This is a genomic window from Gorillibacterium sp. CAU 1737, assembly GCF_039888655.1.
Lineage (GTDB): Bacteria > Bacillota > Bacilli > Paenibacillales > NBRC-103111 > Gorillibacterium.
The window spans coordinates 516,671-572,640 of the sequence record NZ_JBDQQO010000001.1; the positions used below are offsets into that span (position 1 = coordinate 516,671).

Below are 55,970 nucleotides of genomic sequence, written 5' to 3' on the forward strand. Positions count from 1 at the left end.
AATGTACCCAACTACCAGGTTTTCAAGCCGTAAAGAGTGAACGATTGGGTAGGGGAAATCTCGTTCGAACAGGAAAGGGGGAAATCGAATTGAGGCCAAAAGCCATCTTGTTTGACTTTGACGGGACGCTTGCCGACACCCTTCCGGTATGCTTCTATTCGTTTCAAAAGGTCTTTGGCAAGTATGACAATCGAACCTTGTCCCATGAAGAAATCATACAGATGTTCGGTCCATCCGAGGTGGGAATCATCCAGCAAAACCTTGCGTGCAAAGACCTGATAAGTGAAGCAATTGAGGACTACTACCTATTCTATGAGCAAGAACACGAGACGCTTGTCAGCACGAATGAGGATATCAACGGGCTGCTCGCCCTTACCCGCAGCATGGGGATTCGGACAGGAGTCGTCACAGGAAAGGCCCGAAGAAGCTATGAACGGTCCGTAATGCATCTCTTCGCGCATCATGGTTTCGATGTTTCGGTAACGGGTGATGATGTCGCAGTCCCGAAGCCGGATCCAGAAGGCATTCGAAAAGCGCTGTATGCCTTGGAGTGTTCGCCTCAGGAGGCATTATTTGTTGGTGACAGCAACGCGGATATCGAGGCGGGAAAACGGGCTAACGTACGAACGGTTGGCGTCAATCGGCTGGGTCATTCGCATGGCAGGGACTTCTTGATCAAACCCGATTATGAATTTTCGAGGGTATCGGAATTCATTCATGTCCTGCTTAATCATTGAGATCGAATGAATATGGTCAACTTTCGGGAATAAGGAGTTGAATCAGTTTGGGTGTAAAAGAAATCTTGGATACGTATGGCATAGCAATCCCCGATCCCATCGTGTCTAAACTGGACGCGCACGTTATGGATCAAGCCAAGAACTCCTTTTTCTTCCGCATGATGAGTCAAGGGGAGATCCGGGAGCTATTGCATTTCTGAATAGCGTTGACCTTTACGAAGGCATTTTTCCATTGTGGACAGATGACCAATCCAACTACGTTGGATTTTATCACCAAGGCCCATTGAGTTTGCTACCTGAACCATGAAGAGACCGATCTTTCACCCGGTTATCGAAGTCTCGAATCCTTCATTCAGGATTTGATGAGGAATCCCGGCTTGGACTGGGATGAACGGAGATGCCAATATCTATTCAGCTTGATGGCCTTAACCCCTTATGAGGACCTGGATTCGCTGCTCATCTATTTAGAGGATGAAGATATGTTTGTTCAGGAAAGAGCCTGTGAGATCGTGGGTCACCATCGCTATGAACCGGCTCGCGAGAAGCTTAACTGGGTTGCAGCAGAGGGAACGCATAACGGAAAACTGGCGGCGAAGAAAGCCCTCGCGAAAATGAGAAGGATGTAGATCATCTGTGCCTGTTTGGAATTTGCCGATCCTCGAAATCGAAATCTGCCTACCGCTCTTTATCGAAAAGATCGGGAATGTAAAGGAGCGGACTCAATGCTTCGTTTTGGTAAAGCCAAGAAAACCTGTTCAACTTGTGAATCGTATTCGGATGATTTCCTAACCCTCGATTATTCCCGGGCGTTTTCACTTATGAAGCAGCTTGTGGAGCAGGGGGCGGTTACCTTTTACGCGGGAAGTTGTCCATTAGACACGTTGGAGGTTCATTTAGAGCGGGAAGACCTCTTTACGATCCAGCACTATTTTAAGTGCGGCTGCGGCAGGTTCTATTTTACCGGGTATTGCGTTCGAGGAAGACCGATCGTGAAGATACTGGATTCTCTCCCGGACAATCTCTTGACCCTTTCCGGCCATTATGGCGCCTATTTTGGAAAAGCCTGAATGAGGTTATCATAAAAATAGTTGGAAGGTAATCCCAACCATGGCCATATGCATTGAATTCGAATTGGTGGAAGTGAACGGCTCCACGGCCCGTTATCGCTTTGGAGAGTGTTGTAAGGAACTGACGGCTCTATTTGAAGTCGATCTTGAAAAACTGCTGAGCGGAGAGACCTCATGGGATTCCCCGATGGATAAGGTAGTCGTTCTGCTAAACGATGGAGACCGTCAATCCATGGCGAATCGAGCCTTCAGCAAGATATTCAAGCATTACAAGGAGACAGGTGAGTACTTGTCCAAAGGAGGGTATTACGCTTAACAGGATGGAACACGAAAAATTGATTCGAGATATCGAGAGTCTACTCATTTTAAGTACCCTAAGGAATAGAAAAGTGTATGATTACCAACCCATGAGTGTTTCTCAGATTCACAACTGCCTTTTAAGAGTTATGCAGGAATCGGATGAAGGCATGGTCAAGCAAGCGATCGATTCCTTGCTTTCAAAGGGGCACCTTCTAGAGACAAACGGACGATTTGAGCCTAGCATGGGACTTCGCTTTTATTACAATGAAATTCTGGAGCCCGGGGACGAGGATCTTCGTACCGTGCACTTTATTAAGCGAAGGATGGAACAGCTGGAGACCACCGTGCACATTCCACCTGTCAGGAGGTAGAAACGATGAAGAGGGGGCTCATCCTCATATGCTGCGTGGCATTCCTTCTAGCGCCTCATCAACTTGCTTCCGCAAAGTGGGCTAGTTCCTTCGTGGTTTACGCTGGGGATCTTTACGAAGTTCTTGACGAACCCGTTTCTATTCAAGAGATTAATCAGAAGATAGGAGAGGTAACCCGATACTCCACTCACGAGGGAACCTATTCGGGAAATTTCTCCAACGTCTATCCAAAGGGAACCCCGTACTATTCGATGCATAAGCGAGATCCCAAGGAGGCGATTGCCGTCCAAGTAAAAGAGAATGCTTACCTCCTGGCGATCAACCAAGGCCACTATGACAATGACCGCCTTGAGATTCCAACACCTACGGCCATTGTTATCCTGATCGGAGTATTCCTTGTCTTGGTTCTACTGTTTAGAGGACGTAAGAAAAGCTGGAGGTATAGGTGATTCCATCTGTTGCCTCCCGGACCTTATGGGCTTCGGGCTGAAATCCGTTCGGTTGGTAAAGCCTTCTTACATATCAAATCGGGCAATCACACGTACACCAACCACTATTCTTGCCCGCGCTGTCATGCTTCTATGCCGGAGAAGCCTCTACAGGATCTTGATCCAAGCGGGGGAATCGATTGCCCGGATTGCAGCAGCACGGACAAGCTAGACGTTTCCTTCTATATGGATTGGGATTAGAGCGTGTATGCAAACCCCATCTAGGGCATTAGCAGCAGAGGAGTGAAGACGTTGATTTCTCCAGGTTTCTTGACGGAACGGGATGTTGAGGATTTTCGCGGGCACTTCTCCAGGTATCCTTACTGCCACCTTGTGCGCAGTGGGGTGAGCCATCTGGATGAGAACACGAGGCTGTTATCTGAGGAAGAAATCGAAAGTGTAATCAAGGGCTTTATGGAATCCTCGTATCCTATTGTTTGTTACGCCGGCAGCAAAAGCCGGGAACGTTTTTTTGATTACCACAGCGCTTTGAGGATCGATAACAGCGGAAACGAGGCCCTTCTCTATGAATTTCTTGTTCAAGAGCCCAGGCAGGAGACGATGATAAGGGGATTGAACATGGCGTCCTTTGTCCTTGCGACGAGAGGGATTCAGCGGATTCGGGTTCCTTTTCATCTGGGAGAAAGATGGAGCTGGAATGATGAGCTGCAGATCGAAGCGGTGGACGATCACCATTCGATACTGAGCAGACGATAATCACGAATCTGAAAATAAGGGGGGATTTCGTGTTTGAGGTTGAAATCGAGCATGCCTTCCGTATTACCGGAAGGGGCTATGTGATAGTCGGAGAAGTGCTTGCAAGAGAAACCGTGTTGCGGAATGGTGACTTCCTTCGGATTCGAGAAAATGAAGAGCAGACCGTCCAGGTTAAGGCCATCGAGATGGTCAATTTCGGGAGCAGGACCCCCACCTTCAATAAAATAGGGCTGTTCGTGGGCCTTTCCGAAGAGGAATCGAAAGCTTTGGTGGGAAAACATCTGTACAAAAACGAGGAGGAGTAAGACTTATGGGAGCATGGGGACATGGAAACTTCGACAATGATACGGTTCTGGATTGGGTCGCCGATCTCACGCAAGAACCGGGCTTGACTCTCCTAACGGAAGCCATTGAGGCGGTTTTGGAGGATGTGGAGCTGGATGCGGATACGGCTTCTATCGGGTTAGGAGCCATTGAGGTTCTGGCTGCGCTGCAGGATCGGCCATGGAAGGATCAATATGAGGATGAAGAACTTACGGATTGGATAAAGGAACATAACCAGCAAGGGGCTCACCTGTTGGAGAAAGCTCAAGCCTCCTTAAGAAAAATCCGGGAAGAGTCGGAACTCAAGGAATTGTGGGAAGAAAGTGACCACTATGAGGATTGGGTGGACACGATCAAGGAGTTGGAAGACAGACTTAAAGGGTCGTCTGGAGAGTAAGAACGAATCGAGCCTACAAGCCCGAAAGCTTCTGCCGTCCGCCATCAGGCGGCGTCTGGAGCTTTCGGGCTTGTTGTTGGTTAAACGTTACTTTGATTTCGGGATTACCGGGAGCCAAACCTCAGTGCGATAATCGGGCGCGCTGGAATCGCCGGGAGCGTACAGCTCAAGATCCGGGGCATCGGCGTATTCGAAGCCGGAGCTGGGAAGCCATTCGGTGATGATTCGTTTTTGCAGCTCCTGCATGGCATGCGGGAGGGGGCCGATACATTCGAACACGGCCCATGTGGCGGAGGGGATGAGGGTTTCGCTCATGCCCTCGGGTACCGGTTGATTGGTTGGCGCTGCCAGGTAATAGTCCAATTCTGTTTTGCCGACGGGAATGCTCGCGCCAAGCAAGCCGAAGGGCGGTTGATTGATAAGAGACGCAATCGCCGGAATGCTCCCGTTTTGACCGGCTTCCTGCCAGAGCTGGGGGATCTGGACGAGGTTTTCCTCCACTTGCAGGTTCATCCGCTTTTTGATGCCGACAATGCGAAAAGCTTCCTTCTTTTCCATACGGTACTGCATGTCTGCCACTCCTTTTACGGTTAGGGTGAATCGGAGGGGAGGGTATGATGTCAAGGAGATGCCTTCACTCCGGGCCAGGGAAGGCGCAACACCATGCACGCTTTTGAATGCCCGATTGAACGCAGTAGGAGACTCGTACCCGTACTTTAGAGCCAGGTCGACGATCTTCTCCTCGCCGGTCACAAGATCGAACGCTGCCAGGGTCATCCTTCTGCGGCGCAGATACTCGGACAGCGGTACGCCCGCCAAACAGGTAAACATCCGTTGATAATGATACACGGAGCAGCAAGCGATTGCGGCTGCACCTTCGTAATCTATTTCTTTGACCAAGTTCTCTTCCAGATAAACAAGAGAGTCATTGAACCGCTCTATCCATTCCATTCCATCCACTCCTTGAAGGTAAATGTACCATCGGTCGAAAGGCCTGTCCTCTCCGTTTCTGTGCAAAAAATGCGAGGACAGGAAGAGAATAGCAAGTCTCTACGATTCATATTGTAACATTTTTCCTTTGATTTAAAGGTGTGATTTGTTGGCTAATGGGAGGGGCTTGCAATTACCATCGTTATATCGTAATATTGCGATATAACGATGTTAAAGGGAAGGTGTAACGAATGAACAACGACTTCACCCCTTATGTCTCCACGGCGGAGATGCTCAAAGCGCTGGCGCACCCGGTGCGTCTGTGCATCGTTCGCGGGCTGCTCCAGAAGAAGGAGTGCAACGTATCTTATATGCAGGAGTGCCTGGACCTGCCGCAATCGACAGTTTCTCAACACCTTCAGAAGCTTCGCAGTGTCGGCATTGTTCAGACCGAGCGAAACGGGCTGGAGATCAAGTACACCATCGCCGACGAACGAGTCAAGCAACTGGTGAGCCTGCTGCTGCCGGAAGAAGAAGAGGGGGCTCCCGATGCGTAACAAAAAAATCGTGATCGTTGGAGGTGTGGCGGGGGGAGCTTCCGCGGCTGCTCGCCTTCGAAGGCTGGACGAAGAAGCCGAGATCATCCTCTTCGAGCGTGATGAATACATCTCCTTCGCCAACTGCGGATTGCCCTACTACATCGGAGATGCCTTACAGGATCGTTCGAAGCTGCTTGTGCAGACACCGGAGGCGATGAAGAGCCGATTTCGGCTGGATGTGAGAACGGAAAGCGAAGTGGTGGCGGTACATCCCGACACGAAATCGGTCACTGTGATGACCCGTGACAAAGGGAGATACGAGGAGAGCTACGACGCCCTGATTCTGTCTCCGGGAGCCAAGCCTCTTCGTCCTACCCTTCCGGGGATCGACAGTCCGCTGATCTATACGCTTCGCAACATCCCGGACACCGACCGGGTAAAAGCCAAAGTGACCGAACAGGGTACACGCTCCGCTGTGGTCATTGGCGGTGGATTCATCGGAGTGGAGATGGCGGAGAATTTGCGCGAGCGGGGACTCGATGTAACCTTGGTGGAGGGAGGCCCTCAAGTTCTGGCCCCGTTTGATGCAGAAATGGCGGGAGCCCTCGCCAGGGAACTGGAGGAGCATGGGGTAAAGGTCCTGCTTAACCGGAAGGTGACGGGCTTCCATGAAACGGAGGATGGAGGTCGAATTCGCATCCAGTTGGCCGATGAGGCCATTCCGTTGTCAACCGAGATGGTGCTCTTGGCAATCGGGGTCGTACCCGATACGGGATTCCTGAAGGACAGCGGTATCGCCCTTGGATCGAGGGGGCATATTCAGGTGGATGAATACCTGCGAACCAGCCTGGACGATGTGTATGCGGTTGGCGACGCGGTGGAGATCACGGATTTCGTAAGCGGCCAGAAGGCGGCCATTCCGCTCGCCGGCCCCGCGAACAAGCAGGGACGAATTGCGGCGGACAATGTGAGCGGATTGCGAGTTCCGTACAAGGGGGCGCAGGGAACTTCCATCCTGAAGGTTTTCTCGCTTACGGGAGCGGCAACGGGATTGAATGAGAAGACGCTGTCCCGATTGGGGCTGCCTTATCATGCTGTCATCGTCCATCCCAATTCGCACGCTTCCTATTATCCGGGAGCGGTTCCGATGACCCTCAAGCTGCTCTTTGACCCGGAAGGGGTCGTGCTCGGTGCACAAGCGGTGGGGACGAGGGGGGTGGACAAACGCATCGACAGCCTTGCAGCGGTCATTCGCCTGCGAGGTACGGTACAGGATTTGACCGAGCTGGAACTGGCTTATGCTCCTCCCTTCTCCTCAGCGAAGGATCCGGTGAACATGGCGGGCTATGTAGCGGAGAATGTTTTGAGCGGGCGTTCGATTGTTTACCTGCCTCATGCTCTTGAAGAGCGCGATGCCTTGAACACACAGTTGATTGATGTGCGAAGCGAACTGGAGCATGCGAACGGTCATATTCCCGATTCGTTGAACATTCCAGTCGATGAGCTTCGCGATCGACTGAACGAGCTTGACCGGGCTAAGGAGATCTGGGTATATTGCCAGGTTGGTCTTCGCGGGTATACCGCTTCAAGGATTTTGCAGCAAAAGGGGTATCGCGTGCGAAACCTCACGGGAGGGTATAAGAGCTACCTCATGGCGACCTATGTGCCAGGCGACGAAGGGAGAGGCATCAACAGCTTGGGGGATGACGCGGCCAAGCGGGAGATCGCAGCTACCGGAATCTATGAGGCAACGGTTGATTCTCTCCCGGCTGCCGACGCCGAGCTGGACGCCCGCGGGTTGTGCTGCCCCGGGCCGCTTGTCCAGGTTAAGCTGCGGATGGAAGAGCTATCACCGGGACAAGTGCTGCATGTGGTTGCATCGGACCCAGGCTTCTATCCAGATGTGAAGGGTTGGGCAGGCATGGCACGTCAGGAGCTCCTCCATGTGAGCAAGCTTGAAGACGGCCGAGTGGAAGCTTATCTGCGCAAGCTGGCCCCTTCGTCGACCGCATCACCTGTTACCGGCTTACCGGCGGATAAATCTCCCGTTGCCGTTTCACCGGAAGGGACGACGATGGTCGTCTTCAGCGGCGATCTGGACAAAGCGATCGCTTCGTTTATCATCGCGAACGGCGCGGCAGCCAGCGGGAAGAAGGTGACGCTGTTCTTCACCTTCTGGGGACTGAACATCTTGCGCAAGCAAGAGCAAGTTCAGGTGAAGAAGACGGTAATCGGTCGGATGTTCGGCTGGATGATGCCGCGCGGAAGCCGGAGGTTGGGCCTCTCCCGGATGAACATGCTCGGGATCGGACCGAAGATGATTCGCGGTGTCATGAAAAGCAAGAATGTGGCGACCCTTGAGGAGCTGATGGAAACGGCCCTTCAGCAAGGTGTCGAGTTGGTCGCTTGTCAGATGTCCATGGACGTGATGGGGATTCAGCAGGAGGAACTCATCGACGGCATTGAAATGGCGGGAGTGGGCCATTACCTGGGCAAAGCCGATCGTTCTTCCGTCAATTTGTTCATTTGACGTCAACTTAACACCATAAAAGCAATTCGAAGAGGCGTGCGAACCCGGTCCGGGGAAGCACGCCTCTTTACTTGGTTCATTTTCCACTAAACTGTGTTGGGACTTCTGACGATAATGATTATAAATCAGCTAACGAAGTGCATAGGAGATGACGCATGGACAACTTGACCGCCTTGCTGCTGGCAGCGCCTTATTTCAAGCAAATTCATTCGCAGGATATCATGATCGGAATCACGGATCGCGAGATCTTCCATTATTACGAGCCAAGCAAGATATTGAACTTTGGCTTAACCAAAGGAAGTCCCGTTCCGCCGGATGATCCCTCCCTGTCGAATGCCCTTGCCGGCCGCGCTACGACCAATCGTTTGTCTCCCGAGCTATATGGAGCTTCGGTCATTTCCTCTGCTGTGCCGATCTATGGAGACAATGACGAGATCATTGGTGCCTTTGCGATCGCCTATACGCTGGAGAATGAGGATAAAATCGAAGCCTTTACCGAAAGCATCAATGACATCAGCGGCAAGCTGGTGGACATGGTTCAGAACGTGGCAGCCCAATCGGAGGAGCTGTCCGCTACCACCGCTCAAATCCTCGATAACTCCCGCAAGACGGTTGAGGAGTCGAAGCAGGTAAACCAGGTAGCGGGTTTTATCCGCGAAATCTCCGACCAGACGAATCTGCTCGGGCTTAATGCGGCCATCGAAGCGGCTCGAGTGGGGGAGCAAGGCGCCGGATTTGGTGTCGTGGCCTCCGAAGTGCGCAAGCTGTCCATCCATACGAAGGACGCGACCAAATCCATCGATGAATCGCTGTCCAAGGTTCAGAGCTCCATCCGGCATATGGAACAAGAGATCGAGGCGATCGCCGCTTCCTCTCATGCCCAAGCTGAGCTTGTGAACGAATTCAGTGCCATTATCGAGAAGCTGAACGAAACCAGCAGCGAAATGACGAGATTTATTACCTCCGTTATTCGCTAATGGATTCAAGAAGCGGGAATGAATGAAAAGCGACTGTCCAAGGACGGTCGCTTTTTGCTGCTTCATCTACCCATTCTTCTGTGCATATAAGAATTCTTTCACAGCCTGACTTCGGAAGAGCGTGATACACGCCCAACAAGAGTAGACGCATTGAATGAGTAAGATGAGGGAGAGCCAGTCGGGGATTGCTTCTGCTAGACTACGGAAGAGCAAAACAAAGGCGGAGAGCGCTTGCAGTCCCAGAATAGCGGCAAACAGGTAACGAACCCACACCACTCCCATGATTAAGGCGATGGATAAGACAATGCTAATGATGAGGGGGAAAATACGAAACGTATTGATGAAGGTGAATAAGGATAGCAGGATGTTGATGGACCCAATGGCGATCACCGTGACCTTGCCACGGGTAAACTGCCGCTCCTGCCGAAGCAGGTATTGCTGATACTCCGTCTCGCGTTCTTCCTTGCTGATGCCGTCGAGTCTTCCAAAGTCGGGCTCGATATCGCGAGCCGGAAGACGGAGATTCTCGGACAAGTCTCGGAGATTGGCCGCGAGCATCGCAATGTCCGCCAATTGGCTTACGCTGATCCCATCCAGCCTCTTTAGGATCGCGCTCTTCGCTTCTGTGTCAGATTCCAGCTTCACCCGGTATTCCGCAACGACGGCCTCAATACGATCAGGATGACTCAGCATGGTTCGAATTTCATCAATCGTGAAGAACAGCTTTCGAAGCTCGGCTACTGTCTCCAATCGTTCGAGATCCTGTTCCGCATAATCTCGATATTCTCGCCCGTTCATGACCGTGGTTTGCGGATGAAGGAGCCCTTCTTCCACATAAAAACGGACGGTTCGTTCGGTTAACCCTGTTCGTGAACACACTTCTTTAATCTTCAAGCAATCCCTCCATTCTTCCACAATTATACATGAACCCCATCGAAAATGGACCAATCCTGCTCCACTATAAAATCTTACGTAACGGAAGTGTCAAGAGTAAGCGAGCAAAACAGGCTATTCCACCAACCCCAGCGCCACGTAATCATGCTCGCTCAAGACGCCGTCGATTGGCAGGTCATGTTCTTTTTCGTAGGTCTTCATCGCCAGCTCCGTTGAGCTTGAGAACCTGCCGTTGCAGGGACCGGCATAGTAGCCTGCTGCTCGAAGACGATTCTGCAGAAGCAGCACCTCTCCGCCCGAGTACCCTTTCGCCAAGCGGCGCGGAGGCTGGTGAAGCTCCCCAAGCACATGACCGGGAATCGACACCTTCGTCCCGATTTTCACCCATTCATAGAGACCTTCAACATGAGCGTTCAGCATCCGGATGCAGCCGTGGCTTGCATCATGACCAATGGAATGAGGCCGATTGGTCCCATGAATGCCATAGGTGCCCCAAGGAACATTCAAGCCAATCCAACGGGTTCCGAAGCCAGATCCCCAATTCTTGTACTTGTTGATCACCACGTAATCCCCAGTAGGAGTAGGCGTCCCGATCTTCCCGAGGGCAATGGGGTATGTTTTCAGCAGATTGTGCTCAGGATCAAGCACCTTCAGCTTGTTGTTCCTCAAGTCTATTTCGATGGAGATCTCAATGGGATTCTCTGCTCTGCTTTCGCTTTTCGGAGAGGGAGATGCGGTCGCTGGGAAGGAATGGATTACCAAAACGAGGGCAAGGACTGCTTTTGGCAACATCATGCCTGTAAACTCCTCCATCTGTATATTCTTCATCAAACATGGATAGGGTGCCCAGCTCGTTCTTGAACATGTGTCACGCCAAAAAGCCGATCCTCCTCCATGTGAGGCAGATCGGCTGGCAGGGAGAAGCGGACGAGTTAAAAGCCTTTGTACTGGGGTTCTTCGTTTTCCAACTGTTGAACACGACTTTCCACCTGTTGAACGATCTGTTCCGTTTGCTGAGCAGCATTGGTGAACAGCGTTTTGGCCTCCTGATTTTGGGTGGCAAGGGCGAATTGCTCCAAGCTGGCTTGGGCACTTTTCAGAGAGGCAACACAGGTTTTCACTTGAACGGCTACGGTCATATCCGGTCACCTCCTTCAACGAATTACAGCTTACGATTCCACTCCTTTCCCCAAAAGATACATGGGAAACTTTGTTCATGCAGGAAGCGAAATGTTCGGTTGGGCAAGATGCTTCCAGCAGACAATGACAAGAGTACAAATGAAAGGGGACAAAGCCCATGGCCCTATGGTTAGAGGTAACCCTCCGCACGCTGGCCGCTATCGTCATTCTGTTCACGTTGACCAAGCTGCTCGGCAAGCGGCAAATTTCGCAGCTCACCTTTTTCGAATACATTACCGGTATTTCGATTGGCAGCATTGCAGCTTATATCTCCCTTGATCTTCAAACCGATTGGTATGTGGGCCTCATTGCTCTTCTCGTCTGGACTTTCGTTTCGGTAGGCATCGAATTTCTGCAGATGAAGAGCAAGAAAGCACGGGATTTTCTGGATAGTAAGCCGACGGTGCTGATTAAGGGTGGCAAGATTCAAGAGGACAATTTAAAGAAGGAACGGCTCACCACAGATGAATTGATGGAACAGCTTCGCGGCAAAGATGTGTTCCGGGTAGCCGACGTGGAATTCGCTCTCATGGAGCCAAGCGGAGATATTAACGTGCTGCTTAAGCGGGAAAATCAAGCCTTAACCCCCAAGCATCTAGGCATTCAGGTAGCTCCGGAGGCCGAACCGCAGGCGGTGATTCTGGACGGTGAGATCATGGATGAGGGGTTAACCGCCTTTTGTCTTAATCGGGGGTGGCTGACCACCGAACTGGAAAAGATCGGGGTGCTGCCGGAGAATGTATTCCTCGGCCAAGTGGATGCGTACGGTCAGCTCTACGTCGATCTGTACGATGACAAGCTTAAGGTTCCCGAGCCGCAGGCGAAAGCTCAGCTTTATGCCGTACTCCGCAAATGCGAAGCCGATCTGGAGCTGTTTAGCCTCTCCACGACGAATCCAGAGGCGAAAGCCATGTACACAGGCTGTGTGAAGGAAATTAACCAGGTGCTGGCCATGGTCAAGCCCCTTTTGCATACTTGAATCGAAGAGGGCATGGGCTTCGTCGCTTCCTGAACGGGGGGGCACGGAGCTCCTTTTTGGTTGGAAATGTATACGAATACCTTGAAAAAAAGAATGGGAGTTCCGGCGGCTTCCCGTGTATGATGAGAGGGAGTCCTCAACCAAAGGAGAGTGCGTGATCGAGATGGACAAGCAAAAGGCCAAGATGATCGTCGACAAGGAACACAAGCTGGCGGAAGTGGACCCGAGGCTCTACAGCTCCTTTATCGAGCACCTGGGACGCGCCGTCTATGGAGGCATTTATGAGCCGGGTCATCCCGAGGCAGATGAATCGGGATTCCGTCAGGATGTAGCATCTCTGATCCAAGAGCTTCGCGTGCCGCTCATTCGCTATCCTGGCGGCAATTTTGTATCCGGTTACAATTGGGAGGACGGCGTTGGTCCGGTAGAGTCACGTCCCAAAAGGCTGGAGCTTGCTTGGCGGACGGTGGAGCCCAATGAGGTAGGGACCAACGAATTCATACGCTGGGCAAAAGGGATCGACTCGGATGTCATGATGGCTGTCAACCTCGGAACGCGCGGCGTGGATGCGGCCCGGAACTTAGTCGAATATTGCAACCATCCCGGCGGCTCACTCTACAGCGACATGCGCATCGGGCATGGGTTCAAGGAGCCGCATCGCATCAAGACGTGGTGCCTCGGCAATGAAATGGACGGTCCCTGGCAGATTGGGGCCAAGACCGCAACCGAATACGGTCGACTTGCATTGGAAGCAGCCAAAGCCATGAGATGGGTCGATCCAACCATCGAGCTTGTCGCTTGCGGCAGTTCAAGTCGGGCGATGCCAACTTATGCAGAGTGGGAAGCGACCGTACTGGACCACACCTACGAGCAGGTGGATTACCTGTCCCTTCATACGTACTACGGCAATCATGACGGCGATACCGCCAACTACTTGGCCAAGTCACTCGATATGGATCACTTCATTAAAGAAATCGTGGCTGTCTGCGACTATATCAAAGCCAAAAAGCGCAGCAAAAAGACGATCCATCTTTCCTTCGACGAATGGAACGTCTGGTTCCACAGCAACGAATCCGACAAGAAGCTGGAGCCATGGCAGATTGCTCCGCCGCAATTGGAGGATATCTATACCTTTGAGGATGCGCTCCTCGTCGGAAGCATGATGATTACCTTGCTGAAAAATGCGGACCGGGTGAAGATTGCTTGCCTCGCTCAGCTCGTTAACGTCATCGCACCGATCATGACCGAGAACGGCGGCAAGGCGTGGCGCCAATCGATCTTTTATCCGTTCTTGCACGCGTCGCTCTACGGAAGGGGAACGGTCTTGATTCCGATCGTATCCACTCCGCGTTATGACAGCAAGGAATATACCGATGTTCCCGTGCTGGATACGGCCGTCGTCTATAACGAGCAGAACGAGGAGCTCGTCATCTTCGCCGTGAACAAGAGCCTGGAAGGCGAGCTGCTCCTGGAGAGCGATGTGCGCGGCTTTGCCGATTACCGCATCAAGGAGCATCTCGTCCTGGAGAATGCGGACCTCCTGGCGAAGAATACCGCTCAGGAATCGGACCAGGTGCGTCCGCACAATCGCGGGAATGCCCAGGTGGAGAGCGGGGTTCTGCAGGCTGCCCTTCCGGCCCTGTCCTGGAACGTCATTCGACTGGGTCGGACGGCTGCCGCTCATTCGTAAACTTGCTGCGAAATGCTGTCGGGGAGATGCCCTCCTTGCTGGAAAAACAAGCCGAGAAGTGGGACACGTGCCGAAAGCCCACTTCCTCGGCTATTCGTGCTACTGACCACCCGGTTTGCAACAGGAGGCGCTTCGCCTGCTCCAGCCGGTAGTGCTGCAGATAAGCCATCGGTGTCATGCCATAGGTTTTCAGCATGCATTTGGCCAAATAGTTAGGGTGATAGTTTAGCTCCTTCTGGAGAAGAGTGTTGGAGAGCTCCTGGGTATAATGCTGGCGGATGAACAGCTCCACGCGCTCGGCCAGATGGATAGCGGTCGTATCGGTCGGCGAAGCAAGGTCTCGATCCAGATGCTGGAGGAAGAGCTGGAAGGAGGCTTGCCGCTTCCAGTTGCGCATGGATTGGGGCTCGTGCTCCTGTTCGAAGAACAGGTCCAGCACTTCCTTTACGCGCCCGGAGATTTTCATTTGCTTGGGAATGAAAATGGAGCAGACATCCGCATGGTTGAGATAGGCCTTTTGCTTGTGGCTCTCGATCAGCTGCGGCTGGCGTTCCAGGCATTCGTTCATGTCGGTGCATTCCTGCCACGATCCGAAGGTTTGGAAATGAATCCAGATGATCCGAGTCTCGGTTGGACAAGGGGCGGACCCAAAGTGGTAGCCGTCCGGCCGCAGGATCAGGCTCTCCCCCTCCCGAAGCTCCCAGCTCCGTTTGTCTTCTCCGATCGGCAGAATGCCCTTTTCCACCACGATCAGATCGAAGACCCCGATACAGTTTCGGCTGATGTGGGTATCCCCCGCTGCGTATTCAGCATACCCGCAGTCGACGAAATAAGGGATGGGCGGCGAAATAAAGTGAAGAATCGGTGAGGACAAGGTGATCCCTCCAAAAGGTTGAATTTCTATAAAATCAGGTTGGTTTCTCCCGTTTATCCTTCATGATAAGCCATGCTAAAGTATAAATAAAGCGCTTACTTGCAAGTTGCTCTCCTATAAAGAGCTGCGAGGAAATTCACGATTCTGATTTCGCCGCAGTCTCGAACAGCCATGCTCGGTTCCTTGCTGGAAAGCGCCTGCCAACCGAATCTATCATTCAAGGAGGAAATGGAATGAAAAAGGGAGTTTGGAAAGCTTGCATCATTCCGCTGGTGGCCGCACTTGCGCTCACCGGCTGCAGCGGAGGAAAAAAGACAGAGACCTCCGGCAGTCCGTCTCAGGCTTCGGGAGAACCGCAAAAAGTCGTCTTTTGGACCTTTGTGGACGCGCATCAAAAATTCTTTGAGAGCATGGCTGAGAGCTGGAACCAGAGTCATCCGGACAAGAAGATCAAGCTGGAAGGCACGACGATCCCTTACGACGACATGCACACCAAGCTGCTGGTAGCGCTTCAATCGAATGTAGGGGCGCCGGATCTGGTGGATATCGAGCAGAGCAAGTTCCCTAATTTCATGAAGGGCACTCCCCAGCTCGTCTCGCTGAATGGCATCGTAGAGCCGGAGCTTGCGAACATCGTGAAGTCGCGGGTTGAGATTTACAGCAAGGACAATACCTATTACGGCATCGACTACCATGTCGGCGCAACGGTGATGTACTACAACAAAACGATGATGGAGAATGCGGGATTGAACGCCGACGACATCAAGACGTGGGCCGATCTAGAGGCAGCGGGCAAGCAGATGCTCGAAAAGACGGGCAAGCCGATGATCACCTTCGAGGGCAACGGAAACTGGTCGTGGTGGCCGGCCATCAGCCAACAGGGCTCTGATCAGGTTGATAAGGACGGGAATGTCACCATCGATACGCCGGTCAATGTCAAGACGATGGAGTTCTTCCAGAAGCTTGTGAAGGAAAAAGTCGCAGCGGTAGCGCCGGGAGCCGGCCATGACACGGAAGAATACTTCGGCTACATGGATTCCGAGAGCGCCGCGGCGGTGTTCATGCCCTTCTGGTTCATGAACCGCTTCACGGATCATATGCCGGATTTGAAGGGCAAGATGATCATTCGCCCGATGCCGGCCTGGACCGAAGGCGGCAACCGCTCGGCGGGGATGGGCGGAACGGCGACCTCCATCACCAACCAGGCAGCGAACCCGGAGCTTCTGAAGGAGTTCCTGGCCTATGCGAAGCTGTCCAAGGAAGGAAACATCCAGGTGTGGAAGCAGCTCGGCTTCGACCCGATCCGGACGGACGTGTGGACAGACGCTGCCATGAAAGAGTCGAACAAGTATACGGACTACTTCGGAACGGATATCTTCGATACGCTTCTTAGTGTCAAGGATCAGATCGCACCCGTGAACATCCGCGAGAAATCCCCGGCCGTCTTTGATGCTGTGCGCAACAAGGCGATGCCGGAAATCTTCATCAACCTGAAGGACCCCGCGCAAGTCTTGAAGGACGTGCAAGCCAGCTTGAAGTGATTCGCCAAGAGCGTGCCTCCATGGGCTTGAAGACACGCTCCACGGACAGCGGGAACGCCTTTTCCGGTTCCTGCTGTCTCTCCTTTCCCGCATGTTGCTTCAGGTGAGTGTCAACCAGAATCGAGTGGAGGCCATCGTTATGCAGACCGAAAGACAGACGGTTCGACCGACCCTGCATCGGAAGCGGTTCTTTCGCTCTCAAGGTGCAGCGCCTTATCTGTTTGTGTTGCCGTTTCTCATCTCGTTCCTGATTTTCTTCGCTTATCCCCTTATCAGTGCCGGGCTGATGAGCTTTCAACAGATTGTACCCGGCCAAACGAGCTTCGTCGGGCTCGACAATTACGAGCGTCTGTGGAATGAGGACTTCCGTGCAGCTTTGTATAACAGCACTCGTTATACCTTTTGGACTCTACTCTTGCTCATCCCGGTGCCGATGCTGCTTGCCGTTCTATTGAACTCTAAGAGGATGCCGGCGAGCAACTTGTTCCGTTCAACGCTGTTTGTTCCCGCGCTCACCTCCGTTGTGGTAGCGGGCGTGGTCTTCCGGCTCATCTTCGGAGAGCTGGATGGAGCCTTGATGAATTCGTTTCTCCGTTCCATCGGGTTACCCAGTCAGCGCTGGTTGTACAGCTCCCACCTCTCCATGCTCGCCCTGTTAGTGCTGGCAGGCTGGCGGTGGATTGGCATCAACGTGCTCTACTTCCTGTCCGCGCTGCAGAGCATTCCTCATGAGCTGTATGAAGCGGCACAGATTGACGGAGCCGGCCGGCTGCGGCAGCTTCGCTCCATCACGGTACCGCTGCTCAAGCCAGTCAGTGTCTATGTGGTGACCATCTCCATTTACGGCGGCTTCTCGATGTTCACCGAAAGCTACATGCTGTGGGCAGGCAAGCCGTCGCCGCAAAACATCGGCCTTACGCTCGTTGGCTACATCTACCAACAGGGCTTCCAATATTTCGATCTCGGCTTTGGCTCGGCGATCGGCTTGACCTTGCTCGCGATCACCCTCCTCGTCAGCCTGGTTCAGCTTATCCTGTCCGGCTTGTTCCGAAAGGAGGAAGTCGCATGAAGCAACGCATTCGAAAATGGACACCGGCCTCGCTCGCCATGCTCCTTCTCTTCGTTGTCCTTGCCGTCCTGATGCTATTCCCGCTCTATGCGCTGTTTCTCGCATCGCTCAAGCCCGCCACGGAGTTGTTCCGGTACGGCTTGAATGTGCGGCTTGATTTTCCCTTGATGAACCTCGACAACTATCGGATTGTCTTCGAGGGGAAAGGGGCGGCGGCGCCTTATTTTCACTGGTACAAGAACAGCCTGGTCATCACGATGCTGTTTACACTGCTCAGCCTGCTCTTCTCCTCGATGGTGGGCTATGGGCTCGGCATGTACCGCTTCCGCGGCCGCAACCTGATCTTCACCCTGGTTCTCGTGGTCATGATGATCCCGGTGGAAATCATCCTTCTGCCGCTCTACAAGCTGATGATTTCGCTGAAGCTCATCAACAGCATCTGGGGCGTCATTCTTCCCTTTGCCGTCGCGCCGCTGCCGATCTTCTTCTTCCGGCAGTTTGCCCTCGGCCTTCCCAAGGATTTCATGGACGCGGGCCGAATGGATGGCTGCTCCGAATACGGCATTTTCTTTCGGATCATGGTGCCGCTCATGGCTCCCGCCTATGGGGCTATCACGATCCTGCAGGCGATGAACAGCTGGAATAACTTCCTGTGGCCGCTCATTGTGCTGAGGACGACGGATCAGTTCACGCTGCCGATCGGGCTCGCTTCCTTCGTATCCCCGCTCAGCAGCAATTACGAAGCGCTTATTGCCGGTTCGGTGCTCGCAATTCTTCCCATTCTGGTGCTGTTCCTGTTCTTCCAGCGCTATTTCATCGAAGGGCTGACGGTTGGAGGCGTGAAAGGGTGAGAACTCGAGACGAACGAGAGGAGAGAGAGAAATGAACGAAGCAAGGATCGAGAGAGCACCCGGGTTTCGGATTGACGATCCTTTCTGGAGCCATTACCTTCGCATGGTTCGGGAGGTGATGATCCCTTATCAGTGGGAAGCACTGAACGATCGAATTGACGGGGCTGAGCCGAGTCATGCGATCCATAATTTTAAGATCGCGGCCGGCCGGGAAACCGGTGATTTCCACGGGATGGTCTTCCAGGACAGTGACATTGCCAAATGGGTAGAAGCGGCTGCCTATCTACTGGAATCGGAAAGAGACCCGGCGTTGGAGCAACTGGTCGATGAGGTAGTGGACCTGATCGTGGATGCGCAGCGGGAGGACGGCTACCTGAACACCTACTTCACGCTGAAAGAGCCCGGTCGGGAGTGGACGAATCTGGCGGAATGCCACGAACTGTATTGCGCCGGCCATTTCATAGAGGCGGGAGTGGCGTATCACCGGGCAACCGGCAAACGCAAGCTGCTGGATGTGGTGAGCCGACTCGCGGACTGCATCGGCCGCACCTTCGGGCGGGAGCCGGGCAAGCTTGCAGGGTATGACGGCCATCAGGAAATCGAGCTGGCGCTTGTCAAGCTGTACCGGGCCACTGGAGAGAAGAGGTATTTAGCCTTAAGCAAATATTTCCTAGACCAGCGAGGAGCCAAGCCGCATTACTTCGAGCAGGAGTGGGAGAAGAGAGGGAAAACGCTGCATTTTCCCCAGCTGTCCATGGTGCATGAGCATACGTACAGCCAATCGCATCAGCCGGTGCGCGAGCAATCGGAGGCGGTCGGACATGCTGTGCGGCTCGTGTACATGGCAACCGCCATGGCCGATGTAGCATTGGAGACGGGCGATGAAGGAATGAAGGCAGCCTGCCGCCGGTTATGGGAGAGCATTACCGCCAAGCGAATGTACATCACAGGCGGGATTGGCTCGATGGAGCAGGGCGAATCCTTCACGACCGATTACGATCTGCCGGGAGATTTGGCTTACGCGGAGACGTGCGCATCTGTCGGGTTAATCTTCTTCGCCAAGCGGATGCTGGAGCTGGACGGGGGCAGCCACTATGCCGATGTTTTGGAAAAAGCGCTGTACAATACGGTCATCGGCGGTATCTCACTCGATGGCACAAGTTTCTTCTATGTAAATCCGCTCGAAGTCTATCCCGATGTGCTAGGAAAGAACAAAAACTACAACCATGTCAAAGCGGAGCGGCAGGGCTGGTTTACCTGTGCCTGCTGCCCTCCGAATGCAGCGAGACTTCTCGCTTCCCTCGGGGATTATGTCTATCGGACCCGCGAAGATACGCTGTTTGTCGATCTCTATATCGGGTCTCAGGCGGAGGTAGAGTTGAAGAATGGGCTGGTGAAAGTGGAGGCTCAGTCCACCTATTCCGCTCAGGGGCAAGTTCGGCTTACGGTAGCGCCGAGCCCCGCACAGGCGTTCACTCTGGCGCTTCGCATGCCGGAATGGAGCGACGGAGTGGAGATACGTGTGAATGGAAAGATTCTGGAGGATCCCTTCGTCAATGAGGACGGATATATGCGAATCCAGCGAATTTGGAGCGCTGGCGATCAGGTTGAGCTTTGCTTCGGCATGCCGATTCGGCGCATGAAGAGCCATCCGCTCGTTCGGCAAACCTATGCCAAGACCGCTTTGCAAAGAGGGCCCTTCCTGTACTGCCTGGAGGAAGCGGACAATGGCAAGCGCCTCTACCAGCTTCGGCTGGCTGAGTCTGCTTCCTTCCGACTGGAACAGGCGGAGGGACTGCCCGGGGACATACCAGCCTTGGTCACCGAGGATGGATACCGCTTGCGGCTAGGGGAAGCGTGGACCGATCAGCTTTATGGGAGCGGCGGCCAAGCGGCTCGCGACGCAGCTCGGCTGACGTTCGTCCCTTACTACGCGTGGGCGAACCGGGGGATCGGGGAAATGTCAGTTTGGATTGCCGAGGGAAATCTCTGACGATTCTCTCAAGAACTCGTCTCTTAAAAGAAAAACCCGTTTCACCCTCATGAAAGAAGAGGGGAAACGGGTTTGTTCGTTTAGGCGCGCGTCGGACGCTTCAGGATACGGACGCCATATTGGGGAAGAGCCAGTGTGCCGGAGACGACTTCCTTTGTCTCGACATCTTCATAAGAAGCGGAGTCCAGCTTGAGGGCTTCCTCGCGGCCGGAGAAGTTCAGCACGAACAGGTAGTCATGTGTTTCGTCGCTGCGGATTTGGACCGTGACGCCTTCCGGCAGCTCGGTTTCGATGGCCGGACGAACGCCTGCATCCTGAGTCAGCTTCTGATAAAAGGCACGATAGAAGGCAGGGTCTTCTACGCGAGCGGCGAGGTAGTAGGCTTTGCCCTTGCCGTGCGCATGTTCCGTTAGAGCCGGTTCGCCCTTATAGAAGTCGTCGCCATACACGGCGAGAACATCAGCGCCTTCCGTATGGATGCGTTCCGCCAACTCCTTGATTTCGAAGGTGCCCTGGAACCAGGAAGAGGAAGAGGAAGCGTTCATGGAAAGCTGATTGCTCTCTTCATCGTACAGTCCTTCGATCTCTTCCGCCCAGATGCCGAGCGTCTTGCGCAGCGGACCGGGGAAGCCGCCCAAATGGCACAGATCGCTGTCACCGACAATGCCCGACCAGAAGGTGGTGACCAGCGTCCCGCCATTTTGCACAAAGCGATCGATGGCCGCTCCGGTCTCCTCGCGAAGGAGGTAGGCCATCGGCAGGATAAGCAGCTTGTACTTCGAGAAGTCGGAGTTCGAGCTGACAATGTCCGTTGGGATGCCCAATTCCCACATCGCGCGGTAATGCTGGAGCACCGTTTCTTCATAGTGAATGCCGCTGTTGCGCGGACCTTGCGCGTCCTTGACGGCCCAGCGATTGTCCCAATCGCAGAGGATGGCGGTGTCGACGGCGGGAACCGTACCGATGACGTCGGTCAAGCCGGCGAGCGTCTTGCCGATGTCCGCTACATCCGCGAACACGCGGGTGTTCTCATGCCCGGCGTGGTCCACCACCGCGCCGTGGAACTTCTCGCTCGACCCGCGGCTCTTGCGCCACTGGAAGTATTGCACCGTATCCGACCCGTGGGCGATCGCCTGCAGGGAGGACAGCCGGTGCATGCCCGGCTTCTTCAGCTTGCTCATCGGCTGCCAGTTGGTCAAGCTCGGCGTGCTCTCCATGAGCATGAACGGCTTGTTCTTGAGCGAGCGAAACAGGTCATGGTTGAAGCTGAACCAGGCGGCGACATGGGCATCGGAGCGCTCGCGGTGCCAGGTGGGGTAAGCGTCCCAGGATATGACGTCCACCACTTCCGCGAAGCGATGGTAGTCCAGTCCTTCGAACCAATCCATGAAGTTGGCCGTGCAGGGCAGATCTGGATTGACAGCCTTGAGAGGAGCTTCTTCATGCAGATAGAAGTCGATCGTTTGATCGCTGACGAACCGACGCCAGTCGAGGTTTTGGCCGTGGACCATGCTTTCTCCATGCGGTGCCGGGGATTCGACCTGAGACCAAGAGGTATAGGTATGGCTCCAGAAGGAGGCCCACCAGGCGCGGTTGAGGTTCTCGAGGGTTCCGTATTTCTTCTTCAGCCAGCCGCGGAACGCTTCCTGACAGTAGTCGCAATGACACTCGCCGCCAAACTCGTTGGAGATGTGCCAGCCGACAATCGCCGGGTGATTGGAATACCGCTCCGCAAGCTTCTGGTTCATGATGAGCGTCTTCTCCCGATAGACCGGGGAGGTGAAGCAGTGATTGTGCCTCATGCCGTGAAGGTTGCGGACGCGGTTCTTCTCAACGCGCAGAACTTCGGGATACTTCTCGGACATCCAGGCGGGGCGTGCGCCGCTTGGCGTGGCGATCCAGGCATAGATGCCGTTTGCCGCCAGGCGGTCGAGCATGGTGTCGAGCCATTCGAAGGTGAAGACGCCTTCTTCGGGTTCCAGTGCAGACCAAGCAAAGATACCAATGGCCACGACGTTGACGTTCGCCAGCTTCATCAGGCGGAGATCTTCATCCAGAATAGAGGGATCGTGCAGCCATTGATCCGGATTGTAGTCGGCGCCGTGCATGAGTACAGGAAGCTTGGAGCTGATCGGGTCGAATTTCTTCATCTTAGGCAAGTCTCCTCTGCAGGGGGATTATCGTATGGGAAGAAAGAGGGGGAGACTCGTGTCTCCCCCTGTGACACCAGAGTGAATCGGTTGCTTATTTTTGGTTGGCGAGGAATTCGTCCACTTGCTTTTGGATTTCGGCTATGATGTCGTCGATCCCTGCTGCCTTGACTTGCTTTTGCAGCTCGGCGAGGCCTTTGTCTACATCAGCGACAGCACCGTATTCCAGCGGAATGCCGTAGCGCAGCATCACGTTGCTCACGTTGGCGACCTGCGTTTTCACTTTCGTGTTGTCAAAGACGAAGGTCTCCAGTTGGTAGTGGTAGATTTCGCTGTTCCATTTATCCGTCAGCTTGGTTCCTTCTTCCGGGAAGGCAGCGTCGTCACGGTTCAGCGGAGAGTTAAAGCCCCAGTTGGAGAAGCCGGTGTAGTTCGCGCTCTTGTCCAGGTTCTTGTACTTGTCGTCGCCCACTTGCTCGTAGTGAGTTCCCGGAATGCCGTACATGATCAGGTCATGGATTTCCTTGTCGTTTTGCAGCAGGTCAATGGCCATCAGGGAGCGTTCCCAGTTCTTCGAGGTGGCATGAACGGCAATCCCGTTTTGAGTGGCAACGGCTTGCGATTTCTTCTTGTCCGGCGTTACGTCGGCAAGTGCCACTTCATACGGAGAGTTGTTGCGACGCATTTCCGTCATGATCGATGACAGCGTACCGAGGTTGTGCGTAATGGAAGCAGTCTTGCCTTCCTTGAAGTCTTGTTGATGGTCGTTCTTGTTGTTCAGGACGTTCTTCGACCAGGCGTTGTTGTCAGCCAAATCCTTGTAGTAGGTCACAAGATTCTTGAATTCCGGGGTTTCGTAGACGTTAAAGATTTTGCCCGTTGCATCATCCATCTTGAAGCCGACTGGAAGGTCAAAGTCGAGCATGTTCCAATCGTATTGCTGCTTCAACAGGACGCGGTCCAGGTTGTGAAGCTTCCAGTCGCCGGTTTCCGGAGTGAAGGGAGCGACGCCCTTTTCGTTGGCCGCGATGGTCTTCAGGTAAGTGGCATAAGCTTCCGGGCTGTTGATTTCCGGCAGGTTGTATTTCTTGCGCAGGTCTTCACGGTAGAGGATCAGCTTCTCAACGGATTCGCCGCGGTTTTGCGGAACCATGTAGAGCTTGCCCTTCACCTTCGCTTGGCCCCAGTTCACTTCGGGCATGTTCTTCCAGGTTTGCGGCGTAAACTTTTTCAGGATGTCATCGGTCAGCTCCAGGAAGCCGCCCTTCAGCGCTTGGTCGTTGTAGCCGGCCCAGTTGGCTGCGTAGATCATGTCGAAGTTTTCGTTAGCAGCGAGCTTCAAAGGATATTTCTGAGCCCAGTCGGACCAATCGAGGAACTCTCCATCAATCGTGGCGTTGATCTTCTCTTGAAGCTTCTTGTTCACTTCGGCAAAAACCGTATCATAATCAACCGGCTTCGGTCCGACAAAGACCATCTTCAGCGTAACCGGCTTTGACGTATCAATTGCGCCGGAAGCTGTGGTTGCGGAAGCAGTCGGTGCCTTGCTAGCTTCAGGCGAGTTGGAGCTGGACGACTTGGAGCCGCAGGCTCCGAGAACCATCGTCGTGGACAGAACTAACGCGAGTGCTGCCATTCCTTTTCTTTTTTGCATGTTCCATTTCCCCCTAGAGAATGATGGTAGGTAGTTTGGTTCTATGATAATCCGGCGAACCGGGATCATCCCTTGACAGCGCCGATCGTAAGACCGGTGACAAAGTACTTTTGAACGAATGGATAGGCGAGAAGGATCGGTCCGCACGCGACGATGGTCATGGCCATCTTGAGTCCTTCCGTCGGAAGACTCGTGGTGACGATCGCACCGGAGCCCATCATGGCCTTGCGCATGCCGTCCATGTTGCCAAGCATCTTGTACAGGTAGTATTGAAGCGGCATGAGCTGATCGTTCGAAACGAACAAGAGGGCGTTGTACCAATCGTTCCAGTACGCGAGAGCAAGCAGCAGGCCGATGGAGGCAAGAGCCGGCTTGGCGAGTGGAAGAATGAGCTTGCGATAGATCAGGAAGTCGCCTGCTCCGTCAATCTTAGCCGACTCCACGATTGCTTCGGGAATCCCGTTCATGAACGACTTGAGGACGATGATGTAAAAGACGTTCAGGAGCAGCGGGATGATGAGCACGATCATTTTGTCCTTCAGGTGGAGGTAGTTTGTCATCAGCAGGTACCAAGGAACGAGACCCCCGTTAAACAGCGTGGTGAAGAAGAAGAAGAAGGAGAATTGGTTGCGCCATTTGAAGTCCTTGCGGGACAAGCAGTAGGCCGTCATTGAGTTCAGGAACAGGCCGAGAATCGTCCCGATGACGGTCACCGTGATCGTCACCACATAGGCGTTGATGATTTGATCCGGATATTTAAACAGGATGCGATAAGCTTCAAGAGAAAATTCCGAAGGGAAGAACTGAAAGCCCTTTAGAACGATTTCGCTTTCCTTCGTGAACGAGGACGAGATGATCAGCACGAATGGAATGACGCAAGCGAGCGAGAGAATAATCAGTAACACGTACCCGATGGCTGAGAAGACGGTCCGGTCGAGTTGGCGAATCTTTTTCGGTCGAACCGCAGTAACCTGTGCACTCATGATGAGGTCCTCCTTTCTTAGTAAAGTGCCCGTTCTTTGTCGTAGCGGCGAACCGCGTAGTTCACCAGGGTGATCGTGACAAAGCCGAGGACGGATTGGTAGAAGCCTGCTGCGGCCGACATTCCGATGTCATTCGTTGTAAGCAGCGAACGGAAGACGTAGGTGTCGATGACGTCGGTCGAGGCGAAGAGAACGCCGTTGTTGCCGACCATGTTGTAGAACATCCCGAAATCTCCACGGAATATGTTACCAACAGCGAGCAGGACGAGGATAATCATCGTTGGATACAAGCAGGGGATGGTAATCTTGCGAACGCGCTGGAAGATGTTCGCGCCGTCGATCTCAGCCGCCTCATACATTTCGGTGTCAATCCCGGTGATGGCGGCAAGGTACATGATGGTGCCGTACCCGATGGACTTCCACGCGGCGACGATGACCAGAATGTAAGGCCAGTATTGCGGGCTGTTGTAGATGTCGATGGGATCGAGCCCCAAGCCGCGAAGCAGGGTGTTGATCGTTCCGATGTCGAAGTTCAGGAAATTGTAGGCAATCGCTCCCACGACAACCCAGGAGATGAAGTAGGGAAGAAACAAAGCCGATTGGGCAATTTTGCGGAACCACTTGCCTCCAACCTCGAACAGGAAAATGGCGGCGATGATTTGAAGCCCGTTATTGATGATGATGAAGACCACGTTGTATAAAGCGGTATTGCGCGTTACCCGCCAGCCGTCGCCGGACTCGAAGAAGAATTTAAAGTTGTCCCATCCGTTCCAGGGACTGCCGAAGATTCCTCCTGCATAGTCGTAGCGCTTGAACGCCATGATGATCCCGGCCATGGGCAGGTAGGCGAACAAGACATAAAACAGCACTGCCGGTAAGAGCATAAGCAAGATCGTCCGGTATTTGACGATGTCCTGGAAGAAGCCATGCCGTTTCATTGCAACTCTCTCCTCTCTGGTGATTCCTTATCTGTATGAGTTCATTATAGAGTGCGAATGAAAGCGTTTAAATTCAGGGGAACAACGATAATAGTTACGTTTTCAATGATCCTTGCTTTGCCAAGGTAAGAAAAAGCAACCCGGTCGCGAGGACCGGGTTGCCGAAAACCGAATCATATGCGCTGCTTCTTTCGGTATTCTCCAGGTGACATGGCCATCGTCTGCTTGAATTGCCGATTGAAGTAAATGATGTTCTTGTAGCCGACCTGCTCCGCAATTTCATAGATCTTGAGGGCGGGGTCCATGAGCAGCGCGCAGGCTCGCTTCATGCGCAGCTCATTCAGGTAGTCGCTGAACAGGATGCCCGTCTCCAGCTTGAACAGCTGACCGAGGTAGTTGGGGGTAAAGTTGAAGTGAGCAGCTACCTCGTTCAGGGTGATCTTCGTGTCGAGCCGCTCCTCCACGTATTGGGTGATGTTGTCGATGAGCTTGCGCTTCTGCCGCTGCTTCTTCAAGTACAGCAGCTCCGACAGCTCGAAGAAGCGGCGGCGAAGCCAAGAGACAATGTCCTGCACGGTTTCGTATTGAAACAGCATGGAGGACTGCTCGGCATCCCAGTTTAGGATTTCGTAAAGATGCTCGTTCATTTGGAGCAGGTCTGCATGAAGCTTGGAGGTCATGCGAATGATGAGGTCATAGATGTCGTTCTTGCCCGTGAGCGGATTTTCGCCGCCGAACAGCTCGTGCAGGCAATCGTCGATGGTGACCAGGTCATAGTCGAGCATGGCCTTGAGCATCCGATCGACCTTCTCCTCCAGGTTCGGGGCGATGGGCTGCTTCGGCACCCATTCCTTGGCATCCTCGATCACGCGGTTCTTGCCGACGATCCACTTGATGCTGAGCGCCGCTTGGGCTTGCCGGTACGAATCGCGGAGCTGCGACGGCTCGGCGGCGGGCTTGCCCGTTCCGATCGTAAGGGTATAAGAGAAGCGGAGGCTGAATGCTCGGATCAGCTCCTGCAAGGGCGCGGCTACCCGCTCTTTGTTTTCGTTCACGAGGAGGATGAAGTGATAGTCGTAGCTTCTCACCACGGTACCCAGATGATGAGTAGCGGCAAACCCGTGAATGAAGTCCGTCATTGACGACTTCAATCGGCGCTGCTCTTCCTCTGATAGCTCCTTCATTTTCCATGCCAGGTCATCGATTTCAAGCAAGGCGACGGTAAGGCCGTCTTCGAGCATCGGCCCCAGGAAACCGTGGACATGGAACTCCGCCTGTTCGGACGTTTCTTCATTCAACCAGCGAAACAGGAGCTCCTGGTTCACAAGCGACAGCGTCTCGGAAAGGGCCTGGTCTTGGGCACGCTCCTGGGCGATCTTGCTTGTAAGCTCCTGGAGCATAGAGTTCAGCTCCTCATCATCCACCGGCTTGAGGAGGTACCCGTACGCGTTCATCTGGATCGCTTCCTTCGCATAAGCGAAGTCCTGATGACCGCTAATGAACACGACATGGATCCGCGGGGCCAGCTCCTTGGCCTTCCGGGCAAAATCCATTCCAGACATGATCGGCATCCGAATGTCCGTGAGCAGGATATCGATCGGTTTTTGCTCCATGAGCTTAAGAGCGGCAAAGCCGCTGGATGCGGTCATCACCTGACAGTTCGCCAGGAGGGGGTTGCTGGCTACCCGCCTTCGAAGCCATTCCAAATCGACGGCTTCATCATCCACCAATAAAAGGTTCAATGCGATCATGCTTCTTCACTCCACCTTGGTTTCTTCAGGCATTCTCATGCAATTCTTCGTCCGACACCGGCAATAGAAGGCGAACTGTGGTCCCAGCGCCGTAAAGGCTTCGGACTTCAATGCCGTACTCCGAGCCATACCTTAGCTTGATGCGTTCTTCCACGTTTTTCACTCCGTAGCCGCTCGATTCTCTGGAATCGGCCACTCCTCTGGCGATCCGGCGCAGCGTGTCGCCGCCCATTCCAATGCCATTGTCGATCACTTTGAGCTCCAGTTTATCTTCGATTCGCTTGCCGGTGATGCGAATGGCGATGGTCTCTCCGAACCAAGCGTGCTTGAAGATGTTTTCCACAAAGGGCTGCAAAATGAGCTTGATGACCGGAAGCGGCCGGATCTCCGGATCGATGTCGAAGGAGACGGTGAAGGCTCCGGCATATTTAACCCGTTGGATTTCCAGATAAGCTTCCACCTGCTCCAATTCCTTATCCAGAGGGATGACCAGTTGTCCCCCGCTCAAGGTAAGGCGATAAAAGCGAGACAGCGCCTGAACCATCTGCGTCACCTTCTGCACCTCACCGAGATTGGCAAGGCTTCCAATGGCGGACAGCGTATTGTAGAGGAAGTGCGGGCTGATCTGCGATTGCAGGGCGTCAAGCTCCGCTTGCTTCTTCTGTTGGCCCTGCTCATAGACATCATGGATCAAAAGCTCAATGCTGGTCGCCATCTGGTTGAAGGAGTTCGCGATATGGACGAACTCATCGTTGCCCTGGAACTCCATCCGCTTGTCCAGGTTGCCGTCCTTGAACGAGCGAACCAGCTTGAGGATACGCTTCATCTTCTTGCCCGACAAGCGCGCTACGATGAGGCCGATGCCCGCCATCACGACGAAGCTGATCCCGCAGATGGCGACGATGAGGCCCTGCAACCGGGAGGCGTCCTTGTTCAGGTAGCTGTGCGGAACCAGTGCTTCCATGACAAAGCCGGTACCCGGCATGTCTTCTTCAATGCTCAGGTAGTCGGAGGAATCGCTTTCGGATTCCTTGAGGGCATGGCCCTTCTCAAACAGGATGCGTCCTTGATTGTCGAACAAGCGGAGGCGCATCCCTTGCTCGAAGGGGAAGGTATTGTTATTGGTGTTGAGCAGCTCGTCCAGGCGAGCGGTTACCTGCACATAGCCGATCACGGTCGGTCCCGCTCCCGAGGTGACCAGCTTGCGGAAGTGCGACAGATTGCCAAGCACTTTGTCGGTTCCCAATTGAATCCATAGGTTGTCCGCATTCGCTCCCTGCAGATAACGGAACCAATCCGTATCCATGATCCGAGAATAATTCAGAACGTAATAGTCCCTTCGTTTAATGGGCGTGGTCATGTCGTCGCCCGGAACTTCCAGGATCTCTTCATTTACCGTATAGAGGGCAAGCCGCAGGTTGTTGCCGATTAAGAGCAGAGGACCTTTCATCTGAGGAACGATGTTATCCCGAATGTTCAGCATGACATCGCGCTGATTGCCTGAAAATTGCAGGGCCGATTGTAGCGACAGGCTGCTAAAGAGAGTATCGGACATGCGCTGGACCTCGTCCATCTGGTACGTCATGTTGTTGCTCGTCTGCTTCACCAGCGTGCGGATGTTGGTTTCGGCCATTTCCGTCCGGGATTCCACCAGCATGGTGTAGGAGATGTACCCAATCAGAAGGTCCGTCAGGAGAACCAGGATGAGGTACGGAATCATGATTTTATAGGTAAAGGGGATAAACCCTCGATTCCACCTATTTCGCCTCACGCCGGCGCCACCTCGTTTTCGTCAAGAGCTTTCTTCACTATAACAGAAAAAGCGACACGGTTTCATCCGGTTCGAAGCGTTCGTGAATCAGAAGTCCTTTGCACCAGAAGAGGGATCAGGTAAAATAAGGGAAACGTTTTGCCGGATGGGCAGAACGATGGGAGGCTACTACGTGGATCACATTGCCGTCATCTCGGATCTTCATGGAAATGTACCCGCCCTTGAGGCGGTGCTTGATGATATACATGCGAGAGGAATTTCTAGAATTCTCTGTCTTGGCGACCTGGTGGGAAAGGGACCGAATTCAGATCGCACCCTCGACCTTGCCCGAGAGAACTGCGAGAAGGTGATCCGCGGCAATTGGGATGATTTCCTTCCCAAAGAGAGCGATCAAGAGGTCATCCGTTGGCATCAGCAAGTACTCGGCAAGGAACGGCTGCTCTATCTGGAGTCGCTGCCGAATGTTATCGAGTTCTACATGAGCGGCCGCTTCATCCGATTGTTCCATGCTTCGCCTCGAAGCTTGTATGAACGGGTCCAGCCTTGGGATGAAGAGGAGATCAAGAAGTCGCTCTTTGGTCCCTGTGTGTGGGAGAGTACCCTCGACCTGCCGCAGATAGTCGGGTATGGAGATATTCACCAAGCTTATCTCGACCAAGTGGAGGGCGGACGGATGCTCTTCAATACGGGGAGTGTCGGCAACCCGTTAGATCTACCTCAAGCTTCTTACGTCATCCTGCATGGTGAGGAGGATCGGCGAACGGACGGCCTGTTCGGGATGGAGTTTGTCCGCATTCCCTACGACATTGAGCAGGCTGTGCAACAGGCGGTGGACTCCGGCATGCCGCAACTGGAGGACTATGCGGCCGAGCTCCGCACTGCGGTGTACCGAGGACTCCGAAACGGACAAGTGACGAAACGAGGGAAGAGCAAGTGACCACCACTCTCTATTTCATCCGCCACGCGGAGTCTGATGCTACGGTTCGGGAGGAAGAAATCCGGCCGCTCACGCCAAAAGGCACTGAGGATGCGAAGAAGCTTGCGAGGTTCTTCTCGGCCCTCGAATTGAATGAGGTGTATGCCAGCCCCTATCAGCGAACCGTCGACACGGTTCAAGGTGTGGCGGATGCGCATGGGCTGACCGTTCACCTTCACGAAGGACTTCGAGAGCGGCGTGTAGGCAGTTGGGTGGAGGATTTCATGAGTTATGCACATCAGCAGTGGGGCGACTTCCGCTACAAGCTTGCAGAAGGAGAATGCCTGGAGGACGTGCAGAGGCGAAACCTCGCCGCGCTGGATGAGATTCTTCATCGTCATGAAGGAAGGACCGTCGTGATCGGCACACACGGCACCGCGCTCTCGACGATCCTTCATCATTACGATCCGGGCTATGGCTGGGAAGGCTTCTGCCGGATCGTGAATCGGATGCCTTATGTGATTCGGCTCCGTTTCGAGGGACACCAGCTTATGGAGATGCGGGAGCTGGAATGGGAATCCGGCTGTTGAGCATCCGATAGGAGTTTCGATAACACCGCTTGATTACTCGGTTAATACCTTTTCCATGCAGATGCTGGAATCACAGCATCGGTATTCACCATAGCGGGGGATATGGGCGTATCCCAGCTTCTCATACAGGCGCACAGCTTCGGGCTGGCCCTCGCCAGTCTCCAATCTCATGATTCGTATCTGCTGCTCGAGTGCCAGTCTCTCCAGCTCGGCGATCAGCTTGGAGGCCAACCCTCGATTGCGAAACTCCGGATCGACGAAGATTCGCTTCAACTCCGCCATCTCCTCACCCAGGGGCTTGTACGCTCCGCAAGCAACCGGCTGCTCTCCCAGATAAGCCATCAAGAAGAGAGTCTCCTCAATGTGCGGATCGGAAAAGTCGAGGACAAAGATCTCTTCTGGCGGATAGACGCTCTGCAGGTAGAGGTCGAGCTTGTCGATGAGCTGATGCAGGTCTTCATTTTGCGGGGAGACTCGTCTCCACTCCAGGTTTGCCGTCATGCGAGATCATCCTCTCCTAGGAATAATGGAATTAACAATAAGGGATGAGACGAGAAGAAGCAAGTACATATGTGGGGTTCATAATCTCATTCGATCCAACGATATATCTAATCAATTCGAACCTTGTTAGTTGGGAAAGCAGGCACCCGTTCATGAAAGCATGGTTAATTGTTCTTCATTCCTTTTATTCCATCTTGCTGGTACCATGGTTTTTCATCTTAGTACTCTCCATAATGGCATTTGATAATGGGTTTTCCCTTTGGGGAATTGGTGTGATGATTCTTGTGTTTGTGTACCCTATTGCCGTGGTCGTATGTTGCGTTTTTTCATGGAAGTATCTCAAGACGATGAAGCCAATCTCAATGCTATTCCTAAATGTGGTTCCTTTTTTGTGGATTCTATCTTTTGCTCTACTCATATTCTTCTTCTAGAACTATCAATCGAAAAAGGCGATGAAGCGATGCAACCATCGGCACAACTTTTGGAACAACTCAATACCACCTATTCTATTACCTTCGACAGCCTTGCTTTTCTGCGAGAGGGAGGCTGCCGGTCTTATCTGGCTGCCGATGGAACCCAGCGTTATTTTCTTAAGGAGGTTCCTCCTGTTTTCTGGGACACGATAAAGCAATCCCTCGATATTCTGGTCTATTTGGCGGGAAAAGGGCTCTCTGTACCCCCCGTTCTTCTCGGTAACGGCGGCTTGCCTTATCTGGAGATGAAGAGGGAGGAAGAGCGCCAGCTCTATGCTTTGTTCGGCTATGTGGAGGGCAGGGAACCGGAGGAAGGCGAGGAGCTTGAGGAAATCGGCCGCTTGATCGGGAAGCTCCATGCGGCAATGGAAGGGTACCCGAACAAGCTGACGGAGCGCGGCAAGCCGTTCTTCATCGAACGGTACCTATCCATTCTGGAGAAAAAGAACATATCCGAATCCAAGCTTGCCCAATTTCGTGAATATGGCAATGCGCTGTGGGAGCGGGTCAAGGATTTGCCTCGCGGGTACTGCCACGGGGATTTGCATCGGGGGAATCTGCTTCGAACAGATGATGGGAACCATGTGGTTCTGGATTTCGATACCTCCTGCACCGCTTACGCCAGCTTCGATGTCATGACGTTCTGCGACCATACCAACTATTTTCAATATGAACCGGAAGGCTATGCCCGAACGATGGAGGCATTGGAGCGGTTTCTCCAGGGCTACACGAGGGAGAGAGCCTTCACGGACGAGGAATACCGAGCCATTCCCGACTGGATCGCCATTCGCCATTATCAGCTGCAGGCGACCATCATCGAGGTGTTCGGTCTGGATTGCGTAGATGAAGCTTTTGTGGAAGAACAGCTGGAGTGGCTGTTGAGCTGGAGAGAGCAGTGCAGTCGTTCCAGATGAAAGCTTCGAAACGGATCAGGGAGCGGCTTGGTAGCCGTACTCTCGCTCAACCCTGCAAATTCTCGTTTTGTAACGAGAGTACCATTCGGCGATGCCCATCTGCTGTGCAAGGAGGTGCCTCTCATTTTGTTTCCATTGGTGAATCGCTTCAAGAGAATCCCAATAGGATACCGTTATGCCGACGCTCTCCCGTGCACTTTCGACTCCCAGGAACCCGGGCTGACTTGAGGCGAGCCTCACCATTTCCTCTGCCATTTCGCCATAACCGCGATCTCCTTCCGTTCGCTCTGAAGTGAAGATTACCGCATAGTAAGGGGGTTGCGGGGTTTGGGCAATATCGCTCATAGAAACCTCCCGTTTTATAAAAAAAGTTGAAATTCCGCAAGGCCAGGTTAGTCGTTCGGATTGAGGATCGCCAATACTTGATGATCTTCCCATTTGCCGTTGATCTTCACGTTCTTTTGGGCAATCCCCTCCTTATGAAAACCCGCTTTCTCCAACACGCGGATGGAGGCAAGATGGTGGGGCATTACGCCAGCTTCTATTCGATGCAGGGTTAATTCGTTGAACCCGTAATTGACGATTAATTGAACCGCTTCGGTTGTGTAGCCTTTTCCGTTCTGGCTTTTGTCCAACACATAGCCAACGATCGCACTCTGGAGCGCCCCTCGCATCACATGAAAAAGGTTAATCGATCCAATTAGCGCATGGTCGTCATTTCGGAAGATACCAAACTCGTAGGCGTTGTCCTTTTGCATCGATTCGTTGTAGCCTTTTATTCTGTCAACCTGACCTTCTATGGTGTAAAAATCGCGGGTACGCGTCGAGGAGTACTTTTCGAAGAAATCTCGGTTGTCGCTATGCAAGCGGAGGCTCGCCCCAGCATCGTCGATCTGGAACGGCCTTAGATAAATCCGCGGTCCTTTCAGCATGAACCCATCCCCAGTCTGTTTATTTGAGTCGAAGTGGCTCTCGTGTCCTGTCGAGTTTCAACTCGATCTTGCAGGATCTAGCAGAAAAAACGAAAATCCTACTCTTCACCCATGGAAAAATCTGATATGCTGGAAGAGAACGCCTGTAATGGAAGGTTCGAGAGCATGAGGAGGACGTCTGGACAAAGACACTAGAGAAACTGTTTTCCGGCCCGGTGCCATTCATCGAAGACGCCGCCGATTCGGGTAAAGGCTTCATCGATGGTTTCTCGAACCTCTTTTTTGATTTCCGGCGTAAAAAGAAGGCGACTGGTCGGGCTATCCGCCTTGTATTTGTCCATCAAGTAGAGGTAAGCCGATTCGTAAATCAACTGCTCCAGGAGGACATAGAGGACTTCTTCTACTTGCTCCGTGTGCCATTCGCGGATCAAAACTCCCCGTTCATGAATCCGTACGGTGTAGCCATTGGGTTCTACGTGGAAAAAAGGAACCATGTCCGTATAAAGGTTCTTGTTAAATGCAGCACTTGCCATGTTCTGCAATGTTTCGAATGGCAGAGAAGTGGATTTCAAGATTTCCAATAGCCGTGTGATCAGCTCTTGTTGGGTGAGAATGGTCAGCAACGAATATCATCCTTTCCGTGAGGTGACTGATTGCATTATACCGACTATCAACGGATAAAAATAGGACCCTTCGGTCGGTTGGACGGTTTGAGAAAACCAATAGAGTCAAAAATTCTCTTTTCTTCCTGGCTCCAAAGAGGAACAATTACGGTATGAAGGAGGAGGAGGAATGAACATGAAAGAGATAAGCTACGATCATTATTTTTGGCAGGATGATGTAATTCGATTGCGCGCTATTAAGAACGAAGATTGGGAGGGGCATTACTACAATCGGTTCGATACGCCGGGACGGCGCTTGGTGGATTGCGAAGTTGAATTACCGCCGACGATTGCCGAAGCCAAGCAGTTTGCAGAAAAGTTCATCGACTTTTCACCGGGAACGGGGCGTATCATGTTTACGGTTGAGACCCTGAACGGGGAGAATGTCGGGGGGGTAAACCTGAACAGCATAGACGAGAGAAACGGGACGTTCGGGATCGGCATCCAAATGGATCGCGATCACAGAGGCAAGGGGTATGGAACCCGGGCCATGCGAATCCTGCTCCGCTATGCCTTCTTGGAACGCAGGCTAAACAAATTTAATGTCGGCGTTTTGGAAGGGAATGAGGGTTCCGCCACGATGATGAGAAAGCTGGGATGTATCCAGGAAGGGGAGCAGCGCCAAGTGATTTATATGGACGGCCGGTATTCCAGCATGCTCCTGTTTGGCTTAACCAAAGATGAATTTGTCGAGCATGAGAAAAATAGGGTAGAGGCGTCTTGTTTATGAAGCCCATACATATCGGAACACAACCGTTGGAAACGGCGAGGTTGCAATTAAGGGCGTTCCGTTTGGAAGATGCCCAGGACATGTTCATGAACTGGATGAATGACAAGGAAGTTCAATCAAACTATGGGGAGCCCGTTTATGAAACAATAAGCTCCGTGCAAGAGATTGTAAGGCAGTGGATCTCTTCCTATTCCCATGATGATTTTTATAGATGGGCGATCCTCTTGAAGGAGACGAACCAGGTCATGGGTCAGATTGCATTTTGCGAGGTTAATCGGAATCACCACTATGCGGATCTCGAATATTGCATCGGCGCCCGCTTTCAAGGCAAGGGCTATGCTACGGAAGCCGTGGATGCCGTCATTCGGTATACCTTCGAAAAAACCGGATTGAACCGATTGCAAGCCTTTCATAGAGGAAACAACTTGCCATCCGGCAGTGTATTGCGTAAATCCATGCTAAGGTACGAGGGGACATTACGGGAATCTTTCTTTTATCCCGACCAAAAGGCTTATGATGATCGCGTTTATTACGCACTAGTTAAGTCGGATTACCACACTATGGCAGAGAAGGACGAGAGCGGACGATGAATCATTTCAAAGAATCACTGAAGAAGGGAATTCTCCTTTCCCTTTTGATTGGATTAGCCGGTTGCTCGGCAACCAAACCGAATCAGGGGATTACGGCAAACTCAGCAGAACCTACCAGTGGGTCAACAACTACACCGAGCGCTTCTTCCCTGGCTTCGCCTTCTGCCAGTCCGGTAAGTACGTCGTCTAGCTTGCCATCAAGCACACCTTCCCTTGTGGAGGGCCATACCCTTTCCGAATCCGATGCAATCGAGTTGATCAAGTCCAAGCTGTCGGATGAAGTCATGCAGCGGTCGTCGTTGCGCGTGAACGGAACGGATGAGCAGGGAAACTATGTCGTTACCCAATCGAATTCAGCAACGACAGAAGTTATGGAATGGTATCATGTGAATCCCGCCACGAATGAGGTTACTTGCGAAATCCTTGCAGACCTGTGTCTGGAAAAGGAGGAATCGGTCGCATCTACGGAACCCAGCGAGTTGACGCCTGACCAGAGCAAGGCTCTCCAGCTTGCGAAAGAGTATGCGAAACAGAACCTGGGACCGGGCTATGTGGAAGACAGTACCTTTATCTCGTTTGACCATGAAGAGGAGGGGAAACTGGTATTTCAAGTGTATAACCTTGGGGCCGGAGGGACCCAAACGCTGGATTGGTTAACCGTTGATTTGGATTCGAACAAGGTAACGGGGATGTTTAAGAAATAGCCTTCCAAGCGAAGGCGAGAATGTTGAGCAGGCAGGGTTAGGGGGAGTTCAGGCTGGAGATGGATCGATTGTTTAAGGATCAGCCCATTCTAGTTACGGAGCGGCTTATCTTGCGCAGATTGGATATTCAGGATGCAGAGGATTACCATGTCTTGTCATCGGACCCAGAGGTCTGCACCTATTTAAAGAAAGGGCCTCATATAAGCATGGAGGAAACCCTGCAATTTTTGGAGTCCGCGAGCGCTAAGATTTCGTCGAGAACAGCTTATAATTGGGGCATCGTGAATAAAGCAAGCGCGAGAATCGTTGGCAGAGTCCTCCTCTTTGGATTCGATGATGAGAATGACAGCTGTGAGATCGGATATGTCCTTTCGAAAGAGCATTGGAAGAAAGGGATTATGACAGAGGCGGCAAGGACCGTGCTGAATTTCGCTTTTCATAAATTAGGGGCCAACCGAGTAATTGCGAGATGCAATGAAGAAAATCGTGGCTCTGAGAAGGTAATGCAAAAGCTTGGAATGCAACTTGAAGGAGTCCTCAGAGAACAGCTCAAATGGAAAGATCACTATATTCATCAAAAGCAGTACGCCATTATAAAGAGAGACTTTGAGCCGGAATGTAACGATTTCGAAGGCGGTGTTCCTGTGGCAGAGCTTTTTCCGAACGAAATCATGAATCTCCCGGAGGCGGACATCCCCTTGCAAGGATTGAAAGCCTATCTATCCCAAGGAGACGAGCACCAAGTTCTCTTTATGCAGTTTGACGAGGCGGCTGAAATCCCCGAGCATTCGCATGAAAGCCAATGGTGCGTCGTGCTGGAAGGGGAAATCTTGATCACCATGAACGGAGAGACGAGCCTTTACCGAAAAGGAGATCGTTACTACGTTCCAAAAGGAGTCGTGCATTCAGCAAAAATTGCTGCGGGCTATGCAGACATCTCCTTCTTTCATGAAAAGGAGCGCTACAAGAGCAAGCAAACGGGTTCGTAGTCGTTGCCCGTAAGTACGTGTTATGGGAGATTGAACGCAGGCATCACTTCTGGTGTGGGCTCGGGGGATTCGAAAAATCTTGAACCCCGGAGGTTGATCGTATGCGTAAGATTAAAACCGTTTTTCAGAGAGACGAAAGAACCAGGAAAGTGGTAAATGTTTTGGATGTTGCGTTTGACTTTTCCACAGCCGTCGCAACAGAAAAGGTGGACGGCACCAATGTTCGGGTAACGGTGCGAGCAGGAGAAGTTGTGCGGCTTGAAAAGAGAAGAAATCCTTCCAAGGCTCAAAAAGCGAAGGGAATTCTGGAACCTTGGTATGTAGATGCCAACCCCAATGATCCATTAGATAAATGGATTTTTGAGGCACTCAAAGGGACGGATACTTCCGGTATACCGGATGGAGAGCATTCCGCTGAGGCAGTTGGAGTGAATATTCAGGGGAATCCACTTAAGCTGGATGGAAACCGGTTGTTTTTCTTCTCCATTCAGGGCGAACGGGAAAACGTAACATTCGAGAACGTCCCGACCGACTTTGAGGAACTTTCGGCTTGGCTGAAACAACAAACCTCGTTATTTTCCGGTAATGACTCTCTCATTGAGGGAATCGTATGGCACGGGAGCAATGGGGATATGGTTAAGATCAAAGCAAAAGACTTCAAGTGATTACTGAATAACAAAGGTAGTTAGTTGAAGTGGCTTGTCGTTCGATCTCCTTTAAGACTTGCTTACGGAGGAAGGCTCCTTATTTGATTCCTCCTAGCCTTTCCAGTACGATTAGGAAAAAGCACGGGATGCTCTTGTGTGCTAATTATTCGTACGGGAGGATGGTTTGAATATGAGCAGCGAACAGGAAATCAAGCTGACCTCATTCTCTAGCAAGGGGGGCTGCGGGTGCAAGATTGGGCCTGGTGACCTGAGGCAAGTGCTTCGGAACTTACCGCCGACGGAGGCCAATCCCAACCTTCTGGTTGGGTTGGATACCAGTGATGACGCCGGTGTCTATAAACTCAGCGATGATCTGGCCATTGTCCAGACGGTTGATTTCTTCACTCCCATCGTGGATGATCCCTATTCCTTCGGTCAGATCGCGGCGGCCAATGCGATAAGCGACGTCTACGCCATGGGAGGAAAGCCTCTCACCGCTCTTAATATCGTGGCGTTCCCCATTGCGACGCTCGATAAATCGATTTTGTCGGAGATTCTGAGGGGAGCCGCGGACAAAGCCAAGGAAGCCGGTGTCACCCTAGTGGGGGGGCATTCCATCGACGATAAGGAGCCCAAGTTCGGAATGGCCGTAACGGGAACCGTCCATCCAGACAAGATCCGTACCAACGCAGGCGCGCAGGTGGGGGATCGACTGATTCTTACGAAACCGATCGGTGTGGGCATCATGACGACCTCCATTAAGAAAGGACTGTTGTCTCCAGATGAAATCGCTCGCGTCACGGGTGTGATGGCTGCGTTGAACAAAACAGCAGCTGAAATCATGGAGAAGTATGACGTACATGCCTGCACGGATGTAACGGGCTTCGGCTTGCTTGGACATGCCCTGGAGATGGCTTCAGCAAGCCAAGCCGTGATCTCCCTTTCCTATGAGGCGGTCCCCGTCTTGCCCCGAACGAGGGAGCTTGCGGAGCTGGGTAGTGTGCCGGGCGGAACGAAGAACAATTATGCGTATATCCAGGAGAACGTGACCTTCCCCGAGACCATGGATCAGATCGATCAGTGGATTCTGTGCGATGCGGTTACCTCCGGCGGGTTGCTCATCTCGGTTTCGAATGAGGATGCCGAATCCCTGCTGGCAGAGCTAAGGGCTTCCCATGTGGAGGCAAGCCTGATCGGAGAAGTGACCGAAATTTCAAGAGGACATATCAACGTTATTTATTCAACATAGGAAAAGACAGGAGAGTCACAGCGATGCTTCAAGAGCTGACACTGGCACAATGGAGAATACTGAAGGATCGCGGAGAACTCGTAACCGTTGATGTGCGGTCTCCTTCCGAATTTCACTCCGCCACCATTCCCGGAAGTGTGAATATTCCCATCTTTGACGACGAGGAACGGGCGGAGGTAGGGACCTTGTATGCTCAGGTCAGTGTAGAGGCTGCCAAAGAGCGAGGTCTGGAATTGGTATCGGCCAAGCTTCCGCGCTTCATCAAGGAATTCTCAGCCCTGCCAGGGAAGAAGGCGGTGTTCTGCTGGCGAGGCGGAATGCGCAGCAAGACAACGGCTACTTTGCTCAGCTTGATGGGGATGTCTGCCTACCGGTTGAGCGGCGGGTATCGCGCTTACCGGCAATGGGTCGTCCAGCAGCTCCAGCAGATGGAATACCGACCTCGGCTTGTGGTTCTGCATGGGAATACGGGCTCTGGAAAGACAGAAATCCTTCGTCGGTTGCAAGCAAAGGGGTTTCCCGTCATCGATTTGGAGGCAATGGCAGGCCATAGAGGCTCGGTGTTCGGAGACATTGGCATGCAAGCGCATAACCAGAAAATGTTTGATGCCCTTCTGTACGAGCAAATGTGGAGCACTCGGGAGCAAGCGGTGGTCGTCCTGGAGGCGGAGAGCAGGCGCATCGGGAAAATCGTTCTCCCCGACCTGTTGGTGAAGCAAAGAGAAGAGGGGCTCCCCTTGTCTATCGAGCTTCCGATTCAGGCTCGTGTTCAACAAATCTTGAAGGATTATCAGCCCTGGGAGCATCCGAACGAATGTCACAAGGCTTTTCAATTGATCCGATCGAGAATTCATACTCCCGTTGCTCGTGAAATTCAAGATGGCCTGGACAAGGGGGAATACGAACACGTGGTGGAATTGCTTCTTCTTTCTTATTACGACCCGAAATATACCCACGCGAGCCTACAATCGGGCAAAGAACCCCATTGTACGATTCAGGCTCAAACGGTTGAAGAGGCGTTCCAGCAAACGGAGCAATTCCTTGAGAAGGCGATTATCCAGCAACGGAAAGAACGGAAAAAGGGCTAGCTTCCCATTCGACCCGACCTAAGAGATGAGCGATCTTGGGGCGGGTCGTGTCGTAAGCACGGATTATCTCGAAGAAGATGAGAGACAGCAAGGCGTTGGGAGAGTGGCAAAAGATGAAAATAACGAAAATTCAGAACCGGAATGTGGTATTTACTTTCCACACTGATTTTGACCAGAATGTTCATCTGATCAAAGGAACCACATATAACTTCATCATTGACACAGGGCTTGGTCAAGCGTGCATGGAGCCCGTTCTGGATTACTTAGGAACAGACAGCAAACCGATTATTGTCGTGAACACACACCATCACTGGGATCATATCTGGGGAAACGGTTCGTTTCGGAACCCGATCCTTGTCTCACACAGGCTATGTAGAGAGTTGATTCAAGAGAAATGGGATGAAATGCTTGGAAAGTATGGACAGTACTCGATGGGAAAGGTGGTACAAGTGCTGCCTACCCTGGTGTTTGAGAATGAGCTGTATTTTCCAGAAGACCGGGTAAGGCTGTTTTATACACCCGGACATACGATCGACTCGATCAGTGTTTGGGATGAAGAAGAGCATGTTCTCAATGTTGGAGACAACATCGGAGATTCTGCGGATGCTATTGTACCGAGTATCTATACAAGCAAGGAGATCTACAAGGACACGATTTTAAAGTATAGAGACGTGGAAGCCAACACCTGGGTTTCCGGCCACAACGGGATTTGTGAAAAAGAAGTGTTGGAACGGATTCTAGCGGAACTTAACTAAGCTAATTAGGAAAGAGGATTGCCATGGGACTGGATGCTTACGTGCAATGCAATTGCGTGAAGGAGGGGAAAGCGAAGGTTCCTCCCTTCGATTCGAGCTTGCTGGAGTGGACGGAGGACGGAATGGACTTGTCGGAATCGGCTGATGATGAAACCTACCATCTTTATTTAAAATGGCGGGAAGAGGCCTGTGAGCATGAAGACTTTTACTATTATTATGATCGCGTTGCCAACGCGTGGGGTTCGAACTTCTTAATCGGAGCGATGGAACGACTGGGGCGAGCCGATTTTCCGCTCTTCCAGACGATGTTCAATGCCTCATTCCCCACCGAACAGGCGAAGGAAGCGTTGAAGCAACTGGATCATTGGGAATCGCGAATCGGGGAGCTCAAGGGAATCTTTCTCCTGGAATCGGGCTCTCATGAGGAGTACCAGAAAGCTTTGCTGGGGGATGACCGTTGGTTTTATTCAAACGGTGGTGAATATACCTATCGATTAAGTAATGGAGGGTTTAGTATCGTAGCTCGTGAGGGGCAAGAGCTGTTTTGGTCATCGAATTTTGAGCAGGAGGTCCATATTTCAGAGGAGATCGATCAGCGAAATCGAGTACGAGTTCGTTTTACCGATAAGGAAACGGGAAAGGCCCATGAAACGAACCATCCGTTTAGCCGAAAGACATGGGGAGTTGAGGACTTGCACTATCCAACCTCTCTGCATGTGGTCGAGAGAGAGCTCACCAGCACTGATTTTCATTCGCTGGGTGTGTTGAGAAAGCTGCTGCAGGCTTCTCTTCAGACAGGAAACCCCATCATCTGGTCCTGAAAAGTACTCCGTAAGGAGCAATCGATGGAGAGGAACGAGGTTCAAATGAAGACATTTCCGACCCACATCGTGGCTGTATTTGGCGTCATCGAAAATGAGGACCATGACATTTTACTCGTGAGGAGCCGAAACCGGAATGTTTGGATGTTCCCGGGTGGTCAGGTCGAGATCGGTGAGAATTTGATTGACGCGCTGACCCGTGAAACCAAGGAAGAGAGTGACATGGAGATCGCAGTGGATCAATTGTTCTGCGTTTCTTCCAACACCTGCACTTATCCAGGGTATAATGGGTATGGCGTGATTCCTACGAAAGTGGTGATGGGGTTTACCTGCCGCTACTTAAACGGACAGTTTCAAGAGTCCGACGAAACCACCGAATCTCTTTGGGTGCCGAGAGAGAAGGTGCTGGACCTGTTGGTTGCTCCGGATCTTATTGATAAATATAAGGCGTACCTGGACTTTTCGGGGGCGGTGGTCTACCTGGAGTACCGAACCAAACCCGAGTATGACTTGAGACAGAAACGATTTGTATAATGGAGTACAGAAGAAGGAGAGCTCATGATCATTCTTATCGTTACCTTTGTGTTTGCCTTCTGTTTGCTTTTGTTTCTTGGGAATTTCGGAGGTTTTGTGCTGGCATGCCTCGGGTTCTCCTTGTTGGTCGGGTTGTACATAAAAGCAGGGGATATTCTCCGGGACTTGAAAGCGATCAAAGCGGTGCTCAACGTCCCGGAAGTCGACGAGAATGTGAACTCGGGCTATGTTTCTCCGACTGAGATCGAGAAAGCGGCCCTTGTTGCAGGCGAGGAAAGCTTCTTGGAGAAGGAAGAGTTCAGCCAGACAGAGGATCCGAGCCTCACACCCGAGGAAAGGGAACGGCTCCAGAAGCTGAATGATGAGATCGAGCTGGAGCTGGAAAGCCTCGTCCAGGATGATTCTATCGAGAAGAAACCGTCCGACCCCAAAAAGCCCTAAGTATTCGATACGCTGCCTTATGAAGGCAGGCTACTGCCGCTCGGTGACGCGATCCCCTTCTTCCAGATTGCCAAACAAAAAGGGAGAAAAAGGATCATGGCTCGCATGGCGAGCGGCGGCTATCGCTTGGCTCGCATTGGCGTAACAATAGAGGCACTGGTGCGGGCATGTGTCATAGGCGCCGAGATCGACGGACGGGAGGCACTGACAGCCTGCCCGTTGGTTATTGTCCTTGCGCGGGGTGATCTCCCGCCCAAGGATCGCGGACAAGAGCATCGGATCGATGCAGCTGCCGCTTGCAACACCGAGCTCGCGATAGTCCTCCGGCTCGGAGCAGGCTTCAATCCGCAAGCCGAAGCTTCTTGCGATCTGCGCCAGCTCTCCAGCAAGCTCACGGCGCTCCTCGGCATCCGGTGGCCTTATGCCGAGGCCGTTCGTATTGCGCTTCGTCTTGGCATATTCGTCGAGGTAGCTGATGACGACCTTCCCGGTGTAGGGGTGAAGCACTTCAGCCATGTGACGGAAGGCGTCGAGATGAAACCGGATGGAATAAGCGGGAGAGAGCAGGATCGGGTCATAGCGCCAAACCGTGCGGTGAGCGCCGATCAGCTGCGCCAATCGAATGAAGGAGGCAAGGATCGTCTTCTTGTCGGGAAGAGCCTGCTCGATGTCCCGGCCGTAAGGGGTAATCGTCACCTGGGTATAGGAAGGGAACCTCTCTTCCAGGTGTGGAAGAACAGACAAGAACGGCTCCGGGTTTTTCGTCCAAAAGACAAAGGCGTCCACCTTGTCCGGTGTGAGTGGAATCCGGCTGACCTGTCGGCGATTCATCGGGTTTCGCGCGAGCGCGTAGCCCTCCTGAATGCGATGGAGAAGCCACTCTCCATAAAAGGCGGGGATATCCGTTCGACGGCTTGCACTAACGATCATGAGAACCTCCAGCAGGTTTCGGTTAGATAAGATGTACGATCATCATACCATACCAATGGGTCAACAGAGGATTGGGAGGAAGGTCATGGTTCACCAGGAATACCTGATGGTTACGGGAATTGCCATTGGAGCCGAGCGAAGATGGCGGGGAATGAAGCAGGAGGAGCTCGCCGCTTCCATCTGCTCCGAACGAACGCTTCGCGATGTGGAGAAGGGAACACGTCTTGTCAAAGATGCAACCTACGAGCAGCTTTTAACCCGTCTGGGTTATTCCTTTGCCAATTCGCTTGACGCCCTTCTTGAAATCAGTCGGTTGATCGAATGGGTTTATGAATGGGAGGAGGAAGGCTCGGGATGTGTACCCGCAGAGTTGGAGGAAGCACTGACCCGCTTTGAGCCCGGCGGCGATGTAGTTCTCGAACAGCTGCTTAGGATGCTCCTCGGCCTTCTGCACCCGGAACCTTCCAGCAAGCAGGATCGAGCGCTTCTGACCTTCCTGGCGGAAGCTTTTCCTTGTCTACCGCCTGCTCTGCAAGAGCTGAGCCTGCTCTATCGGTTTCACGGGCACACCAACGCGGATGACAGCAGCGGGGTAGAGGAGGCCGTGCGCTTCATGAAGAGCTCCGGCAGGCCCTTTTCCGCGAACATCCTGTGCCGTCTCATTCATATGGCGGATCGCAAGGACTACCTCGCTACCCTGAATGAGCTGGCGATCTGGGAGGAAACATGGACCCGCGAGGCGAAGCTTTTTCCTCTACTGAAGGCCTACGAGTATTCGCTGCTCCCGGTTTGGTACACGACCCCCGCAGACTTTGATGCCCATGTGAAGAAAACCGTCTCCACCCTGAATCAAATTCGGGAACGGGGGTTGCCGCTCACCCGGGAGAAGGAATCCAACAGCCTTTACAACATCGGACTCTCCTGCACGTATGCCAGGAATTATGAGCAGGCGTATCGCCACCTCTCCCGATCCGTCCAGCTGTGGCCGGAGAATCCATTTCTCATGAACAGCATTCTGATGGAGTACACGAGATGCCGGCTGGTTGATCTAGGCCGAGGAGAAGGGCTTGCTTCTCCCGAATTTCGGCTCATTCCCGAGCCGCATCGGTTTCGCGCTGTGTTCCACTACTTTTATTACAAGCAGCAGAAGCTCATGGATGAGCGGGAGCTGCAGGCCTATATTCAAAAAGAACTCATCGAAGACTCGGTCGACGACCAAGGCATCCTGTACCGAGTCATGCTGTATGAGCTGCTGAAGCTGAGCGACGTAACGCATTCTTACTTGCCGCTGAAGGTATGGATTGAATCGGCCGATTGCTGACGATCGGCTTTTTTGCCGTTTTCAAAGCATTACCCCACTGGTCCCTTCATCGGCACAAAACCGGAAAAAGCTGTGCTGGGAGCCGAAATCGCTCTCCTCTATGATGGGGGTAAGGAGGAGAGAGACAAATGAACAAGATGAAATTCCCCGCTATGAAGACGCGCAGCCTGCGCACCTATCCGTTGGAAGTGATCGCTTATGTGGGTGCGAATCTGCTGAGCTTGGGCTTGCCGCTCATGATGGCAACCTTGATTGATCGGGTTCTCTTGCAGGAAGAGGTTAGTCGGCTTGGAAGTTGGTCGTTGATCGCTTTCGGGTTGGCGATTGCAGCAAGCCTGGCGTCCTTCTATTGGATGAGATTCACCCCGGTCAAACGCGGCATTGAGAACACAATCAAGCTGCAGGCAGAATCCCTCAGGCATGTTCTTCGCATGAATGCCCCTTCCTTCGAGAAGAAGGACAAAGGGTATTACTACAATGTGATCATGAACAGCACGGCGAATTATGGTGATATCCATTCCGAGGTGTACCTGCGGTTTGCAGCCAACCTGATCTGCGTGGCGCTTTTGCTCACCGGGGCGCTCGTCTACAAGCCGATGCTTGCGCTGCTTTTTGCACTTTACATTCCCCTGCTGCTCCTGCTGTCCCTATCCCAGAGCCGCAAGCTGTTTCATCTGCAAAAGGACGCCATGGAGAAGCAGGACGGCTGGCTCACCCATTCCAAAAACATCATCGAAAGCAAACGCCAGATCAATGCGCTGCAGGCAGACTCTTATCTGTTGGGTTTGTTTAAGCGCTCCGGGGAAAAGTGGCTTCACCATATCGTGAAGTATCGGTTTCTGGAGTACCTCGTGGAGAATCTTCCCGGCATGCTGACCAGCGGGTACGGGATCGCCTTCCTCGCGATCGGGGCGCGGTCCGTGCTGAGTGGTTCTCTCACCCCAGGAGAGCTGGTGGCGGGCTATCAATACTTGAGCTACCTGGCGCTTCCGGTAGCGGAATGCGCGAACATCCTCATGCGCTGGCGAGCCGGGGGAGAGCATATGCGTCGGGTGGATGAGCTGGAGGAGCTTGCTTTCGTGCCTAAGGATACGGACGGGTTGCCCCGATGCGAAGATGTGCTGTTGCGAGCAGAGCACTTTCATTTGCGCATAGGCTCAGCGCCGGAAGAGAACCTCTATCTCATCGAGAGCCTGTCCCTTGCAAGAAACGAGTATGGCGTGATCAAAGGGGCAAATGGGAGCGGGAAGAGCATGCTGTTCCACCTCATGACCGGTCAGGTGAACCTGGCCCATTCGGATGGAGACTTGTCTCTCTCGGAAGAGCTGGCGGATGCCGCCCAGTTGATGTACCCCTCCTTTTTCCTCGATGGAACGCTTCGAGAGAACCTGTTTGACCGTTCCTTCGATCCTGAGCTCTTGCGCGTGTTGAACATCGATTTTGCCGATAAGGGCATTACCTCTAACCCGGTGAACTTGAGCCTCGGACAGCAGCAAAAGCTCGCTCTCCTGAGGGTCCTGTCGATGGACAAGCCGATTCTGCTGCTGGATGAACCATTTACGAACCTGGACCTTGACACCCAGCGCAATCTCATTCATTATTTTCAGCAAATGAAGGGCAAGAAGACGATTCTGTTCATCATGCACGACGACTCGCTGGATTTCCTCTGCGACCAGGTGCTGGTGATCGAGGATCGCAAATTGAGGGTGAGAAGGGATTTGCATGAGTACGAGTACAGGCAAGACCAATGCCATCCGCATGCTGGACAAGGAAAAGGTGGACTATCAGCTTCACGCCTATGACCCGCAGGATGGGGCGATCGACGGCATCACAGTCGCATCCAAGGTCGGGCAGCCGTTGGAAAAGGTATTCAAGACACTGGTCGCTCATCACGGAAACGAGGGGTTCGTCTTCGTCATTCCGGTAGCGGAGGAGTTGGATTTGAAGAAGGCGGCCAGGGCGGCGGGAGTGAAAAACATCGAGATGCTTCCCGTGAAGGACTTGCTCAAGTGGACGGGGTACATTCGGGGAGGCTGTTCACCGATAGGCATGAAGAAGCTGTACCCGACTTTCCTAGATGAGCGTGCTGAAACCAAGGAGACGATCCTGGTCAGCGCTGGCAAGATCGGCCTGCAGCTCGAGCTGGCACCTCAGGTGTTGATCCAGCTGGTGAAAGCGAAATTCGCGGATGTTCTTAAGAGAGGAGAGGGATCAAGATGACGGAAGCTACCGTAGTGGAATGGAGGGAGCTAGGGGAAGGGCAGGTGGGGGCACTCGCCGATCTGCTGGTCGCTGTTGTTCAGGAGGGAGCATCCGTCGGCTTCCTTCCACCCTTGTCCCAGGAAGCGGCTGTCCGCTATTTTGCAGAGGTTTTGGAAGAGGGCGTGCGGCTGTGGGCTGCGCTGGCCGGAGGGAGCGTAGTTGGTACAGTCCAACTGCAGCTGGCGCTCAAGGCCAACGGCAGTCATCGGGCCGAGATTGCCAAGCTGATGGTTCACCCCGACACACGCGGGAAGGGATTAGGGCGCCGCTTGATGCAGGCCGCCGAACAGGCAGCACGTGAGGAAGGGCGTACCCTGCTCTGTCTGGATACCCGTGAGGGGGACCCATCCAACCGACTCTATCAATCGCTGGGTTATGTGGAGGCGGGGCGAATCCCTCGCTATGCAAGATCAGCAAAGGGGACGCTGACTGGCACGGTTCTCTATTACAAGGAGCTGATCGCGGATGACGATACCTTACTCCGGCTCAGTCGATTGGAGTCCGCGGAGAGAAGAGAGCAGCTTCCTCCTGAGCGCCTGCTTGACTTGCTTGGAGTGAATCCGCAGGATACCGTGCTAGATTTGGGAGCAGGAGGAGGGTACCTCACGCTTCCTGTCGCCCAGAGAACCCAAGCGCCGGTATATGCCGTAGACGCGGAAGAAGCGATGCAAGAGGTTCTCACGCATCGCTCCAAGGAATCGGGACTCTCTCACATTCAAGTACTGGATGGACTGGCCCAAGCCATACCGCTCGCAGACGCTTCCGTCGACAAGGGGATCGCTGCGCTGCTGTTCCACATCCTCGAAGAACCCGCATGCGGGGTGAAGGAGCTGCTGCGGGTGCTGAAGCCGGGCGGCCTCGGTCTTATTGTCGAGTGGGCAGGGCCTCGCCCTGACGGACTTCCAGGGCATCGCCTCTTCGAACCGGAGCTCGGCGAGCTGCTCCAGTCCGAAGGAGCCGTGCTTCTGGACAGCCGCTCCTGGGGAGAGTCGTATTACTCCGTGCTGTTTCGCAAGCCTTGAACAAGAACGCGCGGAGGGGGGGAAGAGTCCCGCTCCGCGCGTTCTTGTTTCACTGCGTTAGAAATGGCCCGTGAACTTTACAATGACGATAATGGGCGTGGTCCCCTTGTTTTGAAGAATGAGCAGATCATACATGGCAGGATCCGCATACCAGTAAGCATAACTGATGGTCTGGGTGGCTACACCTGCAACGTTCTTCATGAGATACTCCTGTCCCTGCCGCAAAAGGGCTCCGCGCCCGGTAAGATCGCTGCTGATCGCCCCAATCTGGGTGATGGTGGCGGTGACCGCTTTTGGATGGCCCCCTGGCGGGTTGAACATGATCGGACGCGTTTCCCCAGGTTCAATGGTGTAGTAGACGTTCGTGTCATAGATGTTCACAACGGAGAGGGCATGGGCGGGACGGCTGAAGCCGAACAAGAGACTTGTGGCAAGTACGACGCAAAAAAACGCTTTCAAAGAACGCATCAAAAACGCCTCCTCGAAAATGGAATAGTAAACTATCGTTTACAAAAATTAGTATAACCCATCTCTCGCATGGAAGTAAATGAGAGAAAGAAAAAGAGTCTGCCTCTTCATGAGGCAGACTCTTTGTTTGATCCGATTACGGCAGGTACTGCTGAACCACCTTCACGACCTTCCCGTCTTTCAAGGTGAGGTGATAGGGGAATACGGTTTGGTCATAGTTCTCCTTATGATCCATAACTTCGACAAACTGGCTGACCGAAATTTCTTCGTTCCATTTGATTTCCTTCGGATTCAGCAGCTGCATCAGCACCTCGGCTTGATCGCTCAGCTCGTAGGTGGTTTCGGTCTTGTCGTCATTGACGATATAGTAGCCGTCAGGCACACCGCCTATTTCGGCGGCTCCTTCCGGATCGCGTTCCGCAAAGATTTTGTTCGCTTCGTCCCCTTGATACCAGGCGATGGGATCTGCCTTCAGAAGCAAGCGGCCGTCCTTGTTCTCTATGGACGAAATGAGAACGGTAATGGTTGTTTCCGGCTCTGCATGGGCTACGGACTTCTTGTTCATCAGGCTGGCTGTGGTTACTGCCGTGAGGACAACGGCCGTGGCCAAACATCCGTAGAGAATTGCTTTTGCTCCCTTTTTCATCTTGCTTCTCCCCTTATAAGCGCTCGCTTGAATCGCGGTCTTCTTGCCTATCCTTACCCCGCAAACAGCTGCTCTAACCTTTATTCTACGTATAAAACGGATGGAAGAGACGAAATGTTTCAAAAAAATTGACGAGTGGAATGAAAAATATTGGCGTGTACCGCTTCCGGATTTAGGGGTTCGTCCTGTAACCGCATTCGTGGTAGAATAGGGAACAAGGAGGAATTCATTCATGTCGCAAAAGGAAAACGAAACACAGCAGGCAACCGAGAAAGAAAAGGCAGAAGCCATCGGAGCGCTGTTTACCCATTGCCGCAATCTGCTGCTTCAGAGCTTTGAAGGCTCCGAGGTAGAAGGTCAGGTCGGCGAGCACCCCCTCTTCGGTCCGCTGTTCATCTTCACGCTGAGGCTGGATTCGAACAGCTATTCCTGTGGATTCCTCGTTGGAGAAGTTGCCCGCACCATGCAGAACAACCCGGAACCCCATGTTTGGCTGTCATCCTTCTTCGTGGATATGGTTCGTCAGGGGACCAGCCGTCCGCTGCCCGCCCAACCGACTTCCGAGGAAGAGAGCAAGGCTTATGTGGAGCAAAAGGTGCTTCCCGTTTGTGCAAACGGAATTCGCGAGGAGTTCCCCGACCGCCAGATTCACCTCGAGGTGGTCATGCACGAGGAATACGGTCCCATTCTGGAAGCCGGCTTCCCGGAATACAAGGATGGCTCCAATACGACAGCCCTTCCGATCCCGTTCCTGTTCACCTTGTATTTGCTGAACCGCGATCCGTCGGAGCCGATCATCGAGGCACTGTATCGCATTTTGGCAGAGCAGCAAGGTGTGAAAGCCTAACCCTTTCCTAACCAAACCAAGCCACGGAACCTTCCTTTTCCGGCCTTCGGGTCGGAGAAGCAAGGTTCTTTTTCATTTCGACATGGAAGAACGTGGAATTAGAGGGCTCGCTGCGGATCATACTACACCTGCTGCCTCACATTTTTCGGTCGGGGAAGGGGTTTCTCTCATGGATTCCGTTGTATGGTCCCGGGCGTTGTTCGGGACGTCGATGGCGTTTCACATTATCTTTGCCACACTTGGAGTCGGCTTGCCGCTGATGATTTTGCTCGCCGAGCTGCTTTACCAGAAGACGAAGGACCCGGATTATGAACGGATGGCCAAACGGTGGACGAAGGCGTTCGGCATACTCCTCGGGGTGGGCATTCCCTCGGGAACGATCGTGGGCGTCTTGATCTCCCTTCTGTTCCCCGGGTTTATGGAGATCGTGGGGCAGGTGATCGCACTGCCGTTTCAGATCGAAATCTGGGCGTTCTTTCTGGAGGCTCTCTTTATGACCATTTACGTCTATGCGGCAGGACGGCTTCGACCGTCTCTGCGAATCGCGAGTCTGGCGCTTGTTGCCTTCGGCGCCCTCATGTCGGCGGTGCTGATTACAGCAGCACAGGCATGGATGAATACGCCGACCGGTTTTCGAATGGTGAACGGCCAGGTGACGGACGTCAATCCATGGAAAGCGTTCTTTAACCCGGCGTTTCCCTATTCCGCTTCCCATGTCGGCATTTCGGCCTTTCTCACCGGAGCGTTCGCGGTCGTGTCCGCAGGAGCGTACATGCTGCTCAAGCCCGGTGGTTCGGAGAAGGAACGAGCCTACCATGCCAAGGGCTTGCGGCTCGCCCTCGCAACCGGTGCGATCTTCGCCGTCTTGACGGCCGTGAACGGCCATGGAGTGGCGCAGGCGCTCGCTCGGCATAACCCGGAGAAGCTGGCAGCCGCTGAAGCTCTGTTCGAGACACGCTCCCATGCGCCGCTCACCTTGATGGGCATTGCCGATCCGGATACCCAGACCGTCCGCTATGCCATCGAGATACCCGGGGCCCTCAGCTTCCTGGCCACCAATCGATTTGACGGCGTTGTCAAAGGCTTGAATGAGGTCCCCCGGGAGGATTGGCCGCCCCTCTATACCCATACCCTGTTCAATGGGATGGTCATGATCGGAGGCTTCCTGATTCTCGTCCCGCTCGGGGTCTGGCTCTATAAGCGATATCGCAGGAAGGAGCTTCCCCGCTGGCTGCTCTACGTGTGCCTCTTATCCGGCCCGCTCGCCATGCTGGGTATTGAGATGGGGTGGATCTTCAGCTGTTCGGGACGGCAGCCCTGGACGATCTATCATGTTCAACGGACATCCGAAGCCGCGACTCGCACGGGCAATGTCGGGAGCTTGTTTCTCTTGTTCTCTGCGCTCTACCTCTTCCTTTTTGTAGCAACCGGTGTGGTCATGTATTTGTATTTCCGTTCGCATCCGGTATCGAAAGAATGGCCGCTGCCCGTTGAACGAGAAGGGGAGGTCCAGTCATGAACGCATCTCAGCTCGCCATCACCCTGATCTGGGTGCTGCTCTATGTCTACTCGGTTCTCGGCTCCATTGATTTCGGAGCCGGCTTCTGGGCGATGGTCTACGGCAAGCCGGAGTCCGAGCCGAACCGGGTAGCTAACCTCTTTCTGTCGCCTTCCTGGAAGGTGACCAATGTGTTTCTGGTGCTGCTCGTCGTTGCCCTCGTCGGTTTTTTTCCGCATGCGGCTTATATGCTGGGAACGATCCTGCTGTTGCCCGCGGGCCTCGTCTTGATTCTCCTTGCCATCCGAAGCACGTTCATGGTGTTTGCCTATTCCGTCTCCGGCAGCTTCGCCGGTACGCTCCGCATCGTGTCGGGATTGACCGGCCTGCTCATTCCGGCACTGTTGCTCAGTGTCCTGCCGATCTCGCTCGGCGGCTTCGTCTCCATGGCAGACGGCTATCCCCAGCTTCATTTCGGAAGGCTTCTTCTGAGCGGAACCGAATACGCCCATATCGGATTTGGGCTGGCGACCGAGCTGTTTCTCTCCGCCTTGTTCCTCGCCTCGTATGCCGAAGAGAGCGGCAGGGAGGGGGCGTACCTCTTCTATCGCAAAGCTTCGTTGTGGCTCGGCCCGGTTACGCTCGTAACCGCCGTGATCACGACGCTCACCTTCGTGCCCGAAGCCTCATGGATCTTGCCTAACCTGCAACGAGCGGCTCCATATTTCAGTTTATCCGTTGCCGCCTTCGTGGCAGGGTACAGCGCCCTATGGTGGAAGGGGAGGGGAGGCCGAACCGGGAGACCGAAGGCAGCGGTCCTGCTCATCGCTCTCCAATACGGGCTGGCTGTCTTTGCTTACGGGGCTGCGCACATGCCGTACATCGTCTACCCCTTCCTGTCGGTGGAGGAGGGCTTTACCAATACCGCGATGTTCCGGCAGCTTTTGATCGGGTACGGAATTTGCCTCTTCCTGCTAGTGCCGGTCTTCATCTGGTTTTGGCGGTTATTTTTCCGAGATCCGGCATATCTTGCCAAGGATTGAGCGGCGAGCAGGAGGAAAAGCATACCATCCGTCGAATATTTCCATAGTCGATTGAATCTCACATGGGAACGGATGGCTCATGAACTCCTTGACGTTTCGCAGAACGCGGAAGCTCCGCTCAGCTGCCCTCTATGTTCTTCTTGGCGCAGCCGCTCTTTATGGGTATACCCATCCGGTCAGTCTTATGTTCGGACTGGAATTTTCTTTTGCCGCGCTGTTCTTGTTTCTCACCGGGCGTATGTATGGCCTATCCTGGTCTCTTCTCCAGGTTCTAGTCCTGCACGCGGCCGGTTATTTCCTCTACGGGCCGTCCATCGGTCTGTTCCTGCATGCGGCGGAATGTACGTTTGTTATCCTCTTGTGCGGACGCAGCCACCCGCGTGACTTTTTCTGGGGCGATCTGCTGTTTTGGCTGGCGCTCGGGCTTCCTTTCTTGACGGTCAGCTTATGGGGAACGGGCTTCACGGAGGTGCTGGATTATCCGCTGCCGTATTTCGTTCCGCTGATGGGCGGACTTATGAATGCGCTCGTCACTGAGCTTCTCGTCACCTACCTGACCCTTTCGCGCGGAAGGATTCGCCTTCGCCGCATTCCGCATGGCAAAATTCGCTTCAGCCGACTCCTCAAGCAGATCACGCTCGCCTGCATTTTTGCTTCAAGCTTCTTTTACCTGCTCAACAACAGCCGTACCCTGGAGCGAAGCATCCTCGATCAAGTGCGCAAGGAAGCCGGGACGTCCATTCGGATGATGGAGACGACGATGGCGAACTGGTCGAAAGAGGACGTTCGCGGGATCAAGCTGCGCAGCTTGCTATCCTATGCCCAGTTGGGACAGATGGTTCGAGATACGACCCTCTCATCCGATTACGAATGGGCGCTGCTAACCCAATCCGGGGAATGCCTGCTGTCCAATCCGGAGGGCGGCCCCGAATGGCTCCGTTCCGGGCGTTGGCGGAAGTGGAATCTTCCCCTCTACGAATGGAAACCCGATCGAACCTTCCAGCGGGTTGGAGAGAGCGATTGGAAACGAAACGGGTTCATCTATTCCGCCGAAGGGCAATCGTACACCCTCTATGTGAAAATTCCGCTTGTCAAATTCAGCCCCATGGCCCGAGGCATGTATATGGCTTCCATGAAAAGCTTTTTGATCGTGGTGCTCATGCTGAGCTTGTTCGCCTATCTGGTTCACAACTTTTTCCTGAAGACGATTGGACAGCTGGCTGCCAGTACAGAGAACATCCCGCTGCGCTTGAAATCCCGAACCAAGATCGAATGGCCGCAATCTCGCATCGAGGAGGTGTATTCCCTCATCGGGAACTTCCGCTCGGTCACAGAGAAGCTCTCCGATATGCTGCAGGACTCTTGGCAGATGGCGCATTACGATGCTTTGACGGGGCTGCCGAATCGCAGGCACTTCACCGAGCATCTGCGTTCCAGGTTGAAAAAAGGGGGAGGAAGCGACGCGCATCTGGCGGTGCTGTTCATCGACCTGGATCGGTTTAAGCAGATCAACGATACGCTGGGGCACGGAATTGGAGACGACCTGCTCTGCCAGGTCGCGGAGCGTTTGGATAACGAGCTTGGCGAAGAGGCTTTCATCGCCAGGCTCGGAGGCGACGAATTTGTGGTGGTGATGGAATGTCACGGCGAACGGCTTCCTTCCGATGCGGCGGATCGCTTGCTGGAGAAGCTGAACCATCCCTTCCTCGTAGACGGCCATGAGCTGTTTGTCTCGGCAAGTATCGGGATCAGCTTGACGACGATCCGCGAGGAATGGGAGCTGGACGATCTGCTCAAGAAGGCGGACTCGGCCATGTACGATGCGAAGGGCAGCGGCGGAAATGCCTACAGCTTCTACGCGCTCGATCAAGCGAAGTCGATCTCCGAGCAGATGAAGCTGGAGTTCGAGCTTCGCAAAGCGCTCGATCAAGGCCAGATGAGCCTGGCCTATCAGCCGATCTATCACTCCGGCAGCGGTCAAATCGTCTCGGTTGAGGCGCTGCTGCGGTGGAACCACCCGGAGCTGGGGAGCATTCCCCCCAGTAAATTTATTCCCGTTGCAGAGAGCAGCGGCCTGATCAAGACGCTGGGAGAATGGGTCATTCGCGAGGCGTGCAAGCAGGCGAGGGTGTGGGCGAGCACATCGACCGCTCCTTTTCGGGTAGCAGTCAATCTGTCCCCGAGCCAATTCCGGCAAGGCTCGGTTTATCGCCTCGTCAAGCAAGTGCTGGAGGAGACCGGGCTTCCGCCTGAGCTCCTGGAGCTGGAGATTACAGAAGCGGTGGTTGTGAACCATGTCGGCAAGGTGATGGAGGAGCTCAAGAGCCTGAGGCAGCTAGGGGTCCAAGTGTGGATCGATGACTTCGGAACCGGGTATTCCTCCCTTGGGATGTTGAAGACGCTGCCGGTGGACGGCTTCAAGATCGATCAATCCTTCGTTCGAGGAATCCCGGAGGATTCGGATAATCTGTCTATCGTTCGGACGGTTCTGGCCTTGGCCGAATCCGGAGAATGGCGTGTGATTGCGGAGGGAGTGGAGACGCGGACCGAATCCGAAGCATTGACCCGTTTGGGTTGCATGGAACAGCAAGGCTTTCTTTTTAGCCAGCCGTTAACGCCGGACCAGATTGCCGAGCGGTATGTGCTTGCTTGCGCGGTCAGTAAGGAGGAAGAGCTCTGATGCGTCAAGTACGGTGGTTCCTT

The 55,970-nt window shown here is 53.3% G+C and carries 58 protein-coding genes and 2 pseudogenes (2 of these 60 running past the window's edge); 42 read left to right on the forward strand and 18 right to left on the reverse strand.

The features are described 5' to 3' along the window. From AAFN83_RS02375 to AAFN83_RS02415, 9 genes are all read left to right on the forward strand, one after another. Nucleotides 1–33: the 3' portion of a hypothetical protein gene (locus AAFN83_RS02375; RefSeq protein ID WP_347766750.1), read on the forward strand. The gene continues 384 nt to the left of window position 1, outside the view; the window shows 33 of its 417 coding nt (coding positions 385–417); the start codon falls outside the window, past its left edge; the stop codon is at nt 31–33. A gap of 56 nt (nt 34–89) precedes the next feature. Further along, entirely contained in the window at nt 90–737 is a 648-nt protein-coding gene (locus tag AAFN83_RS02380) for an HAD family hydrolase (RefSeq protein ID WP_347766752.1), read from the forward strand. Nucleotides 738–1,114: 377 nt separating this feature from the next. Continuing rightward, the gene (locus AAFN83_RS02385; RefSeq protein WP_347766753.1) at nt 1,115–1,363 is read left to right on the forward strand and encodes a hypothetical protein; all 249 of its coding nucleotides are present in this window, start codon (nt 1,115–1,117) and stop codon (nt 1,361–1,363) included. A 96-nt stretch (nt 1,364–1,459) separates the two neighbouring features. After that, nucleotides 1,460–1,804 (forward strand): hypothetical protein, encoded by a 345-nt coding sequence (locus tag AAFN83_RS02390; protein ID WP_347766754.1) that lies wholly within the window; start codon nt 1,460–1,462, stop codon nt 1,802–1,804. A gap of 40 nt (nt 1,805–1,844) precedes the next feature. After that, a complete protein-coding gene (locus tag AAFN83_RS02395) occupies nt 1,845–2,120 on the forward strand; it encodes a hypothetical protein (RefSeq protein ID WP_347766755.1) in 276 nt (91 codons plus the stop codon). A 360-nt stretch (nt 2,121–2,480) separates the two neighbouring features. Further along, nucleotides 2,481–2,924, forward strand: coding sequence for a hypothetical protein (locus AAFN83_RS02400; RefSeq protein WP_347766756.1), 444 nt, complete (start codon nt 2,481–2,483; stop codon nt 2,922–2,924). Nucleotides 2,925–3,542: 618 nt separating this feature from the next. After that, nucleotides 3,543–3,680: a hypothetical protein gene (locus AAFN83_RS02405; RefSeq protein ID WP_347766757.1), complete on the forward strand. Its 138-nt coding sequence runs from the start codon at nt 3,543–3,545 to the stop codon at nt 3,678–3,680. Between the two features lie 29 nt (nt 3,681–3,709). Then, nucleotides 3,710–3,985 carry a hypothetical protein gene (locus tag AAFN83_RS02410; protein ID WP_347766759.1) on the forward strand — a complete coding sequence of 92 codons (276 nt, stop codon included), beginning with the start codon at nt 3,710–3,712 and terminating at the stop codon, nt 3,983–3,985. A 5-nt stretch (nt 3,986–3,990) separates the two neighbouring features. Further along, nucleotides 3,991–4,401, forward strand: coding sequence for a DUF4259 domain-containing protein (locus AAFN83_RS02415; RefSeq protein ID WP_347766760.1), 411 nt, complete (start codon nt 3,991–3,993; stop codon nt 4,399–4,401). 87 nt (nt 4,402–4,488) lie between these two features. Here AAFN83_RS02415 and AAFN83_RS02420 read toward each other — a convergent pair whose 3' ends face one another. After that, on the reverse strand, nt 4,489–5,352 hold the full coding sequence (locus AAFN83_RS02420; RefSeq protein ID WP_347766761.1) for an AraC family transcriptional regulator: 864 nt from the start codon (nt 5,350–5,352) through the stop codon (nt 4,489–4,491). A gap of 230 nt (nt 5,353–5,582) precedes the next feature. On the opposite strand from AAFN83_RS02420, the gene AAFN83_RS02425 reads away from it, so the two are divergent. The 3 genes from AAFN83_RS02425 (at nt 5,583) to AAFN83_RS02435 (ending at nt 9,377) form a co-directional block, all read left to right on the forward strand. Beyond that, nucleotides 5,583–5,888, forward strand: coding sequence for an ArsR/SmtB family transcription factor (locus AAFN83_RS02425; RefSeq protein WP_347766762.1), 306 nt, complete (start codon nt 5,583–5,585; stop codon nt 5,886–5,888). Continuing rightward, complete coding sequence (locus tag AAFN83_RS02430; protein ID WP_347766763.1) at nt 5,881–8,400, forward strand: DsrE/DsrF/DrsH-like family protein; 2,520 nt, start codon at nt 5,881–5,883, stop codon at nt 8,398–8,400. The genes AAFN83_RS02425 and AAFN83_RS02430 overlap by 8 nt, the downstream gene beginning before the upstream one ends. A 155-nt stretch (nt 8,401–8,555) precedes the next feature. Continuing rightward, nucleotides 8,556–9,377 carry a methyl-accepting chemotaxis protein gene (locus tag AAFN83_RS02435; protein WP_347766765.1) on the forward strand — a complete coding sequence of 274 codons (822 nt, stop codon included), beginning with the start codon at nt 8,556–8,558 and terminating at the stop codon, nt 9,375–9,377. Nucleotides 9,378–9,443: 66 nt separating this feature from the next. On the opposite strand, the gene AAFN83_RS02440 is transcribed toward AAFN83_RS02435, so the two are convergent. From AAFN83_RS02440 to AAFN83_RS02450, 3 genes are all read right to left on the reverse strand, one after another. Beyond that, on the reverse strand, nt 9,444–10,271 hold the full coding sequence (locus tag AAFN83_RS02440) for a MerR family transcriptional regulator (protein ID WP_347766766.1): 828 nt from the start codon (nt 10,269–10,271) through the stop codon (nt 9,444–9,446). A 114-nt stretch (nt 10,272–10,385) separates the two neighbouring features. Next, a complete protein-coding gene (locus AAFN83_RS02445) occupies nt 10,386–11,066 on the reverse strand; it encodes a L,D-transpeptidase family protein (protein WP_347766767.1) in 681 nt (226 codons plus the stop codon). A 137-nt stretch (nt 11,067–11,203) separates the two neighbouring features. After that, nucleotides 11,204–11,410, reverse strand: coding sequence for a DUF1657 domain-containing protein (locus AAFN83_RS02450; protein WP_347766769.1), 207 nt, complete (start codon nt 11,408–11,410; stop codon nt 11,204–11,206). 158 nt (nt 11,411–11,568) lie between these two features. Between AAFN83_RS02450 and AAFN83_RS02455 the strand changes: the two genes are divergently transcribed. Both AAFN83_RS02455 and arfA read left to right on the forward strand, forming a co-directional pair. After that, entirely contained in the window at nt 11,569–12,429 is an 861-nt protein-coding gene (locus tag AAFN83_RS02455) for a DUF421 domain-containing protein (protein WP_347766771.1), read from the forward strand. 163 nt (nt 12,430–12,592) lie between these two features. Then, complete coding sequence (gene arfA, locus AAFN83_RS02460) at nt 12,593–14,119, forward strand: arabinosylfuranosidase ArfA (RefSeq protein WP_347766772.1); 1,527 nt, start codon at nt 12,593–12,595, stop codon at nt 14,117–14,119. Here the strand turns inward: arfA and AAFN83_RS02465 are convergent. After that, nucleotides 14,082–14,993 (reverse strand): helix-turn-helix transcriptional regulator, encoded by a 912-nt coding sequence (locus tag AAFN83_RS02465; protein WP_347766774.1) that lies wholly within the window; start codon nt 14,991–14,993, stop codon nt 14,082–14,084. The genes arfA and AAFN83_RS02465 overlap by 38 nt on opposite strands. A 233-nt stretch (nt 14,994–15,226) precedes the next feature. Between AAFN83_RS02465 and AAFN83_RS02470 the strand changes: the two genes are divergently transcribed. From AAFN83_RS02470 to AAFN83_RS02485, 4 genes are all read left to right on the forward strand, one after another. After that, on the forward strand, nt 15,227–16,534 hold the full coding sequence (locus AAFN83_RS02470; RefSeq protein ID WP_347766776.1) for an ABC transporter substrate-binding protein: 1,308 nt from the start codon (nt 15,227–15,229) through the stop codon (nt 16,532–16,534). A 139-nt stretch (nt 16,535–16,673) separates the two neighbouring features. Beyond that, nucleotides 16,674–17,603 (forward strand): carbohydrate ABC transporter permease, encoded by a 930-nt coding sequence (locus tag AAFN83_RS02475; protein ID WP_347766778.1) that lies wholly within the window; start codon nt 16,674–16,676, stop codon nt 17,601–17,603. Nucleotides 17,604–17,641: 38 nt separating this feature from the next. After that, entirely contained in the window at nt 17,642–18,454 is an 813-nt protein-coding gene (locus tag AAFN83_RS02480) for a carbohydrate ABC transporter permease (RefSeq protein ID WP_481810471.1), read from the forward strand. A 31-nt stretch (nt 18,455–18,485) separates the two neighbouring features. Next, a complete protein-coding gene (locus tag AAFN83_RS02485; RefSeq protein WP_347766781.1) occupies nt 18,486–20,447 on the forward strand; it encodes a glycoside hydrolase family 127 protein in 1,962 nt (653 codons plus the stop codon). An 80-nt stretch (nt 20,448–20,527) separates the two neighbouring features. Here AAFN83_RS02485 and AAFN83_RS02490 read toward each other — a convergent pair whose 3' ends face one another. The 6 genes from AAFN83_RS02490 to AAFN83_RS02515 form a co-directional block, all read right to left on the reverse strand. Beyond that, complete coding sequence (locus AAFN83_RS02490) at nt 20,528–22,597, reverse strand: beta-galactosidase (protein ID WP_347766782.1); 2,070 nt, start codon at nt 22,595–22,597, stop codon at nt 20,528–20,530. A 94-nt stretch (nt 22,598–22,691) separates the two neighbouring features. Next, on the reverse strand, nt 22,692–24,251 hold the full coding sequence (locus AAFN83_RS02495; protein WP_347766784.1) for an ABC transporter substrate-binding protein: 1,560 nt from the start codon (nt 24,249–24,251) through the stop codon (nt 22,692–22,694). A 65-nt stretch (nt 24,252–24,316) separates the two neighbouring features. Beyond that, entirely contained in the window at nt 24,317–25,234 is a 918-nt protein-coding gene (locus tag AAFN83_RS02500; RefSeq protein ID WP_347766785.1) for a carbohydrate ABC transporter permease, read from the reverse strand. 17 nt (nt 25,235–25,251) lie between these two features. Next, complete coding sequence (locus AAFN83_RS02505; protein WP_347766787.1) at nt 25,252–26,172, reverse strand: ABC transporter permease; 921 nt, start codon at nt 26,170–26,172, stop codon at nt 25,252–25,254. 173 nt (nt 26,173–26,345) lie between these two features. After that, nucleotides 26,346–27,923, reverse strand: coding sequence for a response regulator (locus AAFN83_RS02510; RefSeq protein ID WP_347766789.1), 1,578 nt, complete (start codon nt 27,921–27,923; stop codon nt 26,346–26,348). A gap of 25 nt (nt 27,924–27,948) precedes the next feature. After that, nucleotides 27,949–29,694, reverse strand: coding sequence for a sensor histidine kinase (locus tag AAFN83_RS02515; RefSeq protein ID WP_347766791.1), 1,746 nt, complete (start codon nt 29,692–29,694; stop codon nt 27,949–27,951). A 172-nt stretch (nt 29,695–29,866) separates the two neighbouring features. Here AAFN83_RS02515 and AAFN83_RS02520 point away from each other — a divergent pair, with 172 nt between their 5' ends. Next, on the forward strand, nt 29,867–30,631 hold the full coding sequence (locus AAFN83_RS02520) for a metallophosphoesterase family protein (protein ID WP_347766793.1): 765 nt from the start codon (nt 29,867–29,869) through the stop codon (nt 30,629–30,631). After that, nucleotides 30,628–31,200 carry a histidine phosphatase family protein gene (locus AAFN83_RS02525; protein ID WP_347766795.1) on the forward strand — a complete coding sequence of 191 codons (573 nt, stop codon included), beginning with the start codon at nt 30,628–30,630 and terminating at the stop codon, nt 31,198–31,200. The genes AAFN83_RS02520 and AAFN83_RS02525 overlap by 4 nt, the downstream gene beginning before the upstream one ends. A gap of 33 nt (nt 31,201–31,233) precedes the next feature. Here the strand turns inward: AAFN83_RS02525 and AAFN83_RS02530 are convergent, their stop codons facing one another. Next, complete coding sequence (locus AAFN83_RS02530) at nt 31,234–31,701, reverse strand: GNAT family N-acetyltransferase (protein ID WP_347766796.1); 468 nt, start codon at nt 31,699–31,701, stop codon at nt 31,234–31,236. A 460-nt stretch (nt 31,702–32,161) separates the two neighbouring features. Between AAFN83_RS02530 and AAFN83_RS02535 the strand changes: the two genes are divergently transcribed. Beyond that, a complete protein-coding gene (locus tag AAFN83_RS02535) occupies nt 32,162–33,088 on the forward strand; it encodes a phosphotransferase enzyme family protein (RefSeq protein WP_347766798.1) in 927 nt (308 codons plus the stop codon). 15 nt (nt 33,089–33,103) lie between these two features. Here AAFN83_RS02535 and AAFN83_RS02540 read toward each other — a convergent pair whose 3' ends face one another. From AAFN83_RS02540 to AAFN83_RS02550, 3 genes are all read right to left on the reverse strand, one after another. After that, the gene (locus tag AAFN83_RS02540; protein ID WP_347766800.1) at nt 33,104–33,433 is read right to left on the reverse strand and encodes an antibiotic biosynthesis monooxygenase family protein; all 330 of its coding nucleotides are present in this window, start codon (nt 33,431–33,433) and stop codon (nt 33,104–33,106) included. Nucleotides 33,434–33,480: 47 nt separating this feature from the next. Then, entirely contained in the window at nt 33,481–34,020 is a 540-nt protein-coding gene (locus tag AAFN83_RS02545) for a GNAT family N-acetyltransferase (protein ID WP_347766802.1), read from the reverse strand. A 191-nt stretch (nt 34,021–34,211) separates the two neighbouring features. Then, entirely contained in the window at nt 34,212–34,643 is a 432-nt protein-coding gene (locus tag AAFN83_RS02550) for an Imm63 family immunity protein (RefSeq protein WP_347766804.1), read from the reverse strand. A 175-nt stretch (nt 34,644–34,818) separates the two neighbouring features. Here AAFN83_RS02550 and AAFN83_RS02555 point away from each other — a divergent pair, with 175 nt between their 5' ends. From AAFN83_RS02555 to AAFN83_RS02605, 11 genes are all read left to right on the forward strand, one after another. Beyond that, a complete protein-coding gene (locus tag AAFN83_RS02555; RefSeq protein WP_347766805.1) occupies nt 34,819–35,412 on the forward strand; it encodes a GNAT family N-acetyltransferase in 594 nt (197 codons plus the stop codon). Beyond that, nucleotides 35,409–36,002 (forward strand): GNAT family N-acetyltransferase, encoded by a 594-nt coding sequence (locus tag AAFN83_RS02560; protein WP_347766807.1) that lies wholly within the window; start codon nt 35,409–35,411, stop codon nt 36,000–36,002. Before AAFN83_RS02555 ends, AAFN83_RS02560 begins: the two co-directional genes overlap by 4 nt. Nucleotides 36,003–36,256: 254 nt before the next feature. After that, complete coding sequence (locus AAFN83_RS02565; protein WP_347766809.1) at nt 36,257–36,706, forward strand: hypothetical protein; 450 nt, start codon at nt 36,257–36,259, stop codon at nt 36,704–36,706. A 59-nt stretch (nt 36,707–36,765) separates the two neighbouring features. Beyond that, nucleotides 36,766–37,695: a GNAT family N-acetyltransferase gene (locus tag AAFN83_RS02570; RefSeq protein WP_347766810.1), complete on the forward strand. Its 930-nt coding sequence runs from the start codon at nt 36,766–36,768 to the stop codon at nt 37,693–37,695. A gap of 101 nt (nt 37,696–37,796) precedes the next feature. After that, on the forward strand, nt 37,797–38,360 hold the full coding sequence (locus tag AAFN83_RS02575) for an RNA ligase 1 family protein (RefSeq protein ID WP_347766812.1): 564 nt from the start codon (nt 37,797–37,799) through the stop codon (nt 38,358–38,360). A 172-nt stretch (nt 38,361–38,532) separates the two neighbouring features. Then, nucleotides 38,533–39,591 (forward strand): selenide, water dikinase SelD, encoded by a 1,059-nt coding sequence (selD, locus tag AAFN83_RS02580; RefSeq protein WP_347766813.1) that lies wholly within the window; start codon nt 38,533–38,535, stop codon nt 39,589–39,591. Nucleotides 39,592–39,614: 23 nt separating this feature from the next. Then, on the forward strand, nt 39,615–40,679 hold the full coding sequence (gene mnmH / locus AAFN83_RS02585) for a tRNA 2-selenouridine(34) synthase MnmH (protein ID WP_347766815.1): 1,065 nt from the start codon (nt 39,615–39,617) through the stop codon (nt 40,677–40,679). Between the two features lie 113 nt (nt 40,680–40,792). Next, nucleotides 40,793–41,434 (forward strand): MBL fold metallo-hydrolase, encoded by a 642-nt coding sequence (locus AAFN83_RS02590; RefSeq protein ID WP_347766817.1) that lies wholly within the window; start codon nt 40,793–40,795, stop codon nt 41,432–41,434. A gap of 23 nt (nt 41,435–41,457) precedes the next feature. Further along, nucleotides 41,458–42,255: a hypothetical protein gene (locus AAFN83_RS02595; protein WP_347766819.1), complete on the forward strand. Its 798-nt coding sequence runs from the start codon at nt 41,458–41,460 to the stop codon at nt 42,253–42,255. Between the two features lie 45 nt (nt 42,256–42,300). Next, nucleotides 42,301–42,789 carry an NUDIX hydrolase gene (locus AAFN83_RS02600; RefSeq protein ID WP_347766821.1) on the forward strand — a complete coding sequence of 163 codons (489 nt, stop codon included), beginning with the start codon at nt 42,301–42,303 and terminating at the stop codon, nt 42,787–42,789. Between the two features lie 24 nt (nt 42,790–42,813). Further along, on the forward strand, nt 42,814–43,230 hold the full coding sequence (locus tag AAFN83_RS02605; RefSeq protein WP_347766823.1) for a hypothetical protein: 417 nt from the start codon (nt 42,814–42,816) through the stop codon (nt 43,228–43,230). A 30-nt stretch (nt 43,231–43,260) separates the two neighbouring features. On the opposite strand, the gene AAFN83_RS02610 is transcribed toward AAFN83_RS02605, so the two are convergent. Then, entirely contained in the window at nt 43,261–44,160 is a 900-nt protein-coding gene (locus tag AAFN83_RS02610; RefSeq protein ID WP_347766824.1) for a DUF1848 domain-containing protein, read from the reverse strand. 85 nt (nt 44,161–44,245) lie between these two features. On the opposite strand from AAFN83_RS02610, the gene AAFN83_RS02615 reads away from it, so the two are divergent. From AAFN83_RS02615 to AAFN83_RS02635, 5 genes and pseudogenes are all read left to right on the forward strand, one after another. Next, the gene (locus AAFN83_RS02615; RefSeq protein WP_347766826.1) at nt 44,246–45,481 is read left to right on the forward strand and encodes a helix-turn-helix domain-containing protein; all 1,236 of its coding nucleotides are present in this window, start codon (nt 44,246–44,248) and stop codon (nt 45,479–45,481) included. Between the two features lie 128 nt (nt 45,482–45,609). Continuing rightward, nucleotides 45,610–47,283, forward strand: a complete 1,674-nt coding sequence (locus AAFN83_RS02620; RefSeq protein ID WP_347766828.1) for an ABC transporter transmembrane domain-containing protein — start codon at nt 45,610–45,612, stop codon at nt 47,281–47,283. Next, a complete protein-coding gene (gene ybaK / locus AAFN83_RS02625) occupies nt 47,204–47,701 on the forward strand; it encodes a Cys-tRNA(Pro) deacylase (protein WP_347766829.1) in 498 nt (165 codons plus the stop codon). Before AAFN83_RS02620 ends, ybaK begins: the two co-directional genes overlap by 80 nt. Beyond that, nucleotides 47,698–48,201: pseudogene (locus AAFN83_RS02630) on the forward strand (N-acetyltransferase family protein); the annotation flags it as partial. The gene ybaK and the pseudogene AAFN83_RS02630, both read left to right, overlap by 4 nt. 96 nt (nt 48,202–48,297) lie before the next feature. Next, nucleotides 48,298–48,765 (forward strand): annotated as a pseudogene (locus tag AAFN83_RS02635) (class I SAM-dependent methyltransferase); the annotation flags it as partial. 57 nt (nt 48,766–48,822) lie between these two features. Here AAFN83_RS02635 and AAFN83_RS02640 read toward each other — a convergent pair. Together AAFN83_RS02640 and AAFN83_RS02645 are read right to left on the reverse strand one after the other, a co-directional pair. Beyond that, nucleotides 48,823–49,233, reverse strand: a complete 411-nt coding sequence (locus AAFN83_RS02640; RefSeq protein WP_347766830.1) for a hypothetical protein — start codon at nt 49,231–49,233, stop codon at nt 48,823–48,825. 136 nt (nt 49,234–49,369) lie between these two features. Beyond that, nucleotides 49,370–49,879, reverse strand: a complete 510-nt coding sequence (locus tag AAFN83_RS02645) for a hypothetical protein (RefSeq protein ID WP_347766831.1) — start codon at nt 49,877–49,879, stop codon at nt 49,370–49,372. 232 nt (nt 49,880–50,111) lie between these two features. On the opposite strand from AAFN83_RS02645, the gene AAFN83_RS02650 reads away from it, so the two are divergent. The 5 genes from AAFN83_RS02650 to AAFN83_RS02670 form a co-directional block, all read left to right on the forward strand. Continuing rightward, a complete protein-coding gene (locus AAFN83_RS02650) occupies nt 50,112–50,726 on the forward strand; it encodes a hypothetical protein (protein ID WP_347766832.1) in 615 nt (204 codons plus the stop codon). A 169-nt stretch (nt 50,727–50,895) separates the two neighbouring features. Continuing rightward, the gene (locus AAFN83_RS02655; RefSeq protein ID WP_347766833.1) at nt 50,896–52,245 is read left to right on the forward strand and encodes a cytochrome ubiquinol oxidase subunit I; all 1,350 of its coding nucleotides are present in this window, start codon (nt 50,896–50,898) and stop codon (nt 52,243–52,245) included. Then, entirely contained in the window at nt 52,242–53,267 is a 1,026-nt protein-coding gene (locus AAFN83_RS02660; protein WP_347766835.1) for a cytochrome d ubiquinol oxidase subunit II, read from the forward strand. Before AAFN83_RS02655 ends, AAFN83_RS02660 begins: the two co-directional genes overlap by 4 nt. Nucleotides 53,268–53,346: 79 nt before the next feature. Then, complete coding sequence (locus tag AAFN83_RS02665; protein WP_347766836.1) at nt 53,347–55,947, forward strand: putative bifunctional diguanylate cyclase/phosphodiesterase; 2,601 nt, start codon at nt 53,347–53,349, stop codon at nt 55,945–55,947. After that, nucleotides 55,947–55,970 carry the start of an ABC transporter substrate-binding protein gene (locus tag AAFN83_RS02670; RefSeq protein WP_347766837.1) on the forward strand. It continues 1,227 nt past the right edge of the window, so the window shows 24 of its 1,251 coding nt (coding positions 1–24); the start codon lies at nt 55,947–55,949; its stop codon lies beyond the right edge, outside the window. Before AAFN83_RS02665 ends, AAFN83_RS02670 begins: the two co-directional genes overlap by 1 nt.

Excerpts from the sequence above, each read along its gene's own strand:
- AAFN83_RS02560 (WP_347766807.1), top strand. The coding sequence starts at position 35,409 with ATGAAGCCCATACATATCGGAACACAACCGTTGGAAACGGCGAGGTTG.
- AAFN83_RS02530 (WP_347766796.1), bottom strand. The coding sequence starts at position 31,701 with ATGACGGCAAACCTGGAGTGGAGACGAGTCTCCCCGCAAAATGAAGAC.
- AAFN83_RS02470 (WP_347766776.1), top strand. The coding sequence starts at position 15,227 with ATGAAAAAGGGAGTTTGGAAAGCTTGCATCATTCCGCTGGTGGCCGCA.
- AAFN83_RS02505 (WP_347766787.1), bottom strand. The coding sequence starts at position 26,172 with ATGAAACGGCATGGCTTCTTCCAGGACATCGTCAAATACCGGACGATC.
- AAFN83_RS02555 (WP_347766805.1), top strand. The coding sequence starts at position 34,819 with ATGAAAGAGATAAGCTACGATCATTATTTTTGGCAGGATGATGTAATT.
- AAFN83_RS02445 (WP_347766767.1), bottom strand. The coding sequence starts at position 11,066 with ATGATGTTGCCAAAAGCAGTCCTTGCCCTCGTTTTGGTAATCCATTCC.
- AAFN83_RS02495 (WP_347766784.1), bottom strand. The coding sequence starts at position 24,251 with ATGCAAAAAAGAAAAGGAATGGCAGCACTCGCGTTAGTTCTGTCCACG.
- AAFN83_RS02620 (WP_347766828.1), top strand. The coding sequence starts at position 45,610 with ATGAACAAGATGAAATTCCCCGCTATGAAGACGCGCAGCCTGCGCACC.
- AAFN83_RS02605 (WP_347766823.1), top strand. The coding sequence starts at position 42,814 with ATGATCATTCTTATCGTTACCTTTGTGTTTGCCTTCTGTTTGCTTTTG.
- AAFN83_RS02415 (WP_347766760.1), top strand. The coding sequence starts at position 3,991 with ATGGGAGCATGGGGACATGGAAACTTCGACAATGATACGGTTCTGGAT.
- mnmH (WP_347766815.1), top strand. The coding sequence starts at position 39,615 with ATGCTTCAAGAGCTGACACTGGCACAATGGAGAATACTGAAGGATCGC.
- AAFN83_RS02665 (WP_347766836.1), top strand. The coding sequence starts at position 53,347 with ATGAACTCCTTGACGTTTCGCAGAACGCGGAAGCTCCGCTCAGCTGCC.
- AAFN83_RS02425 (WP_347766762.1), top strand. The coding sequence starts at position 5,583 with ATGAACAACGACTTCACCCCTTATGTCTCCACGGCGGAGATGCTCAAA.
- AAFN83_RS02645 (WP_347766831.1), bottom strand. The coding sequence starts at position 49,879 with ATGAAAAAGGGAGCAAAAGCAATTCTCTACGGATGTTTGGCCACGGCC.
- AAFN83_RS02395 (WP_347766755.1), top strand. The coding sequence starts at position 1,845 with ATGGCCATATGCATTGAATTCGAATTGGTGGAAGTGAACGGCTCCACG.
- AAFN83_RS02640 (WP_347766830.1), bottom strand. The coding sequence starts at position 49,233 with ATGCGTTCTTTGAAAGCGTTTTTTTGCGTCGTACTTGCCACAAGTCTC.
- AAFN83_RS02400 (WP_347766756.1), top strand. The coding sequence starts at position 2,481 with ATGAAGAGGGGGCTCATCCTCATATGCTGCGTGGCATTCCTTCTAGCG.
- AAFN83_RS02510 (WP_347766789.1), bottom strand. The coding sequence starts at position 27,923 with ATGATCGCATTGAACCTTTTATTGGTGGATGATGAAGCCGTCGATTTG.
- selD (WP_347766813.1), top strand. The coding sequence starts at position 38,533 with ATGAGCAGCGAACAGGAAATCAAGCTGACCTCATTCTCTAGCAAGGGG.
- AAFN83_RS02610 (WP_347766824.1), bottom strand. The coding sequence starts at position 44,160 with ATGATCGTTAGTGCAAGCCGTCGAACGGATATCCCCGCCTTTTATGGA.
- AAFN83_RS02475 (WP_347766778.1), top strand. The coding sequence starts at position 16,674 with ATGCAGACCGAAAGACAGACGGTTCGACCGACCCTGCATCGGAAGCGG.
- AAFN83_RS02570 (WP_347766810.1), top strand. The coding sequence starts at position 36,766 with ATGGATCGATTGTTTAAGGATCAGCCCATTCTAGTTACGGAGCGGCTT.
- AAFN83_RS02430 (WP_347766763.1), top strand. The coding sequence starts at position 5,881 with ATGCGTAACAAAAAAATCGTGATCGTTGGAGGTGTGGCGGGGGGAGCT.
- AAFN83_RS02455 (WP_347766771.1), top strand. The coding sequence starts at position 11,569 with ATGGCCCTATGGTTAGAGGTAACCCTCCGCACGCTGGCCGCTATCGTC.
- AAFN83_RS02490 (WP_347766782.1), bottom strand. The coding sequence starts at position 22,597 with ATGAAGAAATTCGACCCGATCAGCTCCAAGCTTCCTGTACTCATGCAC.
- AAFN83_RS02590 (WP_347766817.1), top strand. The coding sequence starts at position 40,793 with ATGAAAATAACGAAAATTCAGAACCGGAATGTGGTATTTACTTTCCAC.
- AAFN83_RS02540 (WP_347766800.1), bottom strand. The coding sequence starts at position 33,433 with ATGAGCGATATTGCCCAAACCCCGCAACCCCCTTACTATGCGGTAATC.
- AAFN83_RS02450 (WP_347766769.1), bottom strand. The coding sequence starts at position 11,410 with ATGACCGTAGCCGTTCAAGTGAAAACCTGTGTTGCCTCTCTGAAAAGT.
- arfA (WP_347766772.1), top strand. The coding sequence starts at position 12,593 with ATGGACAAGCAAAAGGCCAAGATGATCGTCGACAAGGAACACAAGCTG.
- AAFN83_RS02485 (WP_347766781.1), top strand. The coding sequence starts at position 18,486 with ATGAACGAAGCAAGGATCGAGAGAGCACCCGGGTTTCGGATTGACGAT.
- AAFN83_RS02535 (WP_347766798.1), top strand. The coding sequence starts at position 32,162 with ATGCAACCATCGGCACAACTTTTGGAACAACTCAATACCACCTATTCT.
- AAFN83_RS02545 (WP_347766802.1), bottom strand. The coding sequence starts at position 34,020 with ATGCTGAAAGGACCGCGGATTTATCTAAGGCCGTTCCAGATCGACGAT.
- AAFN83_RS02575 (WP_347766812.1), top strand. The coding sequence starts at position 37,797 with ATGCGTAAGATTAAAACCGTTTTTCAGAGAGACGAAAGAACCAGGAAA.
- AAFN83_RS02390 (WP_347766754.1), top strand. The coding sequence starts at position 1,460 with ATGCTTCGTTTTGGTAAAGCCAAGAAAACCTGTTCAACTTGTGAATCG.
- AAFN83_RS02405 (WP_347766757.1), top strand. The coding sequence starts at position 3,543 with ATGGCGTCCTTTGTCCTTGCGACGAGAGGGATTCAGCGGATTCGGGTT.
- AAFN83_RS02480 (WP_481810471.1), top strand. The coding sequence starts at position 17,642 with ATGCTCCTTCTCTTCGTTGTCCTTGCCGTCCTGATGCTATTCCCGCTC.
- AAFN83_RS02615 (WP_347766826.1), top strand. The coding sequence starts at position 44,246 with ATGGTTCACCAGGAATACCTGATGGTTACGGGAATTGCCATTGGAGCC.
- AAFN83_RS02420 (WP_347766761.1), bottom strand. The coding sequence starts at position 5,352 with ATGGAATGGATAGAGCGGTTCAATGACTCTCTTGTTTATCTGGAAGAG.
- AAFN83_RS02595 (WP_347766819.1), top strand. The coding sequence starts at position 41,458 with ATGGGACTGGATGCTTACGTGCAATGCAATTGCGTGAAGGAGGGGAAA.
- AAFN83_RS02435 (WP_347766765.1), top strand. The coding sequence starts at position 8,556 with ATGGACAACTTGACCGCCTTGCTGCTGGCAGCGCCTTATTTCAAGCAA.
- AAFN83_RS02660 (WP_347766835.1), top strand. The coding sequence starts at position 52,242 with ATGAACGCATCTCAGCTCGCCATCACCCTGATCTGGGTGCTGCTCTAT.
- AAFN83_RS02655 (WP_347766833.1), top strand. The coding sequence starts at position 50,896 with ATGGATTCCGTTGTATGGTCCCGGGCGTTGTTCGGGACGTCGATGGCG.
- AAFN83_RS02650 (WP_347766832.1), top strand. The coding sequence starts at position 50,112 with ATGTCGCAAAAGGAAAACGAAACACAGCAGGCAACCGAGAAAGAAAAG.
- AAFN83_RS02600 (WP_347766821.1), top strand. The coding sequence starts at position 42,301 with ATGAAGACATTTCCGACCCACATCGTGGCTGTATTTGGCGTCATCGAA.
- AAFN83_RS02500 (WP_347766785.1), bottom strand. The coding sequence starts at position 25,234 with ATGAGTGCACAGGTTACTGCGGTTCGACCGAAAAAGATTCGCCAACTC.
- ybaK (WP_347766829.1), top strand. The coding sequence starts at position 47,204 with ATGAGTACGAGTACAGGCAAGACCAATGCCATCCGCATGCTGGACAAG.